The sequence below is a fragment of the Chromatocurvus halotolerans genome, assembly GCF_004340525.1.
Taxonomy (GTDB): domain Bacteria; phylum Pseudomonadota; class Gammaproteobacteria; order Pseudomonadales; family Halieaceae; genus Chromatocurvus; species Chromatocurvus halotolerans.
Map to the genome: position 1 here is coordinate 1 of NZ_SLWX01000023.1, position 47,185 is coordinate 47,185.

Genomic DNA, 47,185 nt, shown 5'->3' on the forward strand with positions numbered 1-47,185 from the left:
GACCGGTCAGTGTAAAACTACGGTCGCCAGCGAGCACTGGTGTGCAAGTCGGTCACGATGCCCGGAACGGGCGGTCACGTTCGCCGGAATACGCATCACCCTGGAAATGCCAGCTGCAACACGATAGCTGCCGGAGCTAGGAGCCGCGAAACAGGGGCTGTCGCTTTTCTGCAATCGCAGCAAAGCCTTCCGCAAGGTCTGTGGACTCCGCGCACCTCTGAGATAAACGCGCGATGTGATCCTGATTTACGCCGGATTTTCCCACCTGCTGAATAATGGATTTCATCGCAGTTACCGCAAGCGGCGCTAATCCCGCAAGACGTTCTGCATAACCGGCGACGGTTTCGTCAAGCTGGGTGGGCATGACGAGATGATCCAGCAAGCCTGCCTGAAACATTTCGTCCGCGGTGAAGGTCTCGGCGGCCACCAGAACGCGCTTGGCCATAGTGACGCCCAATTTTTCTACAAAGCGTTCAATTCCCCTTGGGGGATAGCACAGTCCGATGGATGCAGCCGGCACACGCATGGTGATGCCCTCCATCCCGATACGGAAATCACAACTCAATGCCAGCTCGACACCACCACCGAAAACGTCGCCGTTCACAGCGCAAATCGTAGGGATCGACAGTGCTGCGAAGGCGTCGGTCATAGCTTGATAGTCTTCGCCACTGATCGCTCCGCTCTTCATCTCTACAAGCGACGCGCCCGCGCAGAATGTCTTGCGTCCTGCACCCGTCAGCACGAGAACCCGGGTATCGGGTTCCGCAGCGACGGTGGCTAGCGCAGCATGTATAAGCTCAAACTCCTGCCTACCCAGCGAGTTGTGTTTGTCGGGGTTATTCAGTGTCAATGTCCCGACATGCCCACGTGTTTCGTAAGAAATAGTAGTAGTCATTGGTAACCCCGCATCTTTTGCGAATATTCTGGCACAAGGCTCGGATCATCGCTACGAGCCGCGCCTGAAACAACTGTGGACAATAACAGGAGCAGGAATGCAACAGAGTCAACCGGAGGTGATACGTTGTGAATGGTGCGGCAAAGACCCGGATTACGTGCGCTACCACGATCAAGAGTGGGGATTTCCACAGCGGGATAGCCAGCGCCTTTTTGAATTCCTGATTCTGGAAGGCGCCCAGGCAGGTCTCTCCTGGATCACGATTCTGCGAAAGCGCGAGGGCTACCGAGCGGTATTCGACGATTTCAATCCGGAAAGTCTGGCTGCGTGGTCGGATAGCCAGGTCGAGAATGCCCTGCGCTCCCCACTCATCGTCAGGAACCGACTGAAGATCAACTCAGTCAGACAGAATGCGCAAGCGGTCATGGCACTTCACGCGTCGGGAACGACGCTTAGCGACTACCTCTGGCGCTTTGTCGACGATGAACCGCTGGTCAATCACTGGCGACACGTGGACGAAGTGCCGGCGCGGACTGACCTCTCCACCGGCATCAGCAAGGACATGAAGAAGCGTGGCTTCGCTTTTGTCGGGCCGACAATCATCTACGCCTTCATGCAGGCGACCGGGATGGTAAATGACCATATCACGGGCTGCTTCAGGCACCCTGACAACAGACAAGGGCCCTCGCAATCACCCATCGCAGGGCATCCGCTGTAGACAAAGCCAAAAATAATACTTAAAGTTGGAATTTCTGACCTGAGAGTTAACGCCCCCGTGGCGTGGCTTTTCTCAACCCTGGGGCTCCATGACTGACGTCAATGATCTTCCTGAAAGACGGCGAATGCCCTTCAATCGGCAGGCTCAGCACGATGCAAAGCGTATCGCCATCCTGTCCCAGGCGGCCCGGCTGTTTAACGGCAAGGGCTCCAGAGCAACCACACTACAGGATATTGCCGCGAGCCTCGGCCTGACCAAGACAAGTCTCTACTACTACGTGAAAACCAAGGAGGAGCTGATCTACCAGTGCTACATGGCAGCGCTGGACAGGCAGCATCAGTCCCTCGATGCCATTGAGCGCGCGCACACACAACCCTTCGACCGTCTGTCTGCATTTCTGATTCAACAGTTCCACAACTGGTCGGCGGCCGTTAGCGGGCATGAAAGCCATCAGGCGGCTCTTCTCGAAATCGCTTCGCTGAAGAGCCCGCACCGACAAACCGTAGAGGGGAGATACGTAGCGCTGTTCAAGCGACTCAGGGGGTTTGTACACGAAGGCATGTCCGACGGTTCTCTGCGGCAGTGCGATGCCACATCGACAACCCGTGCCATTCTTGGATCGGTAGACTGGGTTTTTCACTGGCTGCATGATGTGCCTGCGGATCAGGTCGGCGTTATCGCACAGCAGGCCATTGAAATCATCGGGCACGGCCTTTATGCCGGCGATCATGACTACACTCACGTACACGGTATCGCCCCGATCGACGCCGATCTGCCGGTCCCCGGTTTCAACCGCGACGAGCAGAACCGGCTCAAGCAGGAGGCCTTTTACAAGGCGGGCACCTGGTTCTTCAACCGAAAGGGGTTCAATGGGGCGTCGCTCGATGAAATCGCGGACTATCTGAACGTCTCCAAGGGCGCTTTTTATTATCACATACGCAACAAGGAAGACCTGCTTTACCAATGCTATAACTACTCGCTGGACATCCTCGCACATGTTTACGACCGGGCCGAAGCGGGCGACGGCTCAGGGATGCAGAAAATAGAGCAGACGAGCCGCCAGATCTTTTACATTCAGAACTCCAATCTTGGTCCGCTGATTCGCTACAACACGATTACGGCGCTGCCGAAGGAACGGCGGAAACGCATTCTGGCGAGAACGGATGCCATCAACGATCGCTTTGTCGAGTTTATCCATCTGGGTATGGAGGATGGCAGTATTCGGCGCATCAACCCCATGGTTGCCCGCAACCTTCTCGCAGGTGCCATCAACGCGTCGATGGAAATAACGCTTTGGCGGCGTGTCGACGACGTTGATCGTGCAGCACTGGATTACTTCGATGTCTTCTACAACGGCATTCTCAATCGCACAGACAGCAGGATGGAAATCCGACAATGAGTTATCCCGATATGGACCAGTTGCTCCGGTATTTGCAGGTTGAGCGCATTGACCGTTATCTGTTTACCGGCAGCAGCCCACATCGACCCAGTCGCATCTTTGGCGGGCAGGTGCTGGCCCAGTCGCTCAACGCCGCGATACGCTCGGTAGACGGCGACCGCATTGCCCACTCAATGCATGCCTATTTTCTGCGCCCTGGAAACCCGGAGAAACAGATTGTCTTCGAGGTGGACCCGATACGGGATGGCCGCAGCTTTGCCACCCGCCGCGTTGTTGCAAAACAGGATGGCGTACCCATCTTCAACACCTCAGTATCGTTTCAGTTTGATGCTCCGGGCCTTGAGCACCAGGCATCGATGCCGGACGCTCCGGCGCCGGAAACGCTGCAAACAGACGAAGAATTCTGGGAAGAACTGAGAAAGAAGGATCCGGAGCGCTACGGCTCCCCACTGGCGCCGGCTATTGAGAGACGGGTCGTGACGCGGCGTGACTATCGAAACCCGACCCCCGTGGAGCCGCGTCAAATGGCGTGGTTCCGCGCATTGTCCTCCATTGAGGAAAACCCGGCTCTGCATCAGGTCATTCTCGCCTTCATGTCGGATTTTGCGCTGCTTGGCGCGGCTCTGCTACCGCATCCCTATACTGTACACAGCGAGGGCATGCAGGTCGCCAGTCTGGATCATGCGATCTGGTTTCATCGACCCGCCCGCACCGACAACCACCTGCTTTACGCGCTTGACAGTCCAAACGCCAGTGGCAGCCGCGGCTTCAGTCGAGGGCAATTTTTCACACGTGAGGGACTGCTGGTCGCGTCGACGGCCCAGGAATCGCTGATTCGACTGCGCAGTTAACCCGGAACGCGCTTCACTAATTGACCACTGTTTCCATGGCGCGTCCGAGAGCCCGCAGGGTAAGCTGGCCATCGGCCAGCTGAATCTCGGTGACGGAGGCGTTATCGGGCCAGAATGACAGCGTGCGCTCCGACCCCTGGCTATGACCCACCACGGCATTGATCACCAGGAAATGGGTGAAGATCACGCTGGGCGTTGATGTGGCATGCAGCGCCTCAAGAAGCCGCTGTCGCCAGTTCAGAAGGCTGTCTGGCTGGCCTGTCCACGCCTCCCGCATGAATCCGCGCAGCCAGTCACGCCTCTCACTCAAGGGCACCGGCGCGGGAATTTCCCGGAATGACTCGGAAACAGAGACATCAACGCCCATGCGTCGCGCTAGCGGTTCAGCCGTTTGCAGGGCACGCGCCAGCGGACTGCTGAACAGCGCTGTACCCGGGCCCAGCCTTGGCGCCAGCTCGCGCGCGCAATCGTCAGCCTGCCTATGGCCAAGCTTACTGAGGCCGGGGTCTGCAGACTGACCCCAGTGCGCTTCCGCTTCACCGTGGCGCACCAGATAGAGAGGAATCGAGGACATCGGATTAACGGTAGGTCACCAGCGATTCACCGTTCTGTTGTCCGAGAAGCCGGAGAAACGAGCAGTCATTGAAGTATGACAACGAAACACGGTCGCCACTGTAAAACAGCTGTGTGACGGAGCAGTTGAATACCGGCTCGTAAAACTGGTAGATATCGGCATCCGCGGCTCCCAGAACGTGGGCCACCAGTGTCGCAATGGTACCGCCGGAGGTAAAAACGGCAATGGTCCTGCCGCTGCCCTGGGTCAGCATGATGTCGCGCAGGGCGGCCCGGACCGCGCCACCGTAGTCCTGCCAGCTCTGTATCCCCGCGGCATCACATTGCGGTGATACCCAGTGGTTGAATACCGCCGCAATGACTTTCTGGTAATCCTTGCTGGACGACAGTCCCCGGTCTACCACGGCCCGCAGCGCCGGATCACCGTCCAGCAGACGTGGCAGCAACTCGCGGATCTGCTCGTCATTACGTACCTCGTCAAGGCGGGCATCAACCTCCAGCGGAACAGCAGCCGGCTGGAACGCAAGCGCGAGCTCTGCGGTGTCACGTTGCCGCCGCAGTTGGCCGCAGTAGGCGGCGTCCAGCCGGACACCGACATCCCTCAGATATTCACCCAGTCGCGTGGCCTGCAGCCGACCGGTATCTGACAGGTTGTCGTAGTCGTCTGCGCCGAAAGACGCCTGACCATGGCGAATGACGTAGATTGTCGCCATCAGCCGGTCTGCCTCAATGCCGCAGGCTCACGGGGAAAGCTCAGGCGGCGGCGATACGGATAGAACGACGCCACAAAACCACCGCGGATTTTCTCCTGCAGATCCTGCCAGAAAGAGGCCTGGTAAATATCGCTGTGCCGACTGTCGAAAGCCTCTCTGGCACGGCGGTTGCCCGAGAAGAACAGGCGAAACTCCTCGGGGAAAATATCGTTCGGCGCAACGGAGTACCAGGGCTGACTGGCCATCTCCTCAGCCTCGTTGCGTGGCTTGGGGATTTCGCGGAAATTGCACTCTGTGAGTGGGACAATCTCGTCGTAATCATAGAACACCACCCGCCCATGGCGGGTCACACCAAAATTCTTCAGCAGCATGTCGCCCGGGAAGATATTCGCCGAAGCGAGTTGCTTGATGGCGTTGCCATACTCATCCATGACGTCTTCCACCTGATCGTCGGTAGCATCCTGCAGATACAGATTGAGCGGCGTCATGCGCCGCTCCACATACACGTGCTTGATGATGAGCGCGCGGCCCCGCTCTTCAATCAACGATGGCGCCACCTTGTACAGCTCCTCCATGAGCTCGTCGGAAAAGCGATCGCGGGCGAAAGCGAGATTGCTGAACTCCTGGGTGTCCGCCATGCGCCCGGCGCGGTCCCAGCGCTTTACCAGCCGATACTTCTCCTTGACCTGCTCGCGCGTCATTTCCTTCGGAGGCGTGAAGCGATCCTTGATGATCTTGAACACGAAGTCGTACGAGGGCAGCGTAAACACACTCATGACCATGCCCTTGATACCCGGCGCGATGATGAACTGATCGCTGGTCATTTCCATATGCCGCCGCGCACAGCGGTGATAGTAGGTTTTGCCGTGCTTGTTGTAGCCCATCGCACTGTAGATTTCCGAAATGGGCTTGGCCGGCATGAGTTGCTGCAGGAAAATCACGTACTGGGACGGAATGGAGGCATCAACCATGAAGTAGGTGCGGGTAAAGCTGAACACCACACTGACCCGGTCGGCGCCGAACAGGACGGTATCCACATAGACAGCGCCCGCCTCATTGTGCAGGACCGGGAGGACGAAGGGCATACGATGCTCACCGGCGCAGATGCGTCCGACAATATAGGCGCCCTTATTGCGAAAGAAGTGATGCTCCAACACTTCCATGTGCACCGCATTGCCCGACAGATCCATACGTGGCGGCACCAGCAACGTTCTTACCGCGTCGACAATATGGGCGACATCGCGCGCCTTGTCCTCGTAGGGTATCGCAAAGGCATAGTCATCCAGCAGGCGATCGAAAGCCGCCCGGAAGTCACACTCTGGCGTTACGTGATAGCTGCGAAGCACCTTGCTGACGTCAGAGGTCGGCATGTCGGCCTGAGGCGAGAAAACAAACGCAAATTCCTCGCGTATCTGCTCGTGGTCAAACACCGCGCAATACACCGAATTGAAAAATGTCTCGGCAATCTCGAAGTTGTTATGGCCCCGTACCAGGTCTGCGTAAACGCGTTTGGCATCGCGCCAGAAGTCCGGGTTCGTCAGCTGGTCGCCCGCCACCAGACGGACAAAGACAAGGACTTTCCGGACTTTTTCCTTGTACAGGTCGATCCGCTCGGTAGAGGTTCGCTGAACACCGAGCCAGTCGGCATTCTCGAAGCGGGTGCGCGCTGCCAGCGTGATGTTCTGGAAATCGGCAAAATACGATTCAAAGCCGTTGAGGATAATACGGGCAAAACGTTCACGGCGTTCCACGGCAGCCTCTGAGAGTAGTGGCACAGGGCTCAGAGTGTAGGGTTACCGTACTTGCGACGCAATTTTCGCATACCGCCGAGCCAGCGGTCATAATTGTCCGTCTTGAGTTGCCGGTAGTCGGCGACTTCCCTATGCGGCAGAATGAGGAACTGCTCTGCGGCGAGCCCTTCGATAACCGCGTCAGCCACCTGCTGTGCCGTCAGCACGCCATCCACCCCAGCGGTGCCGCCATTTTCCACAGAGCCGATCATTCGCGTCGCCACGGCCTGCGGGCACAGACAGGACACCTTGATACCGTCGTCGCCGTGAGTGATCGCGAGCGCTTCGGCAAAACCCACGGCCGCATGTTTTGTGGTGGAATAGGCCGCGTCACCAATCTGGTTGAGAAGCCCGGCCGCAGACGCCGTATTGAGAAAGTACCCCTCACCCCGCGCCATCATGCCCGGCAGACAGGCACGCGCCGCGTAGACGTGCGCCATGACATGAATTTCCCACATGGCCTGCCAGGTGGCGTTGGCGGCGGAGGTCACGTGCCAGGGCTCTCCATCGCCGGCAATGATGCCAGCGTTACTGCAGAACAGGTCGATGCCGCCAAACCTGCCCTCAACCTCGGCAACCATACCGTCGATCTGGGCTTCATCACGGACATCCAGCGCGTAGGCGACGCCGGAAATACTGTCGGCGACGCCTTGTGCCGCATCCTGCTCAAGATCGGCGACAACCACGGTCCTCGCACCCTCGGCGTGAAAACGCTCACACAAGGCCTTGCCAATGCCGTTACCGCCACCGGTGACAACAACCACTCTGTCCCTGACCTGCATTCCTTACCTCCCCGTCACCAGACCATCCCGCGCGTCAGGCAAAGCTCAAGGCGTTGAACTGGGCCTGGTGGTGATCACCATCGCCAAAGGTCGCGTTGATCATCATCAGGCGCTTGGCGTAATGGGCGATATCCATCTCGTCTGTCAGGCCCATGCCGCCATGGAGCTGTATGGCCTCCGAGTGCACATGTCGCCCTGCGCGGTCGAGCATCACCTTGAGCGCGTGTATGTCGCGCGCCGGATCCTCGTCTTCTTTTTCCAGCGTACATACCGCACGATAAAGAAGCGACTTGGTCTGCTCGTAAGACATGAAGGTGTCGACCATGCGGTGCTGCAGGGCCTGAAAACTGCCGATGGGCACACCGAACTGCTCGCGCTGCTTGGTGTACTCGAGCGTTTTCGTGTTGAGCTGCCCCATGATACCCAGTCCTTCGGCGGCGAGAGCCACACAGGCTTCCAGAACAACCCATGACATCACGGGATAAGCCTTGTCCTTCTCACCAAGCAGCGCGTCTGCGGGCAGCCGCACGTCCTTGAACACCAGATTCGCAGCGCGCTGGCCATCCATCAGGGCATAGGACATCCTGTCGATGCCCGCGGCGCCGGCGTCGAGGATGAACAGGCTGATACCGTCCTCGTCACACTGCTCGCCACCGGTGCGCGCAGCGACAATCAACGTATCGGCATTGGCACCGTTATAAACCACGACTTTCTCGCCGTTGAGGACAAAGCCATCGCCATCGGGCGTCGCCGTGGTCTTGACGTCGGCGAGTTCGTAACGACTCTGCCGCTCGGTAAACGCGAAGGCACCCAGGCAATTGCCTTCCACAATCCGGGGAATGTATGTCGCCTGCTGCTCGGTACTGCCCGCACGCTGCAGCAGACCGCCGAACAGAATAACGGTGGCGAAGTAGGGCTCGAGAACCATGCCCTTGCCAAACTCCTCCATCATGACCATGACGTCCACCGGACCGCCACCAAAGCCGCCGTGCTCTTCGGCAAACGGCACGGACAACCAGCCGAGTTCGGCAAAGGTCTGCCAGTGCTCGGCGCTCATGCCGGTGTCGCTTGCTGCAATCTTGCGGCGGGCGTCGAAGCTGTAGTCGTCCTGAATGAATCGCGCGACACTATCGCGCAACATCACCTGTTCTTCTGAAAAATCAAAGTTCATGGTTTACCTCACAAAAACCTGGCGTTGCCGATTGCCGCATTCACAGCCCGAGTACAGCCTTCGCAATAATGTTCTTCTGGACCTCGTTGGAGCCGCCATAAATCGTGGCCGCACGGCCGTACATGTACGCCTGGCGTGCTGAGCTGCCAAACTCGTGTCCCAGCGCCTGCGGGTCGAGATCCGTGGGCAGGACACCCTGGTAATACCCCGCCAGATCCATGCGCAGGCCCTGAATCGCCTGCTGGATCTCCGTACCCTTGATCTTCAGCAGTGACGATTCCGCGCCCGGCGCACCGCCCGCGGCCACGGAGGCCAGCACGCGCAGATCGGTGTACTCCAGTGCCATCAGCTCTATTTCGATATCCGACAGCCGCTTCTGGAACAGCGGATCATCTATCTTGCGCTTGCCGGCGTTGACTTCCTGCTCGGCAAAGCGTCGCAGTTCGGCGAGCGCCCGGCGGGAATCGGCGACGCCGGCAATTGACGTGCGCTCATGGGCGAGCAGCGCCTTGGCGTAGGTCCAGCCCTTGTCCTGCTCGCCGATCAGGTTGGCGACCGGAACCCGGACATTGTTGAACTCTACCTCGTTGAGGCTGTGGTGGTTGTCGATGGTGGTAATTGGATTGACCTTGACGCCTTCAGACGCCATATCGATCAGCAGAAAACTGATTCCCTGCTGTTTCTTGCCCTCGTTGCTGGTGCGCACGAGGCAAAAAATCCAGTCGGAATGCTGGGCGTAGGTCGTCCAGATTTTTGCACCGTTAACCACGTAGGCGTCGCCGTCGAGATCTGCGCGCGTTTTCAGGGCAGCGAGGTCAGAGCCTGCACCAGGCTCGGAATAACCCTGGCACCACCAGTCTTCGCTGCGCAGGATTCGCGGCAGGAAGCGCGCCTTCTGCTCGTCATTGCCAAAGGTATAGATCACCGGACCGACCATCTTCAGACCGAATGGAATAACGTCGCGGACACCGGCCGCAGCACGTTCGGTTTCGTAGATGAAGTTCTGGGTCGGGGTCCACTCCGCGCCACCGTATTCCTTCGGCCAGCCGGGCGCTATCCATCCCTTGTCGTAAAGCCTGCGCTGCCAGTCGATGATGGCCTCGCGATACTCGGTGGGGTGCTGCAGGCGGGCGCGCAGCTCGTCGTCGTAGGCATCGGCGAAAAAGGCACGCACTTCATCGCGAAACGCCATGTCTTCGGGGGCAAAACTGGTATCCACAGCGTGGTCTCCTGTCCTTGCGGTTTGAATTTGACCCTGGGGTATGTTTTTCCTAGGCTCAGTACTGTAGCCATTTGAGCTGCGTAAAACAAGCGCCCGCCGGCCAGGTTGGACCGTTCGCATGGCAACGCAAGACCATCGGTAGAAGCCAGCGAAATCCGGGGCGGGGGGATGACTGTCGGGAGCGGGAATTGCTGGCATGGCGAGCCTTGGTTGAAGCGACCGCCCCATAGGCCAGGGCAGTCGCGACTCGCATGACGCTAATCTCGAATGGAACTAGTAGAGAAGGCTGTAGAGCTTGCGCTGGTATTCCGCGGCCAATGGGTCGCCCTTGCCGAGGGAGGCAATGGTGTCCAGCAACGCCTTGCGCGTGCTGCCATTGCCGTGGTCGAGTTCACGTTGCAGGATGGTGAACAGATTCTCGAGCCCTTCGCGGTACTGTCCGGCCGCCGTGTAGTGCAGTGCCAGCTGGACACGCAGGTCGAGATTGTCGGGGTCTGAGGCCAGCTGCTCTTCCAGGGCCGCCATTTCCGGCGACTTCGCCGTTTCACGGCGTATCTCCAGCTGCGCTCGGCACTGCTCGTAGGCAGCGTCCTGATCGACCATCCTGACCGCATCGAGCACCGCCTGGGCTTCGTCCAGACGCATGCCCTCGATCAGCGCCAGTGCATAAGCCATGGCGACCTCATGCTTGCGCCCGGATTCCTCGTACGCTGGCCGCAGCGTGGCAATGGCCTCACTCGCCTGTCCCGCGTCCAGATGCTCCGCCGCCTTGCGCAGCACACCTTCCCAGGGCGATGGCAGGTATTTCTGCAGCATGTCGCGCACCGCTGCCTCGGGCTGCGCGCCGGCAAAGCCATCAACCGGCTGCCCGCCCTGCATAACCATTACCGTGGGCAGGCTTCGCACGCCAAACTGCTGCGCAATCATCTGCTGGGTGTCCGCATTGACCCTGGCCAGAACAAAGGCCCCCTGGTACTCATTGGCCAGCTTTTCGAGTATCGGCATGAGCATCTTGCACGGCTCGCACCAGTCTGCCCAGAAATCGATAACGATCGGGCGCACCTGGGACTCCTCAATGAGCCATCGCGCAGCATTGCTTTCGTCGATGTCGACGATGTATTCCGGTTGATTGCCTGCCAGTTCCATCACGCCCTTTCCTCCGAGCTACGCAAATCGAGTACGTCCTGCATATCGTAAAGTCCACTGGGGCGACCCGCCAGCCAGCGGGCAGCGCGGACCGCCCCGCTCGCAAACGCCATGCGACTGCTGGCCTTATGCGAGATTTCTATGCGTTCGCCATCGGCGGCGAAAAGCACCGTATGATCACCGACAATATCGCCACCGCGAATGGTCGAGAACCCGATCTCGCGTCGCTCGCGCGCCCCGGTCTGGCCCTGCCTGTGGTAAACGGCGTCTGTTTTCAGGGATCTGCCCAGAGCCTCCGCCACTACCTGCCCCATGCTCAGCGCCGTGCCCGAGGGTGCATCCACCTTGTGTCGGTGGTGTGCCTCGATAATCTCGATATCCACGCTGTCGCCCAGGGCGCGGGCCGCGTCTGCGAGCAGCTTGAAACACAGATTGACGCCGGTGCTGAAGTTGGATGACTGGCACACCGCTGTTCGATCTGCGGCAGTCTCGATACGGCGCAGTGCATCAGCGCTGAAACCTGTCGTGCCGAGCACCAGCCCCACACCGCGCTCAGCGCAGGCCTGAAGATGAACCAGGCTGGCCTCGATAGTGGTGAAATCGATCAGGACATCACAGCCCTCGAGCGCCGCATCGACATTATCCACGATGGCGACACCCAGACGGCCGGTACCCGCGACGTCGCCGGCATCGGCGCCCAGCCACTCGCTGCCCTCACGCTCCAGCGCAGCAGCCAGCACAACACCATCGCCTGCCTGCTGCAGCGCCTCAATGAGCGTGCGCCCCATGCGGCCACCGGCACCGGCTATGCCAAGCCGCAGGGCCGTCAAGACTTCATCTCGTCAAAGAACTTCTTGACGCCTTCAAACCAGCTGTTCTGCCGCGGCGACTGGGAATGACCGCCCTGCCCAAGGCTTTCCTGGAATTCGCGCAGCAACTCCTTCTGCTGTTTGTTCAGGTTGACCGGCGTCTCCACGACGGCACGACACAGGAGGTCGCCAACGCCACCCCCACGCACGGGGTGGACGCCCTTGCCACGCAGGCGGAACAGTTTGCCGGTCTGCGTTTCCGGCGGAATTTTCAGTTTGACGCGGCCGTCCAGCGTCGGTACCTCGAGTTCGCCACCCAGCGCCGCGTCCACAAAGGTGATGGGTACCTCACAGTAGAGATTCCTGCCGTCGCGCTCGAAAATCGGGTGCGCCTTGACCGACATCTGTACGAACAGATCGCCGGCGGGTCCACCGTCGGGGCCAGCCTCACCCTCACCGGAAAGCCGAATGCGATCACCGGTGTCGACACCCGGCGGCACCTTGACCGAGAGCGTCTTGGTTTTCTCCACGCGACCCTGGCCGCGACAGGAAGAGCAGGGATCGGAAATCATGGTGCCGCGACCACGACAGGTCGGGCAGGTCTGCTGTACCTGAAAAAGTCCCTGCTGCATGCGCACCTGCCCGATACCGCCACAGGTGCCGCAGGTGGTGGGTGAGCTGCCCTTTTTCGCGCCGGAGCCGTTGCAGGTGCCGCAGGGGGCAAGGGTCGGTACACGGATCTCCACCGTGGTGCCACGAACCGCGTCCTCGAGGGAAATATCCAGCGTGTAACGCAGGTCGGAACCACGCTGGGGGCCGGCGCGCCCACCGCGCCCCCCGCCAAAGATATCGCCGAACACGTCGCCAAAGATATCGCTGAAGTTGCCGCCACCAAAGCCGCCTGCACCACCGCCCATGGAAGGATCCACGCCGGCATGACCAAACTGGTCATAGGCCTGGCGCTTGTCCCGGTCCATCAGGATATCGTAGGCCTCTGTGGCCTCCTTGAATTTGTGGTCGGCGTCGGGATCGTCCGGGTTGCGATCCGGATGATATTTCATCGCTACCCGCCGATAGGCTTTCTTGATGTCCTTTTCATCGGCGCCCTTGCTGACGCCAAGTGTCTCGTAATAATCGCGTTTTGCCATGTGTCGCCCCGGATGAAACCGTCCCTGCTGAAACGACTACGCGGGCACCTGCGTCCCGCGTGTCGATACTCCCCATGTACGCCGCGGCCCGCAGGTCGACGGCGGAGAGAAAACTTACTTCTTGTTGTCGTCGACTTCCTCGAACTCAGCGTCTACCGCCTCATCACCCGACGTTTCACCACCTGCCTGGGCTCCGTCGCCGCCGGCCTGCTGGGCGCCTTCCGCCGCGGAGGCCTGCGCGGCATACATCTTCTGGGCCACCGGCCCGGTCGCCTCCGTCAGTTTGGTGGCGGCCGCCTCGATAGCCTCCTTGTCTTCACCTTTGAGCGCCTCTTCGGCCTCGCTGATGGCAGACTCGATCGCCGACTTCTCGTCGTCCGAGGCGTGATCACCGCCCTCTTCCAGGGTCTTGCGCGCTGCATTCACCAGACCTTCGGTGGTGTTGCGTGCGGTAATCAGCGCTTCAAAACGCGCATCCGCCTCGGCGTTCGCCTCCGCATCTGCCACCATCTTGTCGATCTCTTCATCCGAGAGACCGCCGGAGGCCGTGATGCGGATAGACTGTTCCTTGCCGGTCGCCTTGTCCTTGGCCGACACATTCAGGATACCGTTGGCATCGAGGTCGAAGGTCACTTCAATCTGCGGCATGCCACGGGACGCCGGCGGGATATCCGCCAGATCGAAACGGCCAAGCGACTTGTTCTGCGACGCCTGCTTGCGCTCGCCCTGCACCACGTGGATGGTTACCGCCGTCTGATTGTCTTCCGCAGTTGAGAACACCTGCGACTTCTTGGTCGGAATCGTGGTGTTCTTCTCGATCAGTGGCGTAGCGACACCGCCCATGGTCTCGATACCCAGCGTCAGCGGCGTGACATCCAGCAGCAGGACGTCCTTGACGTCGCCGGAGAGAACCGCGCCCTGCAGGGCGGCACCCACGGCAACCGCCTCATCGGGGTTGACGTCCTTGCGCGGCTCCTTGCCAAAGTAGTCCGCGACTTTCTTCTGCACCATCGGCATGCGTGTCTGGCCACCGACCAGGATCACCTCGTCGATTTCGCTAGGGCTAAGACCCGCATCCTTGAGCGCCATCTTCACCGGCTCCATAGAGCGCGTGACCAGCTCTTCCACCAGCGACTCCAGCTTGGAGCGCGACAGCTTCACTACCAGGTGCTTGGGGCCGGAGGCATCTGCCGTAATGTAGGGCAGATTGACTTCGGTCTGCTGCGAACTGGACAGCTCGATCTTCGCTTTCTCGGCGGCCTCCTTCAGACGCTGCAGGGCCAGCGGGTCATTGTGAAGGTCGATGCCGCTGTCCTTCTTGAACTGCTCGGCCAGGTAGTCGATCAGACGCAGGTCAAAATCCTCGCCTCCGAGGAAAGTGTCACCGTTGGTGGAGAGCACCTCAAACTGATGCTCGCCATCGACTTCGGCAATCTCGATGATGGAAATATCGAAGGTGCCGCCACCGAGGTCGTAGACGGCAATCGTGCGGTCGCCTTTCGCCTTGTCCATGCCGTAGGCCAGCGCGGCTGCCGTCGGCTCGTTGATGATGCGCTTGACCTCAAGGCCGGCAATTCTGCCTGCATCCTTGGTCGCCTGGCGCTGGGAATCGTTGAAATAGGCAGGCACGGTGATCACGGCTTCAGTGACCGTCTCACCGAGGAACTCCTCGGCCGTGCGCTTCATTTTGCGCAGCACCTCGGCAGATACCTGTGGGGGTGCCATCTTCTCGCCCTTCGCTTCTACCCAGGCATCGCCGTTGTCGGCTTCGGTGATCTTGTACGGCACCATCTTGATGTCTTTCTGAACGACATCGTCCTTGAACTTGCGGCCGATCAGGCGCTTGACGGCGTACAGCGTGTTCTGCGGATTGGTTACCGCCTGACGCTTCGCGCTCTGTCCGACGAGAATCTCGCCGTCCTGGGTGTACGCCACGATTGATGGCGTGGTGCGATCACCCTCGGAATTCTCAATGACGCGGGGTTTGTCTCCATCGAGCACGGCCACACAGGAGTTGGTCGTGCCGAGGTCAATACCGATAATCTTACCCATGATTCTTCTCCTCAAAAGGCCACCTGAGGCGGCCTGTCTCTGCATTCACTGTTTGCTTATATTGGCCCGTTTGCGATCAATTCAAGGGCATTTGGCGTCTTTTTTGCTTCACGAGCGACGCTCACTGCGGACTCAGGCGTGCTCGTCGATGCTGCCTGACGCTCCCGGAGCTCCCGGAGCCTGCTTACTGACCATGACCATGGCCGGCCGCACCAGACGCCCGTTCAGGGTGTAACCCTTCTGCATGACTGCGATCACGGTATTCGGCTCGACGTCGGGGTTTTCCACCTGGCTCATGGCCTGGTGCAGCTGGGGATCAAAGGGTTCGCCCTGAGGATCGACCGCTTCGATGTGGTATTTCTGCAGCGCGTTCTGAAAGCTCTTCAGCGTGAGCTCAACGCCTTCAGCAATCGGCTTGACCACCTCCTCATCGCCACTTGCCGACTCCAGCGCACGCTCGAGATTGTCGACCACCGGCAGCAGTTCTCCGGCAAAGCGCTCGAGCGCGTACTTGCGCGCCCTTTCCACATCCTGCTCGGCACGTCGCTTGGCATTCTGTGCTTCCGCCTGCGCACGCAGTGCGCTGTCCCTGGCCTGCTCGAGTTCTTCCTGCAGGCGGGCAATTTCGTCTTCCGGCGAGGGATCGTCCGCATCGGAGGAGCCCGCCTCCGAGCCCTCCTGCTCCCGTGCTGCTGCAGCCTGTGTGTCTTCGGCTCTGGCCTCCGGCTGCTGTTCTGCCGCCTGCGCCTCGTCGGCGCGGGGCTGCTCCTCTGGTTTTCCTGACTGTTGCTCTTTGTCGGACACGAGGCTACTCCGTTCTATTGGCTCTGAAAATCGGTTCGCGTTGCAGGCCGGGCACGTCGCGTCGAACGCGACAACGCCGGCGTTGTTTCACAGATAGGAGTGACTTGGGGGCTGCGCCGCCCTTTTCAAGGGCTGCGCCTTCCCGGGTCAGGTTCGATTCGGACCTGACCCCGCCGACAGGGCAGAACTCAGCATGCGCGAGGTGACGTCGACAATGGGAATCACGCGCTCATAGGCCATGCGCGTCGGCCCGATGACACCGAGAACGCCCAGCGGCCGACGGCCGTCGCCATAGGGCGCGGTGATGACGCTGAAGTCACCGAACACGTCATGACCCGCTTCGTCACCAATGAAGATGCGTACGCCATCGGCGCGCGTGCAGCGCTCCAGCAGATGCAGAAGGTCCTTCTTGCGCTCGAAGATGTCGAACAGCTCCCGGAGCTTGTCGACATCCTCGGCGGTAGCGCTGTCCAGCAGGCGTAAGCCGCCGGCCAGCATGTAGTCGTCGCCGCCCTCTTCCTGGTGCAGTGCCTGACTGGCGAGGTCCAGCGTGGCGCTGAGATAGTCATCGATGCGGCTTCGCGCCTCGCGCATTTCGTCGAGAATGCGGCTCTTCACCGTGTCCAGCGCCTGACCGGCGTAGCGCTGATTCACGAGGCGCGCGGCCTCGCGCAGTTCTTCCTCGGTAAAGGTACGCTTGGTGTGGATGATGCGGTTCTGCACTTCGCGCTGATTGATCACGAGAATGACCAGTACGCGGTTATCCGACAGCGGCAGAAACTCGACCTGCCGCAGCTGCGGCGCATCCTGACGCGGCACAGTAACAATACCCGCCTGGTGGGTAATGGCCGACAGCAGCTGCGAAGCCGACTGCACCAGATCGGTTGTGGTCTTGTCCGGATTCAACTCCTGCCTCACCGCCGCGACCGCGGCCTCATCCACTTCCTGAACCTGCAGCAGACTGTCGACGAACAACCGGTAGCCGAGCGCCGTGGGAATGCGGCCGGACGAGGTGTGGGGCGAGTGCAGAAAACCGCGCTCTTCCAGATCGGACAGCACATTGCGGATCGTTGCCGCGCTCACCGCGAGACCGGCCTCTTCCTGCAGCGTGCGCGAACCTACCGGCTGTCCATCGCGTATGTGACGCTCCACCAGAACCTTGAGCAGGGTGCGCGCCCGGTCGGGAATTGTTTCCTGCACAGAACACCTCAGCAACGTCGGAAGCTGTCTTGTATCACAGACCCGGCGACCGGCAAAACCGCTTCCGCCAGGGTCGGATGTTTAATGCATGGGGCAACTGCGGTATAACAGTCTGTCTCTGGAGTCGGGCCGCATGCTTACACACCTCAGTATCAGCAATTTCACCATCGTCGAGCATCTGCAGATTGACCTCTCGGCAGGCATGACCGCCATCACCGGCGAAACGGGCGCCGGCAAATCCATCATGCTGGATGCTCTGGGGCTGTGTCTCGGCGATCGCGCAGATCCCAGGAGCATCCGCCCTGGCTGCACGCGCGCCGATATCACCGCGTGTTTCGATATCGCCGGGATACCTGCAGCCCGCGCCTGGCTGGACGCACAGGACCTGACGGTCTCTGACGAATGCATCCTGCGCCGTGTCATCAGCACCGATCGCTCGCGGGCGTGGATCAATGGCCGGCCCGCCACGGTACAGCAATGCGCCGAACTCGGTCAGCACCTGGTGGATATCCACAGCCAGCACGCGCACCAGTCGCTGCTGCGAAAGCCGGTCCAGCGCGCCCTGCTGGACAGTTTTGCCGGCGCCGCCGCGCTCGCCGAGACCGTCGCCAGCCTGGCCCACGACTGGACAGAGACAGAGCAGCGCCTGGCGGCCCTGCGCGATGCCAGCAGCGAAACCGAATCGCGGCATCAACTGCTCAGCTACCAGGTGGGGGAACTGGACGACCTGGCGCTAGGTAGCGATGAAATCGCAAGCCTGGAGGCCGAACAGAAGGCGCTCGGCAGCGCCGAGGAGATCCTCGAGTCAGCAGGCCGGGCCCTGGATCTGTGCGACACGCTGGAAGATACCGCCCAACAGGCAGCTCAGCTGCTCAGCGCCAGCCTGCACCGCGGCAGCCGCGTCGACAATGCGCGGGACATGCTGCAGTCCGCCGCCATTCAGTCCGGCGAGGCACGCGGCGATCTGCAGGCCTATCTTGACAGTATCGACATCGACCCACGCCGCCTGGCCGACGTCGAAAGCCGACTGGACCAGATCTACACCATCGCCCGCAAGCATCGTGTCAAGCCGGAAGAGCTCGCGGCCCTGCACGCGGAACTGGCGGGCGAACTGGAGGCTCTGTCCGGCAGCGATGCCAGCGTGCAGGCACTCGAGGCGGAACTCGAAACCCGCCTGGCCGCCTGGACCGAGCAGGCGGAAAAGCTCACACAGCGGCGCGAAAAGGGGGCCAGAAAGCTCAGACGCGAGGCGATGGCGCTGCTCGAAACCCTGTCCATGGGGCAGTGCGTCCTCGAGATTGCCCTAGCGTCACGCCAGGGCACAAGCCCTCACCCCGGCGGCAGGGAGGAGGTGGAATTTCTCATCAGCACCAACCCCGGCAGCGCACCGCAGTCGCTCGCCCGCATTGCCTCCGGCGGTGAGCTTTCGCGCATCAGCCTGGCGATCCAGGTGGCCACCGCCGACGGTGGCAGCGTTCCCAGCATGGTGTTTGACGAGGTGGACGTGGGCATTGGCGGCGCCGTGGCCGAGGTGGTCGGACGCCTGCTGCGCAAGCTGTCGAATGGCGCCCAGGTTCTCTGCGTCACGCACCTGCCGCAGGTGGCGGCACAGGCCCATCACCAGCTGCGGGTCAGCAAGACGGGGAATCGCAAATCCGTGACCACCGCCCTGGCCAGGCTGGATACGGATGGCCGGGTCGATGAGCTCGCGCGCATGCTGGGCGGGCTGAAAGTTACCGATCAGACCCTGGCACACGCAAGAGAAATGCTGGCGGACGCCGACGCCTGAAACCGCAAAGGCGAGGCTTACTTCTCCTTGCGGCGCACGTAGAGAACCAGCGAATGGTCCACCAGCTCAAAGCCGTGATCCTCGGCGATCTGCCGCTGGCGCTCCTCGATCAGTTCATCGTGAAACTCGATCACCTCATTGCTGTCGACGCAGACCATGTGATCGTGATGCTCGCCCTTGGCAAGCTCGAACACACTGTGACCCGTCTCGAAATTGTGGCGGGTGACCAGACCGGCGGACTCGAACTGGGTCAGCACCCGGTAGACGGTGGCAAGACCGACGTCCTCTCCCGCGTCCAGCAGAGCGCGATAGACATCTTCAGCACTCATGTGCTGGGCACTGCCCTCGGCGGCATCCAGCAATTGCAGGATTTTCACCCGGGGCAGCGTTACCTTCAGACCTGCGTTACGCAGCTCCTGATTTTCCGCAGACATGGTGGGGGTTCTCTGAAAAGACTGGGGTCGGTATGATGCCATCCCTGATCCCCGGTTGGAAGTTCTCCCCCATGCGCGCGCTGCTGCTGTCCCTGTTGCTGATATCCATGACCGCCTGCGGTTTCATCGGCTTCCCGGGTGTCTACAAGATCAACGTCGAGCAGGGCAATATCGTTACCCAGGAGGACGTCGACAAGCTTGAGCAGGGCATGACCCGTCGCCAGGTGCGCTTCATTCTCGGCACGCCGTTGATAGAAGACACTTTTAATCGGGAGCGTTGGGATTACCACTACGAGATCACCCGCGGCGACCGCATGCTGACCCAGCGTGAGTTCACGGTATTTTTCGACGGCGATCGCCTGAAATCCGTGTCCGGGGATTACAAGCCGGCGTGGGCGAGGGGCAAGGGCGAGGCAACGGAGGACGCCGGAGACGATCCCGCGGCTTCTCCTAACAGCCGGTCCGGCGGCGCCGGCTGAGCCGTCAGTCTGGCACGTCTCCCGCAGCGCCTTTTCTTGCCTTCGCCGCCCGCGCCCGGCGCACTTCCTTGGGATCGATCAGCAAAGGCCGGTAGATCTCTACCCGATCACCGTTCTGCAGCTCCTGCGTGGACTTGACCGCCTGGCCGAAAATTCCCATTGCCGAGGTCTCATCGACATGCAGTCCCGGGAATTCCTGCTCGATCGCCGACTGCCTGATGGCTTCCAGCGCGGTGGTTCCCGGTGTGACCTCGATCTGCAGGATCCGCTGACGGTCCGGAAGGGCGTAGGCCACCTCGACTGCCAGGGTTTCGTCCTTGCCGGTCTCCAGCTCCAAAGACCTGTCGGGGCTTGCCGTCATGTGCCGTACACCTGCCTGGCGCGCCGCGCCACGGCCTCCACCTGGCTGTTGGTCACACGCTCGAACAGGCGACCCGCGGCGACCCCCACAAGCGCGCTGCGGATTGTGAAATCCAGCTCCAGGCTGACCTTGCAGGCCGCCTCACCCAATGCCTGGAAGCGCCAGCGACCGGCGAAACGCTCAAACGGACCCTCGCGAAGACGCAGCTCAATCGCCTCATTGGCGGTCAGGGTATTCAGGGTGGTGAAGCTCTGCACGATGCCGCCACGGGCGAGTTCCAGACGCGCCTCCATGGTGGTGTCGCTGCGACTGAGAATGCGCGCTCCGACGCAGCCCTCCATGAAACTGGGATAGGATTCCACGTCGTTGACCAGGTCATAGACCTGTTGCGCGGTATAGGGAAGCAGGGCGCTGCGGTGAATACTGGGCATGGCGTGTGTGCGGGGAAGTCTCAGGGCCGGTCAGGCATGATGGACCAGAACCATACGACAAGAATGGCAAGCGGGGCAACAAAGCGCAGCAACAACAGCCACACCTGGAAAAACCCCTCCGACTCGCGATACATCTCTCTGCGCAGGAGTGTCTCCCGCATGCGCCAGCCCACAAAAACGGCCACCGCCAGTGCCCCGAGCGGCAGCAGGAAGTTTGCGGTCACGCGATCCAGCCAGGGGAACAGGCCGCCGAAACCGGGCCTCCCGGACAGGGAAGCGGCGACCGCGGCACCGAGCAGCCAGACCAGCACACCCACCAGCAGGGTCGCCGGGACGCGGCGCAGGCGGGTGTACTGCACCAGAGAGCCAATGCCGGGCTCCAGGAGCGCCACCGCCGATCCCAGTGCGGCCAGTACGGTGAGCAGGAAGAACAGCGCCCCGTAAATCTCACCCTGGGGCAGGTTGCCAAAGGCATAGGGAACGCTGAGAAAGAGCAGCCCGGGACCCAGCGTAGGCTCCACATGATTGACAAGGACCAGCGGAAAAATCGCGATACCGGCGGCCATGGCAATCGCAGTATCGAAAATCGCGACGGCCAGGATAGAGCGCCCGAGCGGCACGCGGTCAGGGGCATAGGCGCCAAACGCCACGCCAATGCCCACGCCCACCGACAGCGTATAAAACGCATGGCCCAGTGCAAGGAGGACGGACTCCGACGTGAAATCCAGCCACTGGACAGAAAACAGAAACCTGCCGGCCGCGGACACATCGCCGTTTTCGAGCGCAAAGTCGATCAGCAGCCACATCAGCACCACGAGACTGGGCACAAGAAGCCACACGAACAGTCCCAGACCCCGGCGCACGCCGCCAGCAACAATGAGCAGCGCCAGCCCCAGAAATCCCGTCTGCCAGGCCAGCATGTCCGGCAGGCTGCCCAGCAGATCGTCATAGTGTATGGATACCTGTCGGGCGCTGGCCGCGGCAAAGTCTCCGGAGTGCATGGACCAGGCGTAGTGCAGACCCCAACCCGCAACGACGATGTAATAACCGAGTATGAGTACGCCGGTAAGGCAGGCCAACCCCCCCCAGAATGACCAGGCGTTTCCCAGCAGCGAGCGCCGCGCGGCGAGACCGAAGGCCATGACCGGAGAGCCCCTGCCGTGGCTGCCCAGCGCCGTCTCGGCGATCAGCACGGGCACCGCCAGAATGAACAGACAGACAACATAGGCGATGAGGAAGGGGGCACCGCCGTTGTCACCCACCAGATAGGCAAAACGCCACAGATTCCCCAGACCCACGGCAGAGGCGGCGAGCGCAAAAACAAAGGTGGTCCGCGAGCGCCAGCGCCCGAGTGACATGTTCAGCGGCATGAAGTTTGGACAGTGCCCTCCGCCCTGCAGAATGTTCCAACGGCGAGACGGTAACACCCGGCCAGAAAGAAAGCCGTTCCACCGCCCGGTGTTGTCCGTATAATGCGCGCCATGTCAAAAAAGAAACCCAAGACTCCCAACAACGTCATTGTCCAGAACAAGCGCGCGCGCTTCGACTATGAACTGCTCGACACCTTCGAAGCGGGCGTTGCCCTGCACGGCTGGGAGGTAAAATCGCTGCGCGCAGGCAAGGCGCAGCTTACTGACTCCTACGTCCTGATGAAAGACGGTGAGGCATTTCTTCTCGGCTCACAGATTACCCCTCTGGGAACGGTCTCCACGCACTACGTCACCGACCCCACCCGCACCAGAAAGCTACTTCTGCACAGGAAGGAACTGGCGAAAATTCTCGCGGCGACCCAGCAGAAGGGCCAGACCTGTGTGTGTACCCAGCTGTACTGGAAGGGCCACCTGATCAAGGCGCGCATTTCTCTCGCCCAGGGCAAGCAGTCGCACGACAAACGCGATACCGAGAAGGACCGCGACTGGCAGCGCCAGAAGCGCCGCATCATGCGAGATGCCGTCAAGCAATAGACCGCCGCTCAAGCGGCGGCACTGCCAACACGACCGGCGCGGCCGGCACGAAAGAGTTGTCCGGGGCAGGCGCCGGTCAGCCGGTCCCCGGCAAGCACAACCTCACCAGCCACGATCACCGCACAATAGCCCGCCGCGTCTTGTAGCAGACGCTGGCCGCCCGCTGGCAGATCCTGCACCATACGCGGTGCGAACAGGCGCAGGCGGTTGTGGTCGATAACGTTGATATTGGCCTTAAGCCCCACCTGCAGTCGTCCCCTGTCATGCATGCCGCAGTAATCGGCAATATCCGAGGTCAGGCGGCGCACAGCGTCCGACAAGGTGATACGTGCCCCGCGCTGCCGATCCCGGGCCCAGTAGGAGAGCAGGTACGTGGGAAAACTGGAGTCACAGATGGTCCCCACGTGAGCGCCACCGTCAGACAGCCCCATGATGGACTGCGGGTGCTGCATCATGGTGTGCAGATTGTCGAAACTCATTTCCGTGTAGTTGTAAATGGGGAAGTACAGCAGCGCCCTGCCCTCGTCCTGCAACAGTAGATCGTAAATCATCTCCAGTGCGGAAATGCCGCGCTCCTCGGCCATGCGCAGCACCGACGTCTCCGCGGTCTGTTCATACTCCGGATTCTCCCCCAGGAGAAAGGTCTTGCCCGCCACATAGTCGATGGCGGCAATCAGCGCGTCCACGATGGGCGGTACCGGAGTGCCGTCGCCAGCCAGCGTGCCGGATTTCTCCGCCAGCAGGCGCGCCTTGAACGCCGGATCACGCATCTGCTGAACGCGCTCCTCCAGCGTGAGGTGGCTGATGGCCTTGTAGCTGGGGAAGCCGATGAACGGGTGGAAGGTGCACTGCAGGCCGGTGATCACGCCGATGCCGCGGGGCGCGGTCTGAAGGCGCATAGAAATACCCGCCGCCTGCGCCTTCTCGGCCCGATCGATAATGCGCAGCCACTGGTCCGGCGCGAAGTCCCGCTGCATCAGCGACAGGGAGAAGGGTCGGCCGCCGGCACCGCGGGCAAAGGCCTCCAGAATATCGAACTCGCGGTCGAAGGCATCGCCCTCGCGCTCCAGATCAAAGTCGTTGACCGCCTGCAGTATGCCGTGGTCCAGCCCCTGAAATGCCGCTGCGATACCCGCGAGCTCCTCTGCTGTGGCCTCCGAGGACGGCGTCCAGGCCCCGTCGGCGCTGCGATGCACGTCGGAGCGCCCGGTGGAAAAGCCGATCGCTCCCGCTTCCAGAGCCTCGCGGGTCAGGCGCCGCATCGCCCCGATGTCCTCGGGCGTGGCCTGCTCCTGACACACGGCACGATCACCCATCACGTAGACACGCAGGGGATCGTGGGTGACCTGTACGGCAAAGTCGATGGTGTGCGGCTTGCTGGCCAGCGCATCCATGTATTCCGGCAGTGTCTCCCAGTCCCAGCTCATGCCCTCGGTCAGCGCAATGCCGGGAATATCCTCCACGCCCTCCATCAGGCGTACCAGGCGGTCGCGGTCGGCGGCACGCACCGGCGCAAAGCCGACCCCGCAGCTGCCCATGACCACGGTGCTGACGCCGTGGTTGATGCTTGGCTGGAGATTGGCGTCCCAGGAAATCTGGCCGTCGTAGTGCGTGTGCAGATCGATGAAACCTGGCGTGACGATGCAGCCTGAAGCGTCGATTTCCTGCGTTGCAGCACCCGCACAGTCCCCGATGGCGACAATCACGCCGTTTTTTACGGCCACATTCCCCGGACGCGGCTCACCCCCGTCCCCGTCCACCAGCAACCCGTTGATGATTTTGAGGTCATAGATCATGCCGCATCCGCTCCTGCTTGCTATTATGAGATGGAGTGTAGCACCACCGCGATAACCCGGCCTGAGGAGGCCACATGGCAACAGATTCCAACGACGTGTTGCGCTTCTGGTTCGACGAGGCGGGGCCGGGGTGCTGGTTCAAGCGCAGCGATGCCTTCGACGAACAGCTGCGCGAGCGCTTTCTCGCCACGTGGCAGGCAGCGGCGGCGGGCGAGTGCGGCGACTGGCGCAGCAGCCCCGCGGGTCGCGCCGCCGAGATCATCGTTCTCGATCAGTTCTCTCGCAATCTGTTTCGCGGCGACCCCCGCGCGTTTGCCCAGGACGGCATGGCCCTGGTTCTCGCCCAGTGGGCAGTCGCCGTGGGCGACGACAACGGTATGACGCCAGATCAGCGCTATTTCACCTACATGCCCTTCATGCACTCGGAATCCCTCAGCGTGCACGTCGATGCGCTGCGCCTGTTCAGTGCGCTCGGCAACGAACAAGCCCTCGACTACGAAATCCGGCATCGCGACGTCTTGCGCACTTACGGGCGCTATCCCGGCAGAAATGCGGCACTGGGACGCGAAAACAGCCCCGAGGAACGCGCTTACCTGGATGCCGGCGGCGGCTTCTAGCATCTCAGCAGGGACCTGTCGTGACAGGTACAATGGCGGATGACAACGCTTCAGACTCATGCAACAGGAGAACAGCATGTCGACTACCCCGATCAAGGACAGCCTCAACACCCGGGATACACTGACCGTCGACGACCGAACCTATGGCTACAGCAGCCTGCCAGCTGCCTCACGGCATATCGGCGACCTTTCACGTCTGCCCTACTCCCTGAAAGTCCTGCTGGAGAATCTGCTGCGCAACGAGGACGGGATCACCGTTGAACCGGGACATTTCGAGGCCATGGCGGCCTGGATGGAAAACCGGCGCTCGGATACGGAAATCCAGTTCCGCCCCGCCCGCGTTCTCATGCAGGACTTCACCGGCGTTCCCGCCGTCGTCGACCTCGCCGCCATGCGCGACGCGCTGGAGGCCGCGGGCAGCGATCCGGCACGCATCAATCCGATTTCACCGGTAGACCTCGTGATCGACCACTCCGTCATGGTCGACAACTTCGGCGACGCCGATGCCTTCACAGACAACGTATCCATTGAAATGCAGCGCAACCGCGAGCGCTACGAGTTCCTGCGCTGGGGCCAGCAGGCCTTCGCCAATTTCCGCGTCGTTCCCCCCGGCACCGGCATCTGCCATCAGGTCAATCTGGAATACCTGGCAAAGACGGTCTGGACCGGCGACCAGAATGGCGAGGTCATGGCGTACCCCGACACGCTGGTCGGCACGGATTCGCACACCACCATGATCAATGGCCTTGGCGTACTTGGCTGGGGCGTCGGCGGCATCGAGGCCGAGGCCGCCATGCTGGGTCAACCCGTCTCTATGCTGATTCCGGAGGTCGTGGGCTTCCGCATCACCGGGGCACTGCGCGAGGGGATGACGGCCACAGACCTGGTGCTGACCGTGACGGAAATGCTGCGAAAACGCGGCGTGGTCGGCAAGTTCGTTGAATTCTACGGCGACGGGCTGGCCAACATGCCGGTGGCCGACCGCGCCACCATTGCCAACATGGCACCGGAATACGGCGCCACCTGCGGCTTCTTCCCGGTGGACGAGCAGACCCTCAACTACCTGCGCCTGACCGGTCGCGATGACCACCAGATTGCGCTGGTAGAGGCCTATTGCAAGGCCCAGGGCCTGTGGCGGGAAGATAACCACGAACCGGTCTACACCGATACGCTCGCTCTGGACATGGGCGACGTGGAAGCCAGCCTGGCCGGCCCCAAGCGCCCGCAGGACCGCGTCTCACTGAAAAATGTCAAGTCCAGCTTTGAGTTGATCATGCAGCAGGGCGAGGGCACCGCAAGTGCCCCCGAGGGAAAGTTCGAGGGTGAGGGCGGCCAGACCGCCGTGGGTGTCGACAACAGCTATGCGCATGCCAGCAGCCAGCTGTGCGAGCTCGGCGGAGCGTCAGTGAGGCTCGATCCCGGCGCCGTGGTTATTGCCGCCATCACCTCCTGCACCAACACCTCCAACCCCAGCGTCATGATGGCTGCCGGCCTGCTGGCGCAGAAGGCCGTGGCTCGCGGGCTGACCACCCGCCCCTGGGTGAAAACCTCCCTCGCGCCCGGCTCCAAGGTGGTCACCGAGTATCTCGCGGCCAGCGGCCTGCAAAGCGCGCTGGACAGTCTCGGCTTCAACCTGGTCGGCTATGGCTGCACCACCTGCATCGGCAATTCGGGCCCATTGCCGGAGCCGATAGAAAAAGCCGTGGTCACGGGGGACCTCACGGTCGCCTCGGTACTTTCCGGCAATCGCAATTTCGAGGGCCGCGTACACCCGCTGGTGAAGACCAACTGGCTGGCTTCGCCGCCACTGGTGGTCGCTTACGCGCTGGCGGGAAACATGCGCGTCGACATCAGCAAAGAGCCTCTGGGGTTCGACAGCGACGGCGAAGCGGTGTACCTGTCAGACCTGTGGCCCTCCCAGGCTGAAGTGGCCGAGGCGGTGGCGCAGGTCAAGACTGCCATGTTCAGCAAGGAATACGCCGCGGTGTTCGACGGCGATGCCATCTGGCAGGCCATCGAAGTGCCGGACAGCAAGGTCTACAACTGGTCTTCCGAATCCACGTATATCCAGCATCCGCCCTACTTCGAGGGCATGCAGCCGACGCCCGAACCGGTGCAGGACATCAACGATGCACGCGTGCTGGCGCTGCTTGGCGACTCGGTCACGACGGATCACATCTCGCCCGCCGGATCCTTCAGCGCCGACAGTCCCGCGGGCAAATACCTGTCAGAGCACGGCATCAGTCGCACGGATTTCAACTCCTACGGCTCGCGCCGGGGCAACCACCAGGTGATGATGCGCGGTACCTTTGCCAACGTGCGCATCCGCAACGAAATGCTCGACGGCGTGGAGGGTGGCTATACGCGACACGTTCCCAGTGGCGAGCAGATGGCCATCTACGACGCGGCCATGCGTTATGCAGAGGAAAAGACGCCGCTGGTAGTGATTGCGGGCAAGGAGTACGGCACCGGCTCCAGCCGTGACTGGGCGGCAAAAGGGACTCTGCTGCTTGGGGTACGTGCGGTCATCGCCGAATCCTATGAGCGCATACACCGGTCGAACCTCATCGGCATGGGCGTACTACCGCTGCAGTTCATGGACAGTGACAATCGGCAGAGTCTGAAGCTGACCGGCGATGAGAGCATCAGCATTGCCGGTCTGGGTGGCGACCTCAGCCCCGGCCAGACCGTGGAGATGCAGGTGGACTACCCCGACGGCGGGCGCAAGACCTGCTCTGTGCGGGTGCGCATCGACACCGCCAACGAGATCGTCTATTACCAGAACGGGGGGATTCTGCACTACGTCCTGCGCGACATGATGGCGAGCTGATGGAATCCCGGTGGGGTCAGGTCCAGATCGGACCTGACCCCAAGAAAAGGAGAACACAATGAGTATCCTGTTTTTCATCATTACCGCACTGGTGCTGCTATACCGCGGATCGGGCGGCCGCACCGGCCTGGTTATCCTCGCCGCTGTCACGGCACTGGGCCACATTCTGGTCGACGGCGGCGCGATCAGCGCCACCCTCGGTACGGCGGCCGTAATCGTCGCGGGCCTGCTCATGCTGCCAAACCCCCTGCGCACGCGGCAGATCAGCAGACCGCTGCTCGCCCGGATCCGCGGCATGCTGCCAACGCTGTCGGACACCGAGGCCCAGGCTCTCAAGTCGGGTTCAGTCGACTGGGATGGCGAGCTCTTCTCCGGTCGTCCGCGCTGGCAGCGCCTGCTCAACGCCAAAGCCACCGCACTCTCTGACGAGGAGCGGGCTTTCCTCGACGGCCCGGTCAACACGCTCTGCGGGATGCTGAACGACTGGGAAATCACCCACGAGGACTACGACCTGCCGGAACCGGCGTGGAACTTCATACGGCAGCAGGGCTTTTTCGGGCTCATGATTCCCAAGGAACACGGCGGCAAGGGCTTCTCCAATACGGCGCATTCAGAGATTGTCACTCGCATCTCGACGCGCAGCGTGTCCGCCGCGGTGACCGTGATGGTGCCGAATTCCCTCGGCCCGGGTGAGCTGCTTGAGATGTACGGCACGGATGCCCAGAAGGAATACTATCTGCCACGTCTGGCCGGCGGTATTGATATTCCCTGTTTCGCCCTGACGTCGCCGGTGGCAGGCTCGGATGCCGGCGCCATTCCCGACAAGGGCATTGTCTGCCGTGGCGACTGGAATGGCGAGAACGTACTCGGCCTCAAGGTGACCTGGAACAAGCGCTATATCACCCTGGCCCCCGTAGCGACCCTCATCGGCCTGGCCATCAAGGTCTACGATCCCGACCACCTCATCAGCGATGAAGAAGCCATCGGCGTGACCTGTGTCCTGGTACCGCGGGAGCTGGAAGGGGTGAACGCCGGCGCAAGGCATCTGCCCATGAACACGGTATTCATGAACGGCCCGACCTGGGGCAACGAGGTGTTCATTCCGATGGACCAGGTCATCGGCGGGCAGGACATGCTCGGCGAGGGCTGGACGATGCTGCTGGAAGCCCTTTCCATTGGCCGCTCTATCTCCCTGCCCGCCATGGGCACCGGCGCAGGCAAGCTGGCGAGCCTGTCCAGCGGCGCCTACGCCTATGTGCGTGAACAATTCGGCCGCTCCATCAGCCAGTTCGAGGGCGTGCAGGAAGCCCTGGAGCCTATCGCGGGCAATACCTACATGATGAACGCTGCGCGAGTGCTGACAGCCGGCATGCTGGACCGCGGCATCCGCCCGTCCGTGCCTTCCGCGGTGCTCAAGTACCGCAATACCGACCTCATGCGCAGCACGATCAACCACGCCATGGACGTGGTGGCGGGACGCGGCGTGATCACCGGGCCACGCAACTTCATGGCCCGGGCCTATCAGGCCGTTCCCATAGCCATCACCGTGGAGGGGGCGAATATCCTCACCCGGAGCCTGATGATCTTCGGGCAGGGCGCCATCCGCTGCCACCCCTTCATCACCCGGGAAATTGCCGCGGCGGGAGACGCGGACACCCGCGCCGGGGTCGACGCCTTTGATCGCGTTTTCTATCGGCACATGGCCCACACCGCGCGTAACGGCCTGCGCGCCGTCGCTCTCGCCTACGCTGGCGGCCGGCTGGAGTCCGTGCCGGGACGCGGCCGCATCCAGCGTTCCTACCGGCAGCTGGCGCGCTACTCCGCGGCGTTTTCCCTGCTGACGGATGTTACGCTGCTCTCCATCGGTGGCGGGCTCAAGGCACGGCAGCGACTGTCCGGGCGCATGGCCGACTGCCTGGTGCATCTGTACTACGCTTCCGCGGTGATCAAGTTCTGGCATGAGGAGCAGTACGCCGAGAACCAGCGCCCGGTGGTTGAGTGGTGCCTGCAGAGCTCCCTGCGTGATCTGGAGCGCGCCCTGCATGCCGCCATCGATAATTTCCCCGCCGCCGGACTGCGCCTGCCGCTGAAGCTGCTGGTCTTCCCGCCCGGCCACACGCGCAACAGCGGTCCGGATGACGCCCTCGGGGGGCGCGTTGCCGAGGCCATCGTGGACGATACGCCGCTGCGGCAGACCATTACCGCAGGTTGCTATCAGGATGCCGACCCGGAGGATTCACTGGGGCGGGTGCTCAATGCCTACCGACTGGCGCGGGAAACCCGGGAACTGCGTGGAAAGATTCACGAGGCGGTGCGCGCGCGCGACGAAGACGACATCGACGGCATCGCGCTACTGATGGGACATCAGCGCGTTGAGCTGGTGGACTGGGCCATCGCCGAGGGGACCGTCGGCGCAGAACACCGTGAGATACTGATAGAGGCGTTCACCGCGCTGTATGATGTGATCCGGGTGGACGCCTTCGATGCCGAGGGCATCCGTGAGCTGTCCGCAGGATCCCGGGGGCGGCGTCGCGTCGTCGAGCGTCCCGCCGGTGACCACGAGCGGGAATATGAGACCAGCGCAGTCGCTGTGGAGACTGCCCTGCGCGATGCCTGAGGCGCACTGCGCCTCCGCTAGGCCGGCACCTGCGTGAACCAGCCTTCCTCCTCCAGCTGCCGCCAGATCCGGCGAACGACCTCGCCGCCTTCCTCAAGCAGCCGCTGCGGATCATCGGCGATGAACTGCCCGTCAAATACCTGCAGGCGCCCGTCGGTCATCACCGTTCGCACCATTCGGCCGCTGGAATAGAGAAGGTTGTTCAGCGGTTCCGGTGGCAGGGCGCCACTGCCATTAAGCATCCCGGAAACATCGACCGACACAAGGTCCGCGCGCGCACCGGCACGGATCACACCGAGATCATCGCGGCGCAGACCACGCGCCGGAACCCGGGTGGCACCGTCAACGGCGTCCTGAACCGTGGGCCGTTGGCTCCGTCTCGGGCTGCCAATCTGGTCGAGCAACTCATGCCTTGCCTGTCCGTAAAGCACGGCAAGCTTGAGGTTCTCAAGATAATCGTTGGAGTGCGTGTCAATGCCGATATTGACCGGAATTCCCGCCGCCAGCGCTTCGGGATAGGGTTGCGTACCGTTGCCCGCCCCGCCGGCAGACGGGCAGTGGGCATATACGACACCATGTTTCGCCAGAATCGGCGGATCTGTCTCCCAGTCGAGGCCACTCATGTGCGCGCCAAAAACGGGGCCTGCCTCCAGCATGCCGAAGCTGTCCATCCACTGGGTCGGCGTTTTACCCCACAGCCGACGCACAGTGTCCGTTTCGCGCTGCCCCTGGGAAAGGTGTATGTGCAGGCCGGTCCCAAGGTCCCTGGCAGCAGCGGCAAGGGCCTCCATGGTCGCGGGCGTGTGCGTGTCGCAGGCATGGGGTGACATCATGGGCCGTGTGCGCCCGTCACCCTTGCCCATGTGCCGTCGACAGAAATCCAGGTTGCGCGCAATCTCCGCCAGCGTCGCCTCCTCGGCGTCGAACAGCACCTGATCCGCTTCGCGGAACCAGATAGCAAAGAGGCGTTCGATACCCGGTATCATCGCGCCCGGGTACGCGCGCGCCCCCATAGGGACGGCCTTGCGGACATAGCTCTCCGCCTGACGCAGGCTCAGGCTCATCTCCACGTGAGTCGTGCAGCCCGACCTCAGCAATTCAGCCAGGTTCAGCGCCGTCAGCGCATCCATGTCGGCATCCGGGAGCGCCTCTACCAGCTCCAGCGGCCGGCGGTAGGAACGCGGATTTTCGATAATCCCCCGGCTCGGCGTGGCACTGCAGCAGTGCGTATGGCCGGAAATAAAGCCGGGGAGAAGAATGTCATGGGGTAGCTGCAGTCGCGGGAGGGAACTGCGGAACGGTGCGGACTGCACGGTTTCAATAGCGCCATTACGTACCAGAACACAGCCGTTGCGCAGCAGCGCCAGCTCACCCCCGGATTCCGCCAGAACCCAGCCCGCCTGGATCACCAGATCCTCACCCGGCTGCACGGGCGGGCCCGACACACTACCGGTTTTCGCTGCTGCCGCGGTGCTTCCAGCCGCGAGACTGCTGAGCGCCAGCCCCTGGAAAAAACGCCGACGGGACAAAACCGGCGCCGTCATCACCGCCTTTGAAGCTTGCTGCGATTGAGACATTGAGACCTCTCCATGACGGACTGGCAACAGCGGTTGAGACGGTGTTCGGGACACAGGGGCAGCTTATTCGCTCTGCATGCTCTGTATAAAGGCCTCGGAGGAGGCGATGGAGCGCTGCATATCCGCAATCAGGGACCGGATATCCCGCTCGATACTCTCGAACTCCACACGGATATCGGACACCGCCCGGGCGTTGAGGTTGTGTTTAAGATACAGCACATTGTCCTTGAGGGAAGTCAGCACCGGATCCATCTTGCGTGTCGATGTCCGCATGGTTTCAATCATGCCGGCGTAGCGCTCGCGGGTTTCATAAAGCTTGCGCTGGCTGCTCGCCTTCAGCGAGGCGCTGCTGTACTCCTCGATCTCTTTCTCCCATTCCTGGAACAGGGCGTCGGCGACGTTTTCTACTGCCGTCACGCGCTCGCGCACTGTCTTGGCTGCGGCTTCGGAGCGCGAATAGTTTTTCTCTGTTTCCTTGTAGATCTTTTCCAGATCCCCCCCCTCGTATTCGATCAGCGCCGTCAGTTGCTCGAGCGCCGTCTGGAAGGTCTCCTGTGCTTCATCCTGGGCATCTCTGGAATCCTCGACCCGGTCCACCAGGATGTCCCGTTTGTGAATGCCGAATTTTTCTGCGGCGCCATAATAGGCAGACTGGCAGCCTGCGAGTGTCAGAACCAGGCCAAGGGCGATAATGCTGCGCATGAGGATATCCTCTTTATTGGGAGTATCAGGGTAGAACCCCTTGAAATAAACAAACTGTGCTACCATTGTAACTCACATACGGGGGCGATCCGGATTCGACGTCGGTAACGAACCCTGAGGTGCATGCCGTGATGGTAGCGAATCACGTTAATCCAAAGCTGCAAACTATTAGTTGCCAACGACGACAACTACGGTGCCCAACTGGCTGCGTAAGCAGCCCGTGAAGCACTTCTAGAGGCTTCGGCCCTAGCGGTCTTTAGCAAGATGCCAGTATCGCGCTACTGACTGTCATACAGAACTGGATCGCAGTGCGGCTCGCCTTGGGCCAAGCTGTTAAACCTAACAGGGATCGCCGACCACGTCCTGCCCGTCGGGCTGTGGAAGGCTAAATCAATAGACGGAAACTAAGCATGTAGAGCCGAAGGCAGAGTACTGACGGACGCGGGTTCGATTAACACCATGGTCGCCACGGGGAGTGATCCCCGTTGGAAAAAGAGAGCTCATACGGTGAACGCTAAGGGGCTTAGCGAAAAGTTTACACGAAGCCCTATGCCAACGCCGTCCGGTGAATGGGAAACCAGTAAGCCGGCTAGAGACTCATAGGCTCCTAACGATGCCACTGGCATCCACGGGGTACTAGGGTGGGCAATAACGATGTGCTCACAAACGCTCTCCCCTGTTTTCGGACGCAGTCCGGAAGCAGGTGAAGGAATAGTCCAGCCCATGTCGAAAGGCATGGATCAGCTGTCCCGCCGCCTCCACCAATTCAGCTTCCCAGGACATCCTGGGAAGCTTTTCCTGTCGGGAGTCCCCGATGGCCTCTCATTACAGAAGATTTCAGAACCTTTCGGCTGCCGACGCGGCCTACATCGCCGGATTAATTGACGGCGAAGGCACCGTGGCACTCGCACGCAAACACGCCAACGAAAACCGCCAGCTAGCAGTCTCCATCAGTAGCACTGAACACGTTCTGGTAGATTACGTGCTAAAACGCACTGGTGTAGGAAAGATTACGAACAAACGCAGGTCGAAGCAGCATCACACCGCAATGGCAAATACGATGAAGCCTTGAGAAATGAACGGAATGCTTTTGTGTTGGCGGTCATGGCGATCAAGCCGGGCGGAATCGCGCAGAGCCCTGTAGATACACACCAGAATCTACACGACGACGTTCCAGAGAGTGATCACGAGTCAAGGCCCTGAGTCGGTAGTTTTCGATGGATGCGTGGATCTCCACAAATCCCACTCAGTCAACATTTTTTAAACTCCGCGGAGATTTTCCAGCACCTTCCAGGTTGCAAAGGCTGTTACCGACCACGGACCCGCCGCCACCGCCTGACGTTTTTTTGCGCTCCGCGTTCAAGTATTCTTGCCATTAGCACTGAACACGGCTGAGGAATGGCGATGAGAAACTCCAGGCAAAACCGACTCGCAGGCTACTGCACACCACTCGTACTGGCACTGAGCCTGCTGCTGGCATCTGTCAGCGCTTCGAGTCAGGCAAAGGAGCATGGACACGACGCGGCCAAGGGCAAAGACGCTGCATCAGAGAGCGAGCACGGGGACGACCTGCCCGAGCGCAAGCTGCCGGTTGACATGTCCCATAGCCAGGACGGGCAGGTCACCATCAAGGGCGAAGATGTGAATTACCGCGTCACCATCGGCACGCAGCCGGTCTATGGTGAGAAGGACCGGGCAATCGCCGCGCTGCAATACACCTACTATGAGCGCAAAGGTGTTGATGACACCTCGCGTCGCCCGCTGTTTATTTCCTTCAACGGCGGACCGGGGTCCGGATCGCTGTGGATGCACCTGGGCTACACGAGCCCGAAACAGCTCGTGATAGATGACGAAGGCTATCCCGTGCAGCCCTACGGTGTGCGCGACAACCCCCACTCTATCCTCGACGTCGCCGACATTGTCTATGTAAACCCCGTGAATACCGGTTTCTCGCGCATTCTGGACAAGGAGGTAGAGCGAGAAACCTTCTTCGGTGTCGAGGCGGATGTGACCTATCTGGCCGACTGGATAGACGGCTTTGTCTCGCGTATTGATCGCTGGCGTTCGCCGAAGTATCTGATCGGGGAGAGCTATGGCACCACCCGGGTATCGGGACTGGCCGGCGCGCTCCAGAACCGTCACTGGATGTACTTAAACGGCGTCATCCTGGTCTCACCCACCGGGCTGGGGCTGGAAACCGAGGGGCCATCGCCGCGCGCCAATCTGCTCAAGCTTCCCTACTACACGGCGGCCGCACACTACCACGGCCAGCTTGCGCCGGCCCTGCAGGAGAAACCCCTGCTTGACCTCCTTGCCGAGGCGGAAGCCTTCACCATTGACGAGCTGCTGCCTTTCCTGGCGCGTGGCGGTTTCGTCGACAGCACTACGCGCGAGAGCATGGCAGAAAAGGTGGCGCGTTACGCGGGCCTGAGCCAGCAGTTCGTCATGGACTACAACCTCGCCGTACCGGCATCGGCCTTCTGGAAGGAACTGCTGCGGGACGAAGGTTTCACCATCGGTCGTCTCGATTCCCGCTACCTTGGCCTGGACCGGGTCAACGGGGGCGAAAGATACGACTACCCGCCGGAACTGACTTCCTGGAACCACGCCTTTGCGCCGGCCATCAACCACTACCTGCGCGATGAGCTCGGCTTCGAGACGGACCTGCAGTACTACCTCTTTGGTCCGGTGCGCCTCTGGGACGGCCAGGGTGACACCAACGTGGGTGAGGAGCTCCGGCAGGCGATGGCGCAGAACCCCTACCTGAATGTCATGGTGCAATCCGGCTACTACGATGGCGCCACGGACTACTTCAGCGCCAAGTACGTGCTCTGGAACCTGGACCCCAGCGGCCGGCTTCGGGACCGCATGCGTTTTGAAGGTTACGAGAGCGGCCACATGATGTATCTGCGCGCCGAGGACCTGAAAACCTCGAACGAGCACATTCGCGAGTTCATCCGTCAAAGCACGCCGGCCGAGGGCGCACCGGCCAGCTACGGCAGGGTTCGACGGCGCTGATCCGGCGCTACTTTGCCGCGCGAGTTATGGGCATGGCACGCGCTTTGATGATGACGTCGGCGCCGGCGCTTTCGACAAAATCGAGGAAGTCGCTGACGCTTTGCGCCGCATTGGGTCGGGCGACGAGAAAGACATCCCGCATTAGGGTGTAATCACCCTTCAACAGGGTCGTGCGATCGGGTCGGATACCGTCCAGGGCCAGGGCACGCAGCTGGCCCTGGCTTGCCAGCACGCGCGTCATGGTTGTCATGCCGATGGCTCCCGGGGTATCCCTGAGGGCCTGCGCCAATTCTCCGGAGCGTTCTTTTATCTGTACATCCGTGGCCATGGTCAGCGTACGGAAGCAGGGAAGCCTGGCCTCCAGTACCTCCATATCGACCTCCACGCGGGGGCGCGCAAAACGGCGAACCGGCAGTTCCGGGCCGTGCAGCTCTGACCAGTGATTGTATTCCCCGGCGTAAACGCCACACAGTTCCGAGGTCGTTATGGCCTCCATCGGGTTACCCTCGGTATTGATGGCCAATACCACCGGCATTTGCGCGAAGCGGTAAACATCGTAGCCTTCGGCCCGCAACGCCTGCTCATCCAGGCCGTGACTCGCCATAATCAGATCAATACGGTCTTGGTCCAACGCAGCCAGACGTTCGCGGGAGGGCATCCCCACGCCGACGTCCACCTCTCGCCCCTGATGCGACTCCATGTACGCCGCGGCCAGCGCGGCAACCAGCGGCCGCGCGCCGTTGGAGCCGTCGATGCGCACTGGGCCCGTAGACGTCGCCGAGGCACAGACCGAAAGTAACAGGCTGATGAACAAACAGACCAGTTTGCGTTTTGCCATTTTTTTGCCCGCAGGATACCCAGATCGCTGCATTCTACCTGCGAAAGGCAGCCTGGAAAAATTTGGCAAGGTCGTCTCCCGGTTCTCGCGGGTGTCAATAGCGTGACCGGACGCGCCAGGGATCACTGACAGGGCCTCGATCGTCGGCCTGGATTGTCGGCATAGCCATCTGCCGCAGTGGAGGTTATGCTCCAACGCTTCCTGCCATAACGAATAAAGAGGTATAGCGATGCCTTTGTCCGCTGTATTGCACGGCTTTCACAGTGTTTGGCTACGTTCTGCGGCGGTGCAGTCTGCCGCCCGCGCCCTTCTGGGGGGCGCCCTGCTTTCCCTGATGGGCGCCGGGGTTACCATGGCGCAGGACGGCGCGAGCATCGCCCGCGACTTCCACCGGCAGCATGCGCCGGAAATCATTACCGACTTCGCCGACTTCCTGCGCCTGCCCAACGTCGCCAGCAACCTCGATGACATGGCGGCCAATGCACGTTTCATTGAGCGCTACATCGCTGCGCGCGGCTTCACATCGCGCGTAGTATCTGCCGGCGGCGCCCCCTACGTGATCGCGGAGCGGCCCGGAAGCCCGGGCGCGCCCACGGTGCTGATTTACGCGCATTTCGACGGCCAGCCGGTCGTCCCCGATGACTGGGTGTCACCGCCATTCGCGCCGACCCTGTGGAGCGCAATGCCGGGCTCGCCCCGAAGCGCAGCGCAGGGATCTCGCCCAGCCAGCCTACGATCCCGAGTGGCGCCTCACGGCGCGAGCCGCGGGCGATGACAAGGCGCCGGTGATTGCGCTGATGGCCGCCATCGATGCCCTGACCGCGGCCGGCGCCATGCCCGATGTCGGAATCAAGCTGTTTCTGGACGGGGAGGAGGAACGCGGCAGTCCCACCCTGGCTGGCGTTCTTGAGCAGGTCGGTGAGGATCTTGATGCCGATGTACTGCTGTTCTGTGACGGGCCCATGCACCAGTCCCGCCGGCGGCAGCTCACGCTCGGGGTGCGCGGCAGCATGACGATAGATGTGCGAACCTTCGGGCCAAATCGCCCTCTGCATTCCGGCCATTATGGCAACTGGGCGCCGAACCCCAATGAAACACTGATGCGGCTGCTGGTCTCCCTGAAGGACGCGCAGGGGCAGCCGGCAATCGAGGGATTTGTCGAGGATGTCGCGCCGGTCACGTCGCTGGAGCGCGCAGCGATACGCGCCATGCCGTCCATCGACGCAGCGTTGGCGTCGGAGCTCGGTCTGGACACCAATGAGATTGACGGCGAACGGATTGAGGAAGCGATCCTGCGCCCTGCCATTGTGGTGCGCGGTCTCTATGGCGGTGCGGTCGGCGACAGGGCACGCAACATCATCGAGCCGGATGCGCAGGCGTCGATCAATGTGCGCCTGGTGCCCGGGCAGACGCCGGAACGTGTTGCCGCTCAGTTCACGGCGCACTTTGCAGATCAGGGCATGACGGTATCGCCAGATGCTCCGCCGGCCGGTACCGCGCGGGAGAATCACCTGCAGCTTACGGTGCGGCCCGGCGGGTACAGGGCCTTCCGCACGCCGGCGGATGCGCCCATCGTACAGCAGCTCAAGCAGATCATGGACAGGCTACCAGGGCCGGAAACGCTGATTACGCCGACCATGGGCGGCTCGCTGCCGATCTATCTGTTCGAGGAGTCGCTGGACATGCCGATCGTGATCCTCCCCATCGCAAATCACGACAACAATCAGCATGGGCGCAACGAGAACCTCCGCTTGCAGAACCTGTTCGATGCCATCGAGCTTTACGCGGAGATACTCGCTGGCCTCGCAGAGCAATAACGATCGACAGCCAATTCAAAGGCCGGCGCAGGCCGCAATCAGAGAGGAAAACCGCAATGACTGACATGGCCGAAAACCGCGAAGCGTCGCTGTTGCCGAAAACCGTTGCCTACCTCAGTGCGTTTCTGGGCGTTGGTATCGGCGTCCTCGCCCTGGCGGGGCCGCTCGCCGTGTGGCTGGGTCTGGGTGACTTCCGCCTTGGCTTCTCGCTGCTGCGGACCGCCAACAGCTGGGCACCCTGGGTCGCGGTGACCGCGCTGTTGATTGCGGTCGCTCTCCCCGTCATCGGAAAAATGACATCGCGACCGGAATTGGGTCGTCTCGGATCGCTGGCGCTGATTGGCGCCATCAGCGCCGGCCTTACCTGGTACGTGCCGCAGACGTTTCGGCCCCCGGAAGGCACACCGTCTATCCACGACATCGCGACAGACCCGGAGGCCCCGCTGCAATTCGTCGCCATCGTGCCACTGCGTGCCGACGCGCCCAACAACCTCGACTATGGCGTGATGCAAGGCGTTGAATCCGTCGAGCAGCACATCGAGATGCAGCGCAGCGCCTACCCTGACATCGTGCCACAGCGCTTCGAGGCACCGGCACGCGAAGTATTCGAGCGTGCCCTGCAGGCCGTCGATACGCTGGGCTGGGAACGGGTCGCGGCAGACCCCGAGAGCGGGCGCATAGAAGCCACGGACACCACCTTCTGGTTCCGCTTCAAGGACGATGTGGTCATTGAGGTAAAGGATAGCGCCAGTGGCGGCTCGGTGCTCAACGCGCGTTCGGTTTCCCGGGTGGGACGTGGCGATGTCGGCAAGAACGCGGCGCGCCTGCGCGAACTGTTCACGCTGCTGCGCGCTGACGAAGCTGAATCTCAGGCGCAGTAAGGCACTGTCTCGCGTACCCGCGAGCAGTAGTCCGGAAATTTCCCACGTGTGCGCCAGAATGCGCTCAGACCCATGTCAGCGAACATTTTCTGGATGCGTGGGTCCTGCTGCAGGCGCGCCAACCCGTCTATGTAGCGGCGCGTCAGCGTGTTGCGCTCATGAATCCAGCCGTGCACCAACTGCAGGTCGCGATATTCACCCCTCGCCACACTGCCGCGAACCCGTTCCACGAGCGGATCGATCAGGCCGAGAGCCAGCGCGATGTTGAAATCCCTGGTCGCCGGTGAAGACCGCGCCAGCTCGTCAAGACGCGCCTCATCCCCCGCCAGCATGGCCTCGTAAATCGCCAGTCGCTGCTGGCCCGACTCTCCCAGCTCGCCCAGCAGTGTCCGCATGTGCGCCAGCCAGGGATCCACGTCGCCGAGTATCAGGTAGGCATTTGCCTCCGCGGCGCGAACATCCCAGGCATCGTCACCCACCAGGGCACGAATCAGCTCTACCTGCCGCAGTGCTCCGGCTGCACTTCCCAGGCGTGCCTGCAGCTGCGCAAGGGCTGCGTGCATGCTCACCGACAGTGGCCAGTAGCGACGGTGGTCCTGCCAGACATCCAGCGCGTCCTGGAACCAACCAACCTCAAGGTAGAACTCACTCAGGCGACGGACACAGGCGACGCAGTCAGGGGCACGTGACACCAGATTCTGCAGGTCGTCTTCGTACTGCTGCCAGTCCACAACATCGGTACCGGGCCGGTAGGTCGTCGCCATGACCGCGGGATGTTCAGGCGCCACCTGCTGCGCACGCTCGATGAAGGCGCTATAGGCCGCCCGATAGCCGACACTCGCGCTTTCACGGTGATCGTGACGGGCCATTTCGCGCTGCAGTTCTGCCAGACCGAGAATGGCCTCCACGAACTCCGGATCGTGAGACAGAATACGCTCGAAAAGCTCGCGGGCGACCGGCAAATCTGCTTCGGTGCGTCGATCCAGGTGGTATCGCGCACGCTTGTAAAGCTGCTGTGTCGTTTCCGGCTGTGTGTCCGTCCCGCCGGCGCTGCCCGTGTTTCCCGCTACCGGTGACAGCATCGACAGCGGCTCACCAGGCGTCGGTACGGATCTGTCCCGGGCGCTGTCATCCAGGAAGGAGCTTGCCGCCAGCACAACGCTACTGAGGGTGACGAGCAGAGCAATACCGCGCATGGAGCGCTTGCCGAAACTCAGGCCGTCGCTGCCGGCGGCTCTGGTGGGTGCAGGCTGCAGCGGCACCTCGTCCCAGGTCACCCTCGGGAGAAGGCAGTAGCCGCGCTTGGGCACGGTGCGAATGTAACGCGGTTCTCGGGGACTGTCGTCAAGCGCCTTGCGCAACTCGGAAATACACAGGCTCAGGCTGTCATCAACCACGCGACGCCCGGGCCAGACAGCATCAGCAAAGGACTGCCGACTGACCACCTGACCGGCGTGCCTGGCGAGCAGCGACAGCGCATCCATTGTGCGCGGCGGCAGCCTGGACGCTTCCCCGGTGGAGACACACGTCAACGCGTTCCGCGCCGGGTCAGCCCTGAAGTCGCCGAACTCGAAGGCCACAACCAAGGCGCGCTCCGACGGATCCACGGCAGTCTGTTCTGCGGTTTTTTGCATCACGAGCCCCAGCGTCCGGCTCTCTGTTCCTCATCGTGTCAGAGGCCTGTCAGACAAATACGTCGTTTCACGGCATCGGGCACAGCCATGCCAGCAGCCGCCCGTCCCGCCCCTCCGATAGTAGCGACTTGGTGCCAGCAGCGCCACGGGCCAACCCACTCGCAATAATTGGGACTTTATTCACAATTTTATTGACTGCCTCTTTATTTGGGACTATTTTCCCATTTAAACGTTACCGCAGGGCTATCTCAAGGAGCGCGATCATGGGCAATCTCGAACATTTTTCCGACTGGCACGACGCCGTCACCACGAGCAGCGAGGAGAAGATCACTACCGCCACGCGGACTTTGCTTGAGCGCATGCACGACACTGCAGCCTCAATGTCATGGCCCGGCGAGCAGCGCCTGCAGGCCCTGCCCGGGAATGCGTTGAATCACAGTCACTGGTCTTTCACGACACGGCGGGTGGATCGCGCAAGGGTCAAATCGCTGCTTGAGGGCAACCTGCAGCCTCAGGTCGGTGATCTGCTTCTCGCGCGCATCGAAACTCTCGGACATCATGGCAAGCTGCAGCTGGTGGATGGTCGGCGACGACGCCTTTTCCGCGGTGATCTCGTTATCGTCACCTACGCCAATCGTTACGCCTGCGAGCAGTTCGAGGCCGAAGTGCCACAGAGCCTTGCCAGCTGTCATCTGGTTGCCGGCGGCGGGATAGCCGCTCTTGCCCTGTCGTGGCACGACCGCATCGTCAAGGGGCCGACCACGATTCAACCCCTCGGCCTGCTGGCGGATGACCAGGGACGGCGCATCAACATCGGCGATTTCTCACTTCCCGCGCTCACCGCTCCCCCGGCGATACCGCCCCTGTTCGCCGTCGTGGGCACCGCCATGGATGCGGGCAAGACCGAAACAGCGGCCCATCTGCTGCGGGGCCTGAAGTCCACGGGAAGACGCACCGGCTACATCAAGATTACCGGCACGGGTGCCGGAGGAGACACCTGGCTGCTGCAGGACGCCGGCGCTGACTGCGTGCTCGACTTCACCGATGCGGGGCTGCCCTCCACTTACCGGGCCCCGGTCGCGCGGATTGAGCACGCCATGGAGTTGCTGGTCGGCCACATGGCTTCAGCGGGCGTCGACGCCATCGTGATGGAGGTGGCAGACGGGGTTTACCAGCAGGAAACCGCACAGCTCGTTCGCTCTGCCACCTTTGCGCAGAGAGTCAGCGGAATCGTGCTGGCCGCCCGCGATGCCATGGGCGCCAGTGCCGGCATCCGTGCGCTGGATGATCAACCCAGGCCGGTTCTCGCGCTGTCCGGCCTGCTCTCTGCCTCACCCCTGCAGCGGCGCGAAGCACAGGCCGCGCTTGGCATCGACAGCTTCAGCCGGGAAGAACTTGCCAGCGCCGCTGTTGCCCGCCGACTGCTGGCCGGCGCAGCGGGCACCGGTCAACGGGAGATGGCGCAATGAACCCGCAACAGTTACGTCGCGACAATCGCATCAGCACCCTGACTCCCGGCCAGCTGCAGGAGCAGCGACTGTCGGGCACGCCGGATCTGCCGTATTTTGCCTATCGGCCCTATCGCCTGCGTCAGGAGCAGCCGCCGCTGGTTTACGTGCACGGCTACAATCGACGTGCCGAAGCGCATGCCCGGGCCCTGTTACCGCTCTGTGACGCGCTGGGCTGTCCTCTGCTCGCCCCCCTGTTCACCCATGACGAGCACCCGCGATACCAGCGGCTGGGCAGGGGTAACGACGGAGTTCGCGCGGACCGGGTGCTGAATGCCTGCCTGGAGGACATGTTCGGCGACGACGCAGGGGCGATCCATCTGACCGGCTTTTCTGGCGGTGCCCAGTTCGCCCATCGCTATACCATGGCACACCCCGCGCGAGTGGCCCGCCTGATCATCATCGCCGCCGGCTGGTACACCCTCCCGGACAAGACGCTGCGCTACCCCCTCGGTCTGCACACTCGCCGGGCATTGCGCGGCCGGAACCTGAACCCCGAGCGATTCCTGCGTGTGCCGACGACAGTGATCGTCGGCGACCAGGATACCGGCAGGCAGAACCTTCGCAGCTCACCCGAGCTGGACGTCCAGCAGGGTACAACGCGGATCGAACGCGCTCGCAACTGGGTGGCGCATATGCGTATTGCAGCCCGGAGTCATCGTCTTCCGAGCCGGGTACAATACCTCGAAATACCCGACATTGATCATGACTTCGACGCGTTCATTGATCGCGGACATCTGCTGGCGTTGCTGCGCGACAGCCTTGGCTCCGGTTCCCAGGCAGATGCGAGCCAGGATTTGGTGATACCGCTGCAGACAGCGTTGCCATAAACCGATGCGCAAGGGACAGAACATGACAGCAGCTGAAGCCAGGGTAGGTCAGGTTCCGAAACGGGAGTCTGGCGAGACCCCGTCGGTCAAGCCTGCGTCCGTGGCAGACAGGAATGTGCCGGAGTTGTCGACTGGCAGGAGCACTTCTCGCGCTGGCCCACTGATTGCAGGACTGCTCCTGATCTCGGCTCTGCTACCCACGGGTCTGTGGGTTCAGCACCAGTCGGCGTTCGTGGTGTCAAGGGATGCTCTGGTCCGGGCACATCTTTCGGAAATCGGCACGCGCATCGAGGGCGTGGTTCGCGAGGTCCGGGTGGATGCCGGAAGCCAGGTCAAGGCGGGGGACGTGCTGCTTCGCCTCGACGACCAACATGTCAGGGCTGAACTGGCCCAGGCCCAGGCAGAGCACGACGCCCTCACTGCCGACTATCGTGCGGAAAAAACCAGCATTGAGCTGGAACGCGATCGACTTCAACTGCGCATCAGCGGGGCCGAGGCAGAGGTGCGTCGTGCCACGGCGGCGCTACAGGCCGCCGCCAGTGAGGCTGACGGTGCCGTGGCATTCCACCGCGCCCGTCAGGCGCTATTGCCCGAGCGAGCGATATCCCGGGAAGTAGTGCGCGACGCCTCCGCCCGGGCCAATACCGCGCAGGCGCGGGCTGCCGCTGCTGTCGCCGAGCAGGAATCGGCAATTCATCTGCTCGCCGAGGCACACCACAACCAGCGAGAGCTCGTCGTGCGCGAGCAGCGGCTCGACGTACTCGCAGCACGGAGCAGAAAGGCCGAGGCGCGCATCGCCAGGGCGGAGGCCGACCTTGATGCGACGGTGATCCGTGCCCCGGTTGACGGCGCGATTATCCGCCGGCTGGCACAGCCCGGTATGGCTGTGGACGTCGGCACCCCGATTCTCAGTATGTGGTTCAGCGACAACACCTGGATAGAGGCCTGGGTCGACGAGTCCGACCTGTCCGACATTACCACCGGCAACCGGGTGCGCGTGACCTCTCCCGCGCTACCCGGGCAGACGCTTGAGGGCGTGGTGAGCAGCGTTGGCCTCGCCACCGACTTCGAGATGCCACTCGACTATCTGCCGAGGTCGCGCAGTGAACGCATGCAGCAAGCGCCCCTGGTAGGCGTCGCCATTCACCTGCAGAGCATGCCCGCACTGCTCAGGCCAGGTATGTCTGCCGTTGCCAATATCGAACGCAGCGAGCGGTTACCCTGATGCACGCTGGCATCATCAGGCGTCTGCGGACGCACCAGGCTCGACGCGGCATACCGCTGCCCGTGCTGGCGCTGGTTGTTGCCCTTGGCATTCTGCCGCTTCTACTGGTGGGACTGCGGGTTCTGGCGTTTGCCGGGAGTGGCGGGCCGGCACTGGGCATGGCTGGCGACTGGCTCAACCAGCACCTGAGCCTGCTCTGGATTCCCGCCGCAGACCGCACTGCCATCCTGCATGTTGTTCAATTGCCCCTTGCGGCACTGATGGTGGCGGTGACCCGGCTGAGCCTGGGCATTCGTGTCCTGGGATTTCGCGCCATACTGATCGCCATCGGGATGGGCGAAATCGGCATTCTCCCGAGCCTTCTCCTGATAGCGATCATCGCCGGGAGCGTTGTGCTTGTCAGACCGCTCATGCGCCGCTCCAGCATGCCCCTGTACGCCCGCGTCTCCAGCATTCTCTCTATCGTCGCCGCAACAATGGTCGGCGGCCTTCTCCTTGGCAGCACCTTTGACGTACCCATGCTGTCGAGCTTCGCCTTTTTCCCGGTGGTGATTCTTGCCATGCTGGCGGAAAGTATTGCCGACACTGTTGCCCGGGAAAGCACCGCGATGGCGGCCTGGCGCACCGCGACCACCATCCTGCTGGCGCTACTGATCGCCGTGATATCCGCATGGCCGCCACTGCGCCAGCTCACACTGGCCTGCCCGGAACTCATTCTGACACAGCTCGTTCTCGTCATTCTGGTCTCGGAATTCATGGACTGGCGGCTTCTCGAGAACTTTCGCCCGGGCCAGAACTCACCACAGCCATCGACAGGACTGCATATTGCGGTCGTGCGCAATCGCTGGAGTAACGCCGTACTCCGACACACAGGCAGCACCGCGCCCAAACGCTACCGCCTGCGTTCAGTGCAGGCACTGGTGGATGAGCTTCGCGCTCGCGGTCACACGGTCGTTGTCCTCGAAGCAGACGCGCGCCTGTTCAGCCGATTGAAGGATGTTTTCCCGCGCGAGGCCCTGGGCGAAATCCCCGAGGCGCTGGTGATCAACTGCGCAGGCGGCGCGCAGGGTAAGGGACGCCTGTGTCAGGTGCCCACTCTGTGCGAGATGATCGGCGTGCCCTACACAGGTCCGGACCCGCTTGCCATGGCGGTTATCAGCGATCAGCTGCTGATGTCACAGACGCTGGCCGCACAGGGGCTGCGGACCCTCCCCTGCCGGGAACCCGTATACGCGAAGGACCATGACCCCGGCCATGACCCCGGGGAACTGCCGGGGCCAAGGCTGGTAATGCACCGCTTTCAAACGGACAGAGAGCCCATCCTGGCGCGCAGTGCGCCAGCCATCACGCGTGCGATGACACGCGTGCGCAATGCGGGCGATCTGCCACTCATCGCTGCCGTTCCGGCAGGGCGCCGGCTGCGTGTCGTCGTCATTCGCGGCGCGAATGCCGGCAGCCCACCCCAGGTGCTGCCGCCCATCGAAAGCCACCCCGGGAAGCGCGGCTATCCGCCGGCTCAGCTTGATCACGCCCAGCACAGCGCGCTGGCCGACGCGGCGCAGCGGGCCTTTGTGGCGCTACGCTGCGGCGATCTGGCGCGCATGGAACTCTGGCTGACCCCCGAGGGTGAGGTTGGCATTATCAGCGTACGCGCTATCGATCTTCTGTCGCCGCGCGGCGAAGTCGCCGTGAGTGCCCGCGAGGCAGGCATCAGCTACCCGGCTCTGATTCAGCGATTGCTCGATTCCCACATGACACCTGCGCGCCATGCACCGGCGATCGGTCACGCTCCACTCACTGTGTTTGAACCCGCGCGAGGTACCCTATGAAACACTTCAGACTCATCCGATCAGGCGTGGCCGTCAGCCCGCTTCTACAGGCCCTGAGCAGCGTAGACGCAGCGTGGGACCTGCAAACCGGCCGACAGGAGAAAGTCCGCGTACAGCGCGAGGCACTCGCGGTGCCGATACGCGGCCTGCGAAAATCCTGCCTGCACGGCAGAGCGCGGCGCGACGTGCAGGAAAGCCGCTGGACCACGGGGAGCGCCCGCTTTCCTCTCATACGCCATTTTCTGCAGAGTGTTGCCGAGGATCTCGATTGCGGCCTCGGCCGCGCCAAGCTGATAGCACTGCCCGCCGGTCGGCGGGTCTATCCACATATCGATCGGGGACGCTACTACCAGCTGCACGACCGTTACCACCTGGTGCTGAAATCATCCCTGGGTTCCTGGCTGCGGGCGGGCGACGAGGAGGTGCGCATGCAGGAGGGAGAGCTCTGGTGGTTCGATAACCGGCAGATACACGAAGCGTACAATGATGGCGACGAGGATCGGATCCATCTGATTTTTGATCTGCTCACACCCGTGGGTCGCAAGGAAGCGGATCGGCAGTTGTTCCAGGCACGCGCCGCACAGGCCACCAGAACAGGGGATGCGGCGGCGGTGTCATGACCGCCGCCGGTCGCCCTGGCGGCCCACTGATATGTTGTGACCTGTCAATCGCATTCTTCCAACTTTCATGTGCTATTTTTCATGTTTTCTGCCTTTTGCAGTAAGCCCTTGGAAC

General features: G+C 62.0%; 41 protein-coding genes and 1 other RNA gene. 20 read left to right on the plus strand and 22 right to left on the minus strand.

Annotated elements, in window-relative coordinates:
* Positions 1-136: 136 nt before the first annotated feature.
* Positions 137-895: an enoyl-CoA hydratase/isomerase family protein gene (locus EV688_RS16215; protein WP_117319564.1), complete on the minus strand. Its 759-nt coding sequence runs from the start codon at positions 893-895 to the stop codon at positions 137-139.
* Positions 896-992: 97 nt separating this feature from the next.
* On the opposite strand from EV688_RS16215, the gene EV688_RS16220 reads away from it, so the two are divergent.
* The 3 genes from EV688_RS16220 to EV688_RS16230 all read left to right on the plus strand — a co-directional run bounded on the left by EV688_RS16220 (position 993) and on the right by EV688_RS16230 (position 3,863).
* Complete coding sequence (locus EV688_RS16220) at positions 993-1,613, plus strand: DNA-3-methyladenine glycosylase I (protein ID WP_117319565.1); 621 nt, start codon at positions 993-995, stop codon at positions 1,611-1,613.
* Positions 1,614-1,701: 88 nt separating this feature from the next.
* Positions 1,702-3,012, plus strand: coding sequence for a TetR/AcrR family transcriptional regulator (locus EV688_RS16225; protein ID WP_240624465.1), 1,311 nt, complete (start codon positions 1,702-1,704; stop codon positions 3,010-3,012).
* Complete coding sequence (locus EV688_RS16230; RefSeq protein WP_117319567.1) at positions 3,009-3,863, plus strand: acyl-CoA thioesterase; 855 nt, start codon at positions 3,009-3,011, stop codon at positions 3,861-3,863. The genes EV688_RS16225 and EV688_RS16230 overlap by 4 nt, the downstream gene beginning before the upstream one ends.
* Before the next feature lie 16 nt (positions 3,864-3,879).
* Here EV688_RS16230 and EV688_RS16235 read toward each other — a convergent pair whose 3' ends face one another.
* From EV688_RS16235 to hrcA, 12 genes are all read right to left on the minus strand, one after another.
* Positions 3,880-4,437, minus strand: coding sequence for a histidine phosphatase family protein (locus EV688_RS16235; RefSeq protein ID WP_117319568.1), 558 nt, complete (start codon positions 4,435-4,437; stop codon positions 3,880-3,882).
* Positions 4,438-4,441: 4 nt separating this feature from the next.
* A complete protein-coding gene (locus EV688_RS16240; protein ID WP_117319569.1) occupies positions 4,442-5,149 on the minus strand; it encodes a histidine phosphatase family protein in 708 nt (235 codons plus the stop codon).
* On the minus strand, positions 5,149-6,900 hold the full coding sequence (gene aceK, locus EV688_RS16245) for a bifunctional isocitrate dehydrogenase kinase/phosphatase (RefSeq protein ID WP_117319570.1): 1,752 nt from the start codon (positions 6,898-6,900) through the stop codon (positions 5,149-5,151). The genes EV688_RS16240 and aceK overlap by 1 nt, the downstream gene beginning before the upstream one ends.
* A 29-nt stretch (positions 6,901-6,929) precedes the next feature.
* Positions 6,930-7,721, minus strand: coding sequence for an SDR family oxidoreductase (locus tag EV688_RS16250; protein ID WP_117319571.1), 792 nt, complete (start codon positions 7,719-7,721; stop codon positions 6,930-6,932).
* Between the two features lie 34 nt (positions 7,722-7,755).
* Complete coding sequence (locus tag EV688_RS16255) at positions 7,756-8,892, minus strand: acyl-CoA dehydrogenase family protein (RefSeq protein ID WP_117319572.1); 1,137 nt, start codon at positions 8,890-8,892, stop codon at positions 7,756-7,758.
* A gap of 40 nt (positions 8,893-8,932) precedes the next feature.
* The gene (locus EV688_RS16260; RefSeq protein ID WP_117319573.1) at positions 8,933-10,111 is read right to left on the minus strand and encodes an acyl-CoA dehydrogenase family protein; all 1,179 of its coding nucleotides are present in this window, start codon (positions 10,109-10,111) and stop codon (positions 8,933-8,935) included.
* Between the two features lie 276 nt (positions 10,112-10,387).
* Positions 10,388-11,260 (minus strand): thioredoxin, encoded by an 873-nt coding sequence (gene trxA, locus EV688_RS16265; protein ID WP_117319574.1) that lies wholly within the window; start codon positions 11,258-11,260, stop codon positions 10,388-10,390.
* Positions 11,260-12,090, minus strand: a complete 831-nt coding sequence (gene dapB, locus EV688_RS16270) for a 4-hydroxy-tetrahydrodipicolinate reductase (protein ID WP_276309907.1) — start codon at positions 12,088-12,090, stop codon at positions 11,260-11,262. The genes trxA and dapB overlap by 1 nt, the downstream gene beginning before the upstream one ends.
* Positions 12,087-13,217: a molecular chaperone DnaJ gene (gene dnaJ, locus EV688_RS16275; protein ID WP_117319575.1), complete on the minus strand. Its 1,131-nt coding sequence runs from the start codon at positions 13,215-13,217 to the stop codon at positions 12,087-12,089. Before dnaJ ends, dapB begins: the two co-directional genes overlap by 4 nt.
* A 114-nt stretch (positions 13,218-13,331) precedes the next feature.
* The gene (gene dnaK / locus EV688_RS16280) at positions 13,332-15,269 is read right to left on the minus strand and encodes a molecular chaperone DnaK (RefSeq protein ID WP_117319576.1); all 1,938 of its coding nucleotides are present in this window, start codon (positions 15,267-15,269) and stop codon (positions 13,332-13,334) included.
* A gap of 132 nt (positions 15,270-15,401) precedes the next feature.
* Positions 15,402-16,073 carry a nucleotide exchange factor GrpE gene (grpE, locus tag EV688_RS16285; protein WP_117319577.1) on the minus strand — a complete coding sequence of 224 codons (672 nt, stop codon included), beginning with the start codon at positions 16,071-16,073 and terminating at the stop codon, positions 15,402-15,404.
* A 147-nt stretch (positions 16,074-16,220) separates the two neighbouring features.
* A complete protein-coding gene (gene hrcA / locus EV688_RS16290; protein ID WP_117319578.1) occupies positions 16,221-17,273 on the minus strand; it encodes a heat-inducible transcriptional repressor HrcA in 1,053 nt (350 codons plus the stop codon).
* Between the two features lie 133 nt (positions 17,274-17,406).
* Here hrcA and recN point away from each other — a divergent pair, with 133 nt between their 5' ends.
* The gene (recN, locus tag EV688_RS16295) at positions 17,407-19,062 is read left to right on the plus strand and encodes a DNA repair protein RecN (RefSeq protein ID WP_117319579.1); all 1,656 of its coding nucleotides are present in this window, start codon (positions 17,407-17,409) and stop codon (positions 19,060-19,062) included.
* Positions 19,063-19,079: 17 nt separating this feature from the next.
* Here the strand turns inward: recN and fur are convergent, their stop codons facing one another.
* Entirely contained in the window at positions 19,080-19,496 is a 417-nt protein-coding gene (gene fur / locus EV688_RS16300; protein ID WP_117319580.1) for a ferric iron uptake transcriptional regulator, read from the minus strand.
* Between the two features lie 32 nt (positions 19,497-19,528).
* Between fur and EV688_RS16305 the strand changes: the two genes are divergently transcribed.
* A complete protein-coding gene (locus EV688_RS16305) occupies positions 19,529-19,975 on the plus strand; it encodes an outer membrane protein assembly factor BamE (protein WP_243650304.1) in 447 nt (148 codons plus the stop codon).
* 4 nt (positions 19,976-19,979) lie between these two features.
* On the opposite strand, the gene EV688_RS16310 is transcribed toward EV688_RS16305, so the two are convergent.
* From EV688_RS16310 to EV688_RS16320, 3 genes are read right to left on the minus strand one after another with little or no spacing between them, the layout of a single operon-like run.
* Positions 19,980-20,336 carry an RnfH family protein gene (locus EV688_RS16310; protein ID WP_117319581.1) on the minus strand — a complete coding sequence of 119 codons (357 nt, stop codon included), beginning with the start codon at positions 20,334-20,336 and terminating at the stop codon, positions 19,980-19,982.
* Complete coding sequence (locus EV688_RS16315) at positions 20,333-20,767, minus strand: type II toxin-antitoxin system RatA family toxin (protein WP_117319582.1); 435 nt, start codon at positions 20,765-20,767, stop codon at positions 20,333-20,335. Before EV688_RS16315 ends, EV688_RS16310 begins: the two co-directional genes overlap by 4 nt.
* A gap of 20 nt (positions 20,768-20,787) precedes the next feature.
* On the minus strand, positions 20,788-22,137 hold the full coding sequence (locus tag EV688_RS16320; RefSeq protein WP_117319583.1) for a sodium-dependent transporter: 1,350 nt from the start codon (positions 22,135-22,137) through the stop codon (positions 20,788-20,790).
* Positions 22,138-22,248: 111 nt separating this feature from the next.
* Between EV688_RS16320 and smpB the strand changes: the two genes are divergently transcribed.
* Positions 22,249-22,731 carry an SsrA-binding protein SmpB gene (gene smpB / locus EV688_RS16325; protein WP_117319602.1) on the plus strand — a complete coding sequence of 161 codons (483 nt, stop codon included), beginning with the start codon at positions 22,249-22,251 and terminating at the stop codon, positions 22,729-22,731.
* A gap of 8 nt (positions 22,732-22,739) precedes the next feature.
* Here smpB and EV688_RS16330 read toward each other — a convergent pair whose 3' ends face one another.
* The gene (locus EV688_RS16330; protein ID WP_117319584.1) at positions 22,740-24,527 is read right to left on the minus strand and encodes an N-acyl-D-amino-acid deacylase family protein; all 1,788 of its coding nucleotides are present in this window, start codon (positions 24,525-24,527) and stop codon (positions 22,740-22,742) included.
* A 74-nt stretch (positions 24,528-24,601) separates the two neighbouring features.
* Between EV688_RS16330 and EV688_RS16335 the strand changes: the two genes are divergently transcribed.
* The 3 genes from EV688_RS16335 (at position 24,602) to EV688_RS16345 (ending at position 30,591) form a co-directional block, all read left to right on the plus strand.
* A complete protein-coding gene (locus EV688_RS16335; protein ID WP_117319585.1) occupies positions 24,602-25,144 on the plus strand; it encodes a DUF924 family protein in 543 nt (180 codons plus the stop codon).
* Between the two features lie 76 nt (positions 25,145-25,220).
* Positions 25,221-27,974 carry an aconitate hydratase AcnA gene (gene acnA / locus EV688_RS16340; RefSeq protein WP_117319586.1) on the plus strand — a complete coding sequence of 918 codons (2,754 nt, stop codon included), beginning with the start codon at positions 25,221-25,223 and terminating at the stop codon, positions 27,972-27,974.
* A gap of 58 nt (positions 27,975-28,032) precedes the next feature.
* On the plus strand, positions 28,033-30,591 hold the full coding sequence (locus EV688_RS16345) for an acyl-CoA dehydrogenase (RefSeq protein WP_117319587.1): 2,559 nt from the start codon (positions 28,033-28,035) through the stop codon (positions 30,589-30,591).
* Positions 30,592-30,608: 17 nt separating this feature from the next.
* On the opposite strand, the gene EV688_RS16350 is transcribed toward EV688_RS16345, so the two are convergent.
* Positions 30,609-32,168: an amidohydrolase family protein gene (locus tag EV688_RS16350; protein WP_117319588.1), complete on the minus strand. Its 1,560-nt coding sequence runs from the start codon at positions 32,166-32,168 to the stop codon at positions 30,609-30,611.
* A 63-nt stretch (positions 32,169-32,231) separates the two neighbouring features.
* Positions 32,232-32,870 carry a DUF2959 domain-containing protein gene (locus EV688_RS16355; protein WP_117319603.1) on the minus strand — a complete coding sequence of 213 codons (639 nt, stop codon included), beginning with the start codon at positions 32,868-32,870 and terminating at the stop codon, positions 32,232-32,234.
* An 88-nt stretch (positions 32,871-32,958) separates the two neighbouring features.
* Between EV688_RS16355 and ssrA the strand changes: the two genes are divergently transcribed.
* The 3 genes from ssrA to EV688_RS16370 all read left to right on the plus strand — a co-directional run bounded on the left by ssrA (position 32,959) and on the right by EV688_RS16370 (position 35,888).
* Positions 32,959-33,324, plus strand: a transfer-messenger RNA (tmRNA) gene (ssrA, locus tag EV688_RS16360).
* 360 nt (positions 33,325-33,684) lie between these two features.
* Complete coding sequence (locus EV688_RS16365) at positions 33,685-33,942, plus strand: LAGLIDADG family homing endonuclease (RefSeq protein WP_205686738.1); 258 nt, start codon at positions 33,685-33,687, stop codon at positions 33,940-33,942.
* Positions 33,943-34,274: 332 nt separating this feature from the next.
* Entirely contained in the window at positions 34,275-35,888 is a 1,614-nt protein-coding gene (locus EV688_RS16370) for a S10 family peptidase (RefSeq protein WP_117319589.1), read from the plus strand.
* Between the two features lie 7 nt (positions 35,889-35,895).
* Here EV688_RS16370 and EV688_RS16375 read toward each other — a convergent pair whose 3' ends face one another.
* Positions 35,896-36,726 (minus strand): substrate-binding domain-containing protein, encoded by an 831-nt coding sequence (locus tag EV688_RS16375; RefSeq protein WP_162884006.1) that lies wholly within the window; start codon positions 36,724-36,726, stop codon positions 35,896-35,898.
* Positions 36,727-36,955: 229 nt separating this feature from the next.
* Here EV688_RS16375 and EV688_RS17500 point away from each other — a divergent pair, with 229 nt between their 5' ends.
* From EV688_RS17500 to EV688_RS16385, 3 genes are read left to right on the plus strand one after another with little or no spacing between them, the layout of a single operon-like run.
* Positions 36,956-37,501 (plus strand): hypothetical protein, encoded by a 546-nt coding sequence (locus EV688_RS17500; protein WP_162884007.1) that lies wholly within the window; start codon positions 36,956-36,958, stop codon positions 37,499-37,501.
* 22 nt (positions 37,502-37,523) lie between these two features.
* Positions 37,524-38,543 (plus strand): M20/M25/M40 family metallo-hydrolase, encoded by a 1,020-nt coding sequence (locus EV688_RS16380; protein WP_240624467.1) that lies wholly within the window; start codon positions 37,524-37,526, stop codon positions 38,541-38,543.
* Between the two features lie 56 nt (positions 38,544-38,599).
* On the plus strand, positions 38,600-39,424 hold the full coding sequence (locus EV688_RS16385; RefSeq protein ID WP_117319593.1) for a DUF1499 domain-containing protein: 825 nt from the start codon (positions 38,600-38,602) through the stop codon (positions 39,422-39,424).
* Here EV688_RS16385 and EV688_RS16390 read toward each other — a convergent pair.
* Positions 39,412-41,058 (minus strand): winged helix-turn-helix domain-containing protein, encoded by a 1,647-nt coding sequence (locus EV688_RS16390; protein WP_117319594.1) that lies wholly within the window; start codon positions 41,056-41,058, stop codon positions 39,412-39,414. The genes EV688_RS16385 and EV688_RS16390 overlap by 13 nt on opposite strands.
* Positions 41,059-41,321: 263 nt before the next feature.
* Between EV688_RS16390 and EV688_RS16395 the strand changes: the two genes are divergently transcribed.
* From EV688_RS16395 to EV688_RS16415, 5 genes are read left to right on the plus strand one after another with little or no spacing between them, the layout of a single operon-like run.
* A complete protein-coding gene (locus EV688_RS16395) occupies positions 41,322-42,527 on the plus strand; it encodes a DUF1611 domain-containing protein (protein ID WP_117319595.1) in 1,206 nt (401 codons plus the stop codon).
* Positions 42,524-43,396, plus strand: a complete 873-nt coding sequence (locus EV688_RS16400) for an alpha/beta hydrolase (RefSeq protein ID WP_117319596.1) — start codon at positions 42,524-42,526, stop codon at positions 43,394-43,396. Before EV688_RS16395 ends, EV688_RS16400 begins: the two co-directional genes overlap by 4 nt.
* A gap of 22 nt (positions 43,397-43,418) precedes the next feature.
* A complete protein-coding gene (locus EV688_RS16405; protein ID WP_162884009.1) occupies positions 43,419-44,621 on the plus strand; it encodes an HlyD family secretion protein in 1,203 nt (400 codons plus the stop codon).
* Positions 44,621-46,450: a 7TM domain-containing protein gene (locus tag EV688_RS16410; protein WP_117319598.1), complete on the plus strand. Its 1,830-nt coding sequence runs from the start codon at positions 44,621-44,623 to the stop codon at positions 46,448-46,450. Before EV688_RS16405 ends, EV688_RS16410 begins: the two co-directional genes overlap by 1 nt.
* Positions 46,447-47,070 (plus strand): aspartyl/asparaginyl beta-hydroxylase domain-containing protein, encoded by a 624-nt coding sequence (locus EV688_RS16415; protein ID WP_117319599.1) that lies wholly within the window; start codon positions 46,447-46,449, stop codon positions 47,068-47,070. Before EV688_RS16410 ends, EV688_RS16415 begins: the two co-directional genes overlap by 4 nt.
* Positions 47,071-47,185: the final 115 nt, after the last annotated feature.

What these genes read in the sequence shown, in the direction of transcription:
- EV688_RS16215 (WP_117319564.1), bottom strand. Translation starts at nt 895, where the DNA reads ATGACTACTACTATTTCTTACGAAACACGTGGGCATGTCGGGACATTG.
- EV688_RS16220 (WP_117319565.1), top strand. Translation starts at nt 993, where the DNA reads ATGCAACAGAGTCAACCGGAGGTGATACGTTGTGAATGGTGCGGCAAA.
- EV688_RS16225 (WP_240624465.1), top strand. Translation starts at nt 1,702, where the DNA reads ATGACTGACGTCAATGATCTTCCTGAAAGACGGCGAATGCCCTTCAAT.
- EV688_RS16230 (WP_117319567.1), top strand. Translation starts at nt 3,009, where the DNA reads ATGAGTTATCCCGATATGGACCAGTTGCTCCGGTATTTGCAGGTTGAG.
- EV688_RS16235 (WP_117319568.1), bottom strand. Translation starts at nt 4,437, where the DNA reads ATGTCCTCGATTCCTCTCTATCTGGTGCGCCACGGTGAAGCGGAAGCG.
- EV688_RS16240 (WP_117319569.1), bottom strand. Translation starts at nt 5,149, where the DNA reads ATGGCGACAATCTACGTCATTCGCCATGGTCAGGCGTCTTTCGGCGCA.
- EV688_RS16250 (WP_117319571.1), bottom strand. Translation starts at nt 7,721, where the DNA reads ATGCAGGTCAGGGACAGAGTGGTTGTTGTCACCGGTGGCGGTAACGGC.
- EV688_RS16255 (WP_117319572.1), bottom strand. Translation starts at nt 8,892, where the DNA reads ATGAACTTTGATTTTTCAGAAGAACAGGTGATGTTGCGCGATAGTGTC.
- trxA (WP_117319574.1), bottom strand. Translation starts at nt 11,260, where the DNA reads ATGGAACTGGCAGGCAATCAACCGGAATACATCGTCGACATCGACGAA.
- dnaJ (WP_117319575.1), bottom strand. Translation starts at nt 13,217, where the DNA reads ATGGCAAAACGCGATTATTACGAGACACTTGGCGTCAGCAAGGGCGCC.
- dnaK (WP_117319576.1), bottom strand. Translation starts at nt 15,269, where the DNA reads ATGGGTAAGATTATCGGTATTGACCTCGGCACGACCAACTCCTGTGTG.
- recN (WP_117319579.1), top strand. Translation starts at nt 17,407, where the DNA reads ATGCTTACACACCTCAGTATCAGCAATTTCACCATCGTCGAGCATCTG.
- fur (WP_117319580.1), bottom strand. Translation starts at nt 19,496, where the DNA reads ATGTCTGCGGAAAATCAGGAGCTGCGTAACGCAGGTCTGAAGGTAACG.
- EV688_RS16305 (WP_243650304.1), top strand. Translation starts at nt 19,529, where the DNA reads ATGATGCCATCCCTGATCCCCGGTTGGAAGTTCTCCCCCATGCGCGCG.
- EV688_RS16310 (WP_117319581.1), bottom strand. Translation starts at nt 20,336, where the DNA reads ATGACGGCAAGCCCCGACAGGTCTTTGGAGCTGGAGACCGGCAAGGAC.
- EV688_RS16315 (WP_117319582.1), bottom strand. Translation starts at nt 20,767, where the DNA reads ATGCCCAGTATTCACCGCAGCGCCCTGCTTCCCTATACCGCGCAACAG.
- EV688_RS16320 (WP_117319583.1), bottom strand. Translation starts at nt 22,137, where the DNA reads ATGCCGCTGAACATGTCACTCGGGCGCTGGCGCTCGCGGACCACCTTT.
- smpB (WP_117319602.1), top strand. Translation starts at nt 22,249, where the DNA reads ATGTCAAAAAAGAAACCCAAGACTCCCAACAACGTCATTGTCCAGAAC.
- EV688_RS16330 (WP_117319584.1), bottom strand. Translation starts at nt 24,527, where the DNA reads ATGATCTATGACCTCAAAATCATCAACGGGTTGCTGGTGGACGGGGAC.
- EV688_RS16335 (WP_117319585.1), top strand. Translation starts at nt 24,602, where the DNA reads ATGGCAACAGATTCCAACGACGTGTTGCGCTTCTGGTTCGACGAGGCG.
- acnA (WP_117319586.1), top strand. Translation starts at nt 25,221, where the DNA reads ATGTCGACTACCCCGATCAAGGACAGCCTCAACACCCGGGATACACTG.
- EV688_RS16345 (WP_117319587.1), top strand. Translation starts at nt 28,033, where the DNA reads ATGAGTATCCTGTTTTTCATCATTACCGCACTGGTGCTGCTATACCGC.
- EV688_RS16350 (WP_117319588.1), bottom strand. Translation starts at nt 32,168, where the DNA reads ATGTCTCAATCGCAGCAAGCTTCAAAGGCGGTGATGACGGCGCCGGTT.
- EV688_RS16355 (WP_117319603.1), bottom strand. Translation starts at nt 32,870, where the DNA reads ATGCGCAGCATTATCGCCCTTGGCCTGGTTCTGACACTCGCAGGCTGC.
- EV688_RS16365 (WP_205686738.1), top strand. Translation starts at nt 33,685, where the DNA reads ATGGCCTCTCATTACAGAAGATTTCAGAACCTTTCGGCTGCCGACGCG.
- EV688_RS16370 (WP_117319589.1), top strand. Translation starts at nt 34,275, where the DNA reads ATGAGAAACTCCAGGCAAAACCGACTCGCAGGCTACTGCACACCACTC.
- EV688_RS16375 (WP_162884006.1), bottom strand. Translation starts at nt 36,726, where the DNA reads ATGGCAAAACGCAAACTGGTCTGTTTGTTCATCAGCCTGTTACTTTCG.
- EV688_RS17500 (WP_162884007.1), top strand. Translation starts at nt 36,956, where the DNA reads ATGCCTTTGTCCGCTGTATTGCACGGCTTTCACAGTGTTTGGCTACGT.
- EV688_RS16380 (WP_240624467.1), top strand. Translation starts at nt 37,524, where the DNA reads ATGGCCGCCATCGATGCCCTGACCGCGGCCGGCGCCATGCCCGATGTC.
- EV688_RS16385 (WP_117319593.1), top strand. Translation starts at nt 38,600, where the DNA reads ATGACTGACATGGCCGAAAACCGCGAAGCGTCGCTGTTGCCGAAAACC.
- EV688_RS16390 (WP_117319594.1), bottom strand. Translation starts at nt 41,058, where the DNA reads ATGCAAAAAACCGCAGAACAGACTGCCGTGGATCCGTCGGAGCGCGCC.
- EV688_RS16395 (WP_117319595.1), top strand. Translation starts at nt 41,322, where the DNA reads ATGGGCAATCTCGAACATTTTTCCGACTGGCACGACGCCGTCACCACG.
- EV688_RS16400 (WP_117319596.1), top strand. Translation starts at nt 42,524, where the DNA reads ATGAACCCGCAACAGTTACGTCGCGACAATCGCATCAGCACCCTGACT.
- EV688_RS16405 (WP_162884009.1), top strand. Translation starts at nt 43,419, where the DNA reads ATGACAGCAGCTGAAGCCAGGGTAGGTCAGGTTCCGAAACGGGAGTCT.
- EV688_RS16410 (WP_117319598.1), top strand. Translation starts at nt 44,621, where the DNA reads ATGCACGCTGGCATCATCAGGCGTCTGCGGACGCACCAGGCTCGACGC.
- EV688_RS16415 (WP_117319599.1), top strand. Translation starts at nt 46,447, where the DNA reads ATGAAACACTTCAGACTCATCCGATCAGGCGTGGCCGTCAGCCCGCTT.